Source organism: Nostoc sp. DedSLP03 (assembly GCF_034530815.1).
Classification (GTDB): Bacteria; Cyanobacteriota; Cyanobacteriia; order Cyanobacteriales; family Nostocaceae; genus Nostoc.
Map to the genome: position 1 here is coordinate 1 of NZ_JAVRCK010000060.1, position 53,189 is coordinate 53,189.

The 53,189-nt window shown below is 41.8% G+C and carries 41 protein-coding genes and 2 pseudogenes; 24 read left to right on the forward strand and 19 right to left on the reverse strand.

The window, feature by feature from the left end; all coding sequences use genetic code 11:
• From RM368_RS24935 to RM368_RS24945, 3 genes and pseudogenes are all read left to right on the forward strand, one after another.
• Window positions 1-288: pseudogene (locus RM368_RS24935) on the forward strand (hypothetical protein); the annotation flags it as partial.
• Window positions 289-479: 191 nt separating this feature from the next.
• Window positions 480-914, forward strand: coding sequence for a CoA-binding protein (locus RM368_RS24940; protein WP_322696525.1), 435 nt, complete (start codon window positions 480-482; stop codon window positions 912-914).
• A 339-nt stretch (window positions 915-1,253) separates the two neighbouring features.
• Window positions 1,254-2,192: a phosphoribulokinase gene (locus tag RM368_RS24945; RefSeq protein ID WP_322696558.1), complete on the forward strand. Its 939-nt coding sequence runs from the start codon at window positions 1,254-1,256 to the stop codon at window positions 2,190-2,192.
• Between the two features lie 235 nt (window positions 2,193-2,427).
• Here RM368_RS24945 and RM368_RS24950 read toward each other — a convergent pair whose 3' ends face one another.
• Complete coding sequence (locus tag RM368_RS24950) at window positions 2,428-3,003, reverse strand: hypothetical protein (protein ID WP_322696526.1); 576 nt, start codon at window positions 3,001-3,003, stop codon at window positions 2,428-2,430.
• 46 nt (window positions 3,004-3,049) lie between these two features.
• A complete protein-coding gene (locus RM368_RS24955; protein WP_322696527.1) occupies window positions 3,050-3,613 on the reverse strand; it encodes a hypothetical protein in 564 nt (187 codons plus the stop codon).
• A gap of 188 nt (window positions 3,614-3,801) precedes the next feature.
• Between RM368_RS24955 and radC the strand changes: the two genes are divergently transcribed.
• Entirely contained in the window at window positions 3,802-4,533 is a 732-nt protein-coding gene (radC, locus tag RM368_RS24960; RefSeq protein WP_322696528.1) for a RadC family protein, read from the forward strand.
• A gap of 733 nt (window positions 4,534-5,266) precedes the next feature.
• Window positions 5,267-10,642, forward strand: coding sequence for an AAA family ATPase (locus RM368_RS24965; protein WP_322696529.1), 5,376 nt, complete (start codon window positions 5,267-5,269; stop codon window positions 10,640-10,642).
• 339 nt (window positions 10,643-10,981) lie between these two features.
• On the opposite strand, the gene RM368_RS24970 is transcribed toward RM368_RS24965, so the two are convergent.
• The 3 genes from RM368_RS24970 to RM368_RS24980 form a co-directional block, all read right to left on the reverse strand.
• On the reverse strand, window positions 10,982-11,773 hold the full coding sequence (locus RM368_RS24970) for an SDR family oxidoreductase (RefSeq protein WP_322696530.1): 792 nt from the start codon (window positions 11,771-11,773) through the stop codon (window positions 10,982-10,984).
• Window positions 11,774-11,927: 154 nt separating this feature from the next.
• On the reverse strand, window positions 11,928-13,400 hold the full coding sequence (locus tag RM368_RS24975) for a lipase/acyltransferase domain-containing protein (protein WP_322696531.1): 1,473 nt from the start codon (window positions 13,398-13,400) through the stop codon (window positions 11,928-11,930).
• 158 nt (window positions 13,401-13,558) lie between these two features.
• Complete coding sequence (locus RM368_RS24980) at window positions 13,559-15,568, reverse strand: hypothetical protein (RefSeq protein WP_322696532.1); 2,010 nt, start codon at window positions 15,566-15,568, stop codon at window positions 13,559-13,561.
• Between the two features lie 674 nt (window positions 15,569-16,242).
• On the opposite strand from RM368_RS24980, the gene RM368_RS24985 reads away from it, so the two are divergent.
• The 7 genes from RM368_RS24985 to RM368_RS25015 all read left to right on the forward strand — a co-directional run bounded on the left by RM368_RS24985 (window position 16,243) and on the right by RM368_RS25015 (window position 24,235).
• On the forward strand, window positions 16,243-17,637 hold the full coding sequence (locus tag RM368_RS24985; protein WP_322696533.1) for an NADH:flavin oxidoreductase: 1,395 nt from the start codon (window positions 16,243-16,245) through the stop codon (window positions 17,635-17,637).
• Between the two features lie 66 nt (window positions 17,638-17,703).
• Window positions 17,704-19,170: a c-type cytochrome gene (locus RM368_RS24990; protein ID WP_322696534.1), complete on the forward strand. Its 1,467-nt coding sequence runs from the start codon at window positions 17,704-17,706 to the stop codon at window positions 19,168-19,170.
• A gap of 12 nt (window positions 19,171-19,182) precedes the next feature.
• Window positions 19,183-19,593: a hypothetical protein gene (locus RM368_RS24995; protein WP_152591000.1), complete on the forward strand. Its 411-nt coding sequence runs from the start codon at window positions 19,183-19,185 to the stop codon at window positions 19,591-19,593.
• 88 nt (window positions 19,594-19,681) lie between these two features.
• Window positions 19,682-21,115, forward strand: a complete 1,434-nt coding sequence (locus RM368_RS25000) for a c-type cytochrome (RefSeq protein WP_322673174.1) — start codon at window positions 19,682-19,684, stop codon at window positions 21,113-21,115.
• 72 nt (window positions 21,116-21,187) lie between these two features.
• Window positions 21,188-22,828: a lipoxygenase family protein gene (locus RM368_RS25005; protein WP_322696535.1), complete on the forward strand. Its 1,641-nt coding sequence runs from the start codon at window positions 21,188-21,190 to the stop codon at window positions 22,826-22,828.
• Between the two features lie 29 nt (window positions 22,829-22,857).
• Window positions 22,858-23,163: a putative quinol monooxygenase gene (locus tag RM368_RS25010; protein WP_322696536.1), complete on the forward strand. Its 306-nt coding sequence runs from the start codon at window positions 22,858-22,860 to the stop codon at window positions 23,161-23,163.
• A gap of 19 nt (window positions 23,164-23,182) precedes the next feature.
• Complete coding sequence (locus RM368_RS25015; RefSeq protein ID WP_322696537.1) at window positions 23,183-24,235, forward strand: saccharopine dehydrogenase family protein; 1,053 nt, start codon at window positions 23,183-23,185, stop codon at window positions 24,233-24,235.
• 238 nt (window positions 24,236-24,473) lie between these two features.
• Here RM368_RS25015 and RM368_RS25020 read toward each other — a convergent pair.
• Window positions 24,474-26,040: pseudogene (locus RM368_RS25020) on the reverse strand (cation:proton antiporter).
• A 130-nt stretch (window positions 26,041-26,170) separates the two neighbouring features.
• On the opposite strand from RM368_RS25020, the gene RM368_RS25025 reads away from it, so the two are divergent.
• The 3 genes from RM368_RS25025 (at window position 26,171) to RM368_RS25035 (ending at window position 29,084) form a co-directional block, all read left to right on the forward strand.
• Entirely contained in the window at window positions 26,171-27,172 is a 1,002-nt protein-coding gene (locus RM368_RS25025; RefSeq protein ID WP_322696538.1) for a DUF389 domain-containing protein, read from the forward strand.
• Window positions 27,173-27,242: 70 nt separating this feature from the next.
• The gene (locus RM368_RS25030) at window positions 27,243-28,796 is read left to right on the forward strand and encodes a cation:proton antiporter (RefSeq protein WP_322696559.1); all 1,554 of its coding nucleotides are present in this window, start codon (window positions 27,243-27,245) and stop codon (window positions 28,794-28,796) included.
• A gap of 51 nt (window positions 28,797-28,847) precedes the next feature.
• Entirely contained in the window at window positions 28,848-29,084 is a 237-nt protein-coding gene (locus tag RM368_RS25035; protein WP_322696539.1) for a hypothetical protein, read from the forward strand.
• A 120-nt stretch (window positions 29,085-29,204) separates the two neighbouring features.
• Here the strand turns inward: RM368_RS25035 and RM368_RS25040 are convergent, their stop codons facing one another.
• The 5 genes from RM368_RS25040 to ruvC form a co-directional block, all read right to left on the reverse strand.
• The gene (locus RM368_RS25040) at window positions 29,205-29,759 is read right to left on the reverse strand and encodes a DUF3124 domain-containing protein (RefSeq protein WP_322673180.1); all 555 of its coding nucleotides are present in this window, start codon (window positions 29,757-29,759) and stop codon (window positions 29,205-29,207) included.
• A 318-nt stretch (window positions 29,760-30,077) separates the two neighbouring features.
• Window positions 30,078-30,755 (reverse strand): TrkA family potassium uptake protein, encoded by a 678-nt coding sequence (locus RM368_RS25045; RefSeq protein WP_322696540.1) that lies wholly within the window; start codon window positions 30,753-30,755, stop codon window positions 30,078-30,080.
• A 128-nt stretch (window positions 30,756-30,883) separates the two neighbouring features.
• Window positions 30,884-33,889 carry an MFS transporter gene (locus RM368_RS25050; protein ID WP_322696541.1) on the reverse strand — a complete coding sequence of 1,002 codons (3,006 nt, stop codon included), beginning with the start codon at window positions 33,887-33,889 and terminating at the stop codon, window positions 30,884-30,886.
• 316 nt (window positions 33,890-34,205) lie between these two features.
• Window positions 34,206-34,739: a translation initiation factor IF-3 gene (gene infC / locus RM368_RS25055; protein ID WP_322673183.1), complete on the reverse strand. Its 534-nt coding sequence runs from the start codon at window positions 34,737-34,739 to the stop codon at window positions 34,206-34,208.
• Window positions 34,740-35,145: 406 nt separating this feature from the next.
• The gene (gene ruvC, locus RM368_RS25060; RefSeq protein WP_322668374.1) at window positions 35,146-35,637 is read right to left on the reverse strand and encodes a crossover junction endodeoxyribonuclease RuvC; all 492 of its coding nucleotides are present in this window, start codon (window positions 35,635-35,637) and stop codon (window positions 35,146-35,148) included.
• Window positions 35,638-35,811: 174 nt separating this feature from the next.
• On the opposite strand from ruvC, the gene RM368_RS25065 reads away from it, so the two are divergent.
• The 3 genes from RM368_RS25065 to RM368_RS25075 all read left to right on the forward strand — a co-directional run bounded on the left by RM368_RS25065 (window position 35,812) and on the right by RM368_RS25075 (window position 39,388).
• The gene (locus RM368_RS25065) at window positions 35,812-37,212 is read left to right on the forward strand and encodes a gluconeogenesis factor YvcK family protein (RefSeq protein WP_322696542.1); all 1,401 of its coding nucleotides are present in this window, start codon (window positions 35,812-35,814) and stop codon (window positions 37,210-37,212) included.
• A 64-nt stretch (window positions 37,213-37,276) separates the two neighbouring features.
• On the forward strand, window positions 37,277-37,732 hold the full coding sequence (gene tsaE / locus RM368_RS25070) for a tRNA (adenosine(37)-N6)-threonylcarbamoyltransferase complex ATPase subunit type 1 TsaE (protein WP_322696543.1): 456 nt from the start codon (window positions 37,277-37,279) through the stop codon (window positions 37,730-37,732).
• 1,017 nt (window positions 37,733-38,749) lie between these two features.
• Window positions 38,750-39,388 (forward strand): PadR family transcriptional regulator, encoded by a 639-nt coding sequence (locus RM368_RS25075; protein ID WP_322696544.1) that lies wholly within the window; start codon window positions 38,750-38,752, stop codon window positions 39,386-39,388.
• Between the two features lie 94 nt (window positions 39,389-39,482).
• Here RM368_RS25075 and RM368_RS25080 read toward each other — a convergent pair whose 3' ends face one another.
• Window positions 39,483-39,656 carry a hypothetical protein gene (locus RM368_RS25080; protein WP_322696545.1) on the reverse strand — a complete coding sequence of 58 codons (174 nt, stop codon included), beginning with the start codon at window positions 39,654-39,656 and terminating at the stop codon, window positions 39,483-39,485.
• Window positions 39,657-39,900: 244 nt separating this feature from the next.
• On the reverse strand, window positions 39,901-40,632 hold the full coding sequence (locus tag RM368_RS25085) for an SDR family oxidoreductase (protein WP_322696546.1): 732 nt from the start codon (window positions 40,630-40,632) through the stop codon (window positions 39,901-39,903).
• Between the two features lie 208 nt (window positions 40,633-40,840).
• Between RM368_RS25085 and RM368_RS25090 the strand changes: the two genes are divergently transcribed.
• Entirely contained in the window at window positions 40,841-41,806 is a 966-nt protein-coding gene (locus tag RM368_RS25090; RefSeq protein ID WP_322696547.1) for an AraC family transcriptional regulator, read from the forward strand.
• 36 nt (window positions 41,807-41,842) lie between these two features.
• Here the strand turns inward: RM368_RS25090 and RM368_RS25095 are convergent, their stop codons facing one another.
• Window positions 41,843-42,526 carry an HAD-IA family hydrolase gene (locus RM368_RS25095; RefSeq protein ID WP_322696548.1) on the reverse strand — a complete coding sequence of 228 codons (684 nt, stop codon included), beginning with the start codon at window positions 42,524-42,526 and terminating at the stop codon, window positions 41,843-41,845.
• 236 nt (window positions 42,527-42,762) lie between these two features.
• Here RM368_RS25095 and RM368_RS25100 point away from each other — a divergent pair, with 236 nt between their 5' ends.
• On the forward strand, window positions 42,763-43,536 hold the full coding sequence (locus RM368_RS25100) for a glucosamine-6-phosphate deaminase (RefSeq protein WP_322691127.1): 774 nt from the start codon (window positions 42,763-42,765) through the stop codon (window positions 43,534-43,536).
• Between the two features lie 276 nt (window positions 43,537-43,812).
• On the opposite strand, the gene RM368_RS25105 is transcribed toward RM368_RS25100, so the two are convergent.
• The gene (locus RM368_RS25105) at window positions 43,813-44,127 is read right to left on the reverse strand and encodes a hypothetical protein (protein ID WP_322696549.1); all 315 of its coding nucleotides are present in this window, start codon (window positions 44,125-44,127) and stop codon (window positions 43,813-43,815) included.
• Window positions 44,128-44,492: 365 nt separating this feature from the next.
• Between RM368_RS25105 and RM368_RS25110 the strand changes: the two genes are divergently transcribed.
• Window positions 44,493-45,575: a class I fructose-bisphosphate aldolase gene (locus RM368_RS25110; protein WP_322696550.1), complete on the forward strand. Its 1,083-nt coding sequence runs from the start codon at window positions 44,493-44,495 to the stop codon at window positions 45,573-45,575.
• A 133-nt stretch (window positions 45,576-45,708) separates the two neighbouring features.
• Here RM368_RS25110 and RM368_RS25115 read toward each other — a convergent pair whose 3' ends face one another.
• Window positions 45,709-46,377 carry a ribonuclease T2 family protein gene (locus RM368_RS25115; RefSeq protein WP_322696551.1) on the reverse strand — a complete coding sequence of 223 codons (669 nt, stop codon included), beginning with the start codon at window positions 46,375-46,377 and terminating at the stop codon, window positions 45,709-45,711.
• Between the two features lie 313 nt (window positions 46,378-46,690).
• Here RM368_RS25115 and RM368_RS25120 point away from each other — a divergent pair, with 313 nt between their 5' ends.
• Complete coding sequence (locus tag RM368_RS25120) at window positions 46,691-47,857, forward strand: pyridoxal phosphate-dependent aminotransferase (RefSeq protein WP_322696552.1); 1,167 nt, start codon at window positions 46,691-46,693, stop codon at window positions 47,855-47,857.
• Window positions 47,858-48,115: 258 nt separating this feature from the next.
• Here RM368_RS25120 and RM368_RS25125 read toward each other — a convergent pair whose 3' ends face one another.
• From RM368_RS25125 to RM368_RS25135, 3 genes are all read right to left on the reverse strand, one after another.
• Window positions 48,116-48,373: a hypothetical protein gene (locus RM368_RS25125; RefSeq protein WP_322696553.1), complete on the reverse strand. Its 258-nt coding sequence runs from the start codon at window positions 48,371-48,373 to the stop codon at window positions 48,116-48,118.
• A 336-nt stretch (window positions 48,374-48,709) separates the two neighbouring features.
• Window positions 48,710-49,276 (reverse strand): Uma2 family endonuclease, encoded by a 567-nt coding sequence (locus RM368_RS25130; protein ID WP_322696554.1) that lies wholly within the window; start codon window positions 49,274-49,276, stop codon window positions 48,710-48,712.
• 147 nt (window positions 49,277-49,423) lie between these two features.
• Complete coding sequence (locus RM368_RS25135) at window positions 49,424-50,611, reverse strand: tetratricopeptide repeat protein (protein WP_322696555.1); 1,188 nt, start codon at window positions 50,609-50,611, stop codon at window positions 49,424-49,426.
• Between the two features lie 390 nt (window positions 50,612-51,001).
• On the opposite strand from RM368_RS25135, the gene RM368_RS25140 reads away from it, so the two are divergent.
• Window positions 51,002-52,264 carry a proton extrusion protein PcxA gene (locus tag RM368_RS25140; protein WP_322696556.1) on the forward strand — a complete coding sequence of 421 codons (1,263 nt, stop codon included), beginning with the start codon at window positions 51,002-51,004 and terminating at the stop codon, window positions 52,262-52,264.
• Between the two features lie 170 nt (window positions 52,265-52,434).
• Window positions 52,435-52,911: a hypothetical protein gene (locus RM368_RS25145; RefSeq protein ID WP_322696557.1), complete on the forward strand. Its 477-nt coding sequence runs from the start codon at window positions 52,435-52,437 to the stop codon at window positions 52,909-52,911.
• The last annotated feature ends 278 nt before the right edge of the window (window positions 52,912-53,189 follow it).

Here is a 53,189-nt window from a genome sequence, read left to right on the forward strand (position 1 = left end):
GAGTCTTTGATACTCGCCGACGAGTCTTTGATACTCGCCGACGAGTCTTTGATACTCGCCGATGAGTCTTTTATACTTGCCGACGAGTCTTTGATACTCGTGGATGAGTCTTTTATACTCGTGGACGAGTCTTTTATACTCGTGGATGAGTCTTTGATACTCGCCGACGAGTCTTTGATACTCGTGGATGAGTCTTTGATACTCGTGGACGATTTTTTAGAATTCAAAATTATATTTAAATGCAACTCAGTATGGAATGGCACTAAGTTTAGCTCTTTATTAAGGTGAGGCAGTTCTTGCTGAGGGCTGTCTTGCTGGAGTTATAAAATCCTTTTACTACAAGCTTAAAAGTGCATTTTACAATATTCCCTTCTGCCTCCTGCCTCCTACCTTTGAGTATGATAAACAAAGCGATGTCTACGATGGTCACTGAGCTTGCCGAAGTGCGGGCTGCGCCTACGCTCAGGATATTTTAAATCATGCCAAACCTTAAAGAAGATGATAACGCTCTGCGCGAGGTGTTGACCCAAGCCAAAATCATCGCCATTGTAGGTCACTCTGATAAACGCGATCGCACCAGTTATCAAATCGCGCAATTCTTGCGACAAAAAGGCTATACAGTTTATGCCGTCAACCCGCTAATTAAAGAAATTGACGGTCAACCCAGTTATGCTGCACTCCAGGAATTACCCGAACCCGTGGATATTGTTAACGTATTTCGTCGTTCTGAGTACTTGCCAGAAATTGTAGATGAAACAATTTCCATCACTGCTAAAACTGTATGGACACAACTGGGTATCTGGCATCAACCATCAGCACAAAAAGCTATAGATGCAGGACTCAATGTGGTTATGGATGCTTGTATCAAAATTGAATATCTGCGGCTAAGAGTAGGTTCAACAGAAAATGTCTAGTTTTTATGCGTACAGATAACTTTAACAATCATTTAGATTGTCATTATTATGCAAAAAGCGTAATTTACCGGCGTAGGCATCGCCCAAACATTAGACCTCTTGGCAAAAGTAACTTTTGCACTCTCGTGGGTAAAGGGTGCATATTTGCATATTAAAGGTTTTTTGTTATTCCTTTCCCCTTTACCCTTTCCCCGACAAATGCCAAGAAGTCTATTCTATGTATGTGTAGAGATATTGCATACCAAGTGTTTGTTTGAGTTACTAGCTTAAACCCTTCTAGAATAAAAACTATTGTAGGTAATTTTATTACTAAAGTTGTTTTTATTGTGGGAGGTTATGATGAGCCGTCCAATAATTCTTGGTATTGTCGGCGACAGCGCGGCTGGTAAAACAACACTAACGCGAGGAATCGCTCAGGTACTCGGCCCAGAAAATGTCACGCTCATTTGTACAGATGATTATCACCGTTACGATCGCCAACAACGTGCAGAAATTGGTATCACTGCCCTTCACCCCGACTGCAATCACTTAGATATTATGCAGCAACATCTGTCGCTGCTACGCACGGGACAACCAATTCTTAAGCCAGTTTACAGCCATAAAACCGGCACATTCGAGCCACCGCAGTATATCAAGCCCAATAAATTCGTAATCATTGAGGGATTACTCGGTTATTCTACCCGTGGTGCTCGTGATTCCTACGACGTGAAAGTTTATCTTGCACCCCCTGAAGAACTGCGCACAAAGTGGAAAGTCAAGCGGGATACCCAAAAGCGCGGCTACACAGATGAACAGGTACTAGCAGAATTAGAAAAGCGCGAACCAGATTCAGCAGAGTTTATCCGTCCGCAGCGGCAATGGTCTGATATAGTAATCAGTTTCTACCCACCCACCGGGGAAGATGATGAAACCAATGGACACCTGAATGTACGTCTGGTACTACGTCCAACAATTCCGCACCCAGATTTTACCCAGATTGTCAACTCTGGCTATGGTAATTCTGACTCAGCGATCCGTCTAGGGTTAGACAGGGATATGAGTAAGCCTGTAGATGTCTTAGAAGTTGATGGTCATGCCACCTTAGACCAGGTGAATAAGCTAGAGCATATTATTTGTTCTGATATGCCCCATTTACGAAGTATTTGCGATCGCGAAAGTAATCCAGAACTGGGTAAAATTGCTGGTACAACTGGAGAAACACTGCAAAGTTATCCTCTGGCTTTGACTCAGTTGATTATTACCTACCACATGCTCAAAGCAACGCAAATTCATCAGTAATTAGTAAAAATGAAGGGGTTTAAATGGTTGGCGATCGCTTGTAGTATTGGGCTATTAAATTTTGCGATGCCTACGGCGGTAAACTACGCACTATTCGTCTGTCAAGTTTTAATTGATGGTAAACAAGTTCGTAGTAAGGACTTTAGTCCTTATTTTCTAAGCACTAAAATGCTTCCTACAAACTCTCAAAACTATCTTGACAAAGTAATATAATTATGATTGGAAACTCAGATGCTTATGATTGTGACTTGACGGGGGCTTGCAGCAATTCAATATCTTTAATTTGAAGAATGCCACTACTCTCAAATTGCACGCCTATTTGAACTTTAGCAGCATTCGCTTCTTTTTTAAAATAGGCACGCACTTTGTAAGGCTGAAAATTTTCCGTTGCTGAAACTCCTCTACCCCATGAAGTTGCTCTCATTCCGGCTGATTCTGGTGGTCTAGCTACACCCAAACTTACTGCAATTGATTCTTCTGTGTTTAACGCTTTCGCATTAAAGTGACAAGCAAGAACACACTCTTGGACATTGGGTTCTGCAACTTCAAACAAGATGACTTTTCGCAAAGGATCTGTACTATTCCTAAAAAAGCTCTGATTATTATCGTCATAAGCTTCAATTTGCCAACTTTCTCCAACAATTGCAATGCCTCCTTTTGTTACTGTGGAATCAGCAGGTGTGAATCGACGAATCAGCACAAATGGCTCTGCGGGTTCAGGAATAACAAGGGGTTTTTCTAGTTCCTTAAGGGTTTCCTTAGCTTTAGAGAGAATAAAACTTGTCAGATTGTTGAATAGCTCGTCGAACATAGCGTAGTTTACTAATTACTAAAATTTTAGGTATTGCTCATGATTGTTATTTGACGGGCGCTTGCAACAATTCAATATCTTTAATTTGAAGAATGCCACTACTCTCAAATTGCACACTGATTTGAACTGTGGCAACATCTGCTTCTTTTTTAAAATGGGCACGCGCTTCGTAAGGCTGAAAATCTTCCGTTAGTAAAACTTCTGTTGGCCATAATCTCGTCATTATGCCCCATTGTCCCGTTCTCCGCCAACCTAAGCTAACTTTAATTGGTTTTTCTGTGTTTAGCGCTTTCGCGTTAAATTGACAAGCAAAAACACATTCTTGGACATCGGGTTCTGCAAGTTCAAACAAGATCACATTTCGCAAAGGATCTGTAATATTCCTAAAAAAGCTCTGATTATTATCGTCATAAGCTTCAATTTGCCAGCTTTCTTGGACAATTGCAATACATCCCTTTGTCACCGTGGAATCGGCAGGTGTGAATCGACGAATCAGCACAAATGGCTCTGCGGGTTCGGGAATGCCGAAGCGTTTTTGCAGATCGTTACCGACTTCTTGAATTTTAGAGTCAATAAAACCTTTGAGATTGTTGAATAAATCATCGAACATAGCGTAGTTTCCCGCCGTAGGCATCGTTCTAAATCATCTTTTTTTAGTGTTCCCTTTAAAAGTTGCAAATGAAATTACCCATACAAACTTACCAAGGTTAAAGATTTTCTCAAATAAAGATGATTTTGAGAGCAAACGAGGGATAACTAAGGATAGTTCTATGTGTGGTGCTATTTTCTTAGTTTAATATGACCTATTGCCTCAGAATTGCCGACCTACCTACAAATGAGCGTCCGCGTGAGCGATTAATGACGCATGGTGCAAAAATTTTAGCCACAGCCGAGTTAATCGCAATTCTTCTAGGCACTGGTCAAGGCCCAGGAAAACTATCGGCTGTGGGTTTGGGACAATATATCTTGAGCGAATTAGCCAAACACCAACGCGATCCTTTGGTAGTTCTGCGAGAAGTTAGCCCTGCTGAATTGATGCAAATTTCTGGTGTTGGCCCGGCGAAGGCGACAAGCATTTTAGCAGCAATTGAATTGGGTAAACGTGCCTTTCAATCTCGCCCTAACGATGGCACATTAATTGATAGCCCACTCGCTGCTGCTGCTACCCTCAGCCAAGATTTAATGTGGCAAGTACAAGAACGTTTTGCAGTGGTGTTATTAGATGTCAAGAATCGCTTGTTGGGTACGCAAGTAATTACCATTGGCACGGCAACCGAAACCCTAGCCTCTCCCCGTGATATTTTTCGAGAAGTTATTCGTCAAGGCGCAACGCGGGTAATAGTTGCCCACAACCATCCTTCTGGGAACCTTGAACCCAGCCAGGAAGATATAGAATTGACGCGTCAGTTATTGGCAGGGGCGCAGCTTTTAGGCATTCCAGTACTAGATCATCTGATTTTGGGCAATGGCAATCATCAAAGTTTACGGGAACTGACAACCTTGTGGGATGAGCATCCACAGGGAGATTAGTGAAAAAGCAGGGAGGCTTAATTGCTAATAGACCTCTCGGCAAAAGTGCTTTTTGCACTCTTGGGGAAAAAAGACTCATGTTAAAGGGGAAAGGGACAATACAGAACCTTTTCCCCTTCCCCTCGCCCCTTATCCCGACAAATGCCAAGAAGTCTAATAAAAACTAAAAAAGATATCAAAATGTTATGGATAATTGTAAAAATTTAGAAAACGATCGATAAAAGAAATCAATAACCCTTCACTACCCTGAACTAATTTATCTCAATTTTAATTATTATCTGTTAATACTAAAAAACTAATTGTTTGAGAGTAAAAAGTATATAAAAACATATACAACAAAAGCTAACTACCCAATAATTTCTTGCTGATCCAGTTTCTCTGTATCCATCCTTCGGATTCAGAATTCTTAGAAGATATTTTTGAACAGATGTTGTCGGAGTTAATTAAAATGTAAACTTGTTTTCCAAGCATTTTATGTTGAATTGTTTGAATAATATGCGTCATATATGCATTAAGTTTTGGAGCGAATATTTTTTGCCCGATTTTAGAGAATTGGTATAAGTTGTTTTAGTTTTTTATAGTTAATTAATGACATTTTGAGCTAGTAATTTTAGAGCAAGCGATCGCAAATTTGACCATAATTATTAACTTTTGTCTCTAAAAGTTAAAGATAATCTCAAAGCGGGAACGATCTATATACATAAAAAAAGATTTGTAAATAAAAATAAGATTTATGTTGACGATCGCTGGTTATCGCATAAACGAGCTAATTTATTCGAGTTCCAATACCCTAGTACATCGCGCTCTTAGGGAATTAGATCGAAAACCAGTCATTATTAAACTACTGCGACACGACTATCCCAGCTTCAGCGAATTGGTGCAGTTTCGCAATCAGTATGCAATCGCAAAAAATCTCGACATCCCAGGCATTGTCCAACCGCTGAGTCTAGAACCATACCAAAATGGCTATGCTTTGGTAATGAAAGACATCGGTGGCATCTCCCTACGCGATTACATTCAGGTTGCCCCTTTGAGTGTCGAACAATTCTGGCCAATTGCCCTGCAAATTGTAGATATCCTCCACCAGCTATATCAGCAACGGATTATCCACAAAGACATTAAACCAGCTAATATTCTGATTCAACCAGAAACGGGGGAGATTAAGCTGATTGACTTTAGTATTGCCTCCCTATTACCCCGTGAAACCCAAGAGATTCAAAATCCCAACGTTCTCGAAGGCACTCTAGCTTATATCTCACCAGAACAAACCGGGCGGATGAACCGGGGGATTGACTATCGCAGCGATTTCTATTCTTTAGGAGTTACCTTTTTTGAACTGCTCGCGGGACAGTTACCATTTCCAGTAGACGAACCAATGGAAATGGTTCATGCCCATATAGCGAAACAACCACCTTCTATCTGCGATCGCAATCCCGATCTGCCCATCATACTCGGTGAAATTATTTGCAAGCTGATGGCCAAGAATGCAGAAGACCGCTATCAAAGCGCCCTCGGTCTCAAGCACGATCTGTTGCGATGCCAGGAAGAATATCATGTTGCGGGCAAACTCGCCTGGTTTGATTTAGGGCAACGGGATATTAGCGATCGCTTTTTGATTCCCGAAAAACTCTACGGACGAGAACAAGAAGTTCAAAGCTTGCTCGATGCTTTTGGGCGAGTTGCCAACGGAGCCTCCGAACTGATGCTGGTGGCAGGTTTTTCCGGTATTGGCAAAACTGCCGTCGTCAATGAAGTGCATAAGCCGATTGTACGTTGGTATGGCTATTTCATCAAAGGTAAATACGATCAGTTCAACCGCAATCTGCCATTTAGTGCCTTTATACAAGCCTTCCGCGACCTGATGGGTCAACTTCTAAGCAGTGATGACGCACAGTTAGCTGATTGGAAAGCGAAGATCCTGGCGGCAGTGGGTGATAATGGCCAGGTACTCATCGAGGTGATTCCGGAACTCGAACAGGTCATCGGCCAACAACCCCCAGTACCAGAACTCTCCGGTAGTACGGCTCAGAATCGTTTCAATCTGCTGTTCCAGAAGTTCATCACGGTGTTCACCACAAGGGAGCATCCACTGGTCATTTTTTTAGATGACTTGCAATGGGCTGATTCAGCTTCGCTAAACTTGCTGAAGCTACTGCTGACAGAACGCGATCGCGGTTATCTGTTCGTCATCGGAGCTTATCGAGATAACGAAGTGTTCCCGACTCATCCCTTGATGCTGATGCTCGATGAGGTCAAAAAAGCCCAAACCTTTATCCATACCCTCACTCTACAACCCCTGAGCCAAATCCATGTGAATCAGTTAACCGCAGATACGCTAAGTTGTTCTGTGGAACTGGCTCAACCGCTTTCGGAGTTGGTCTATCAAAAAACCAAGGGGAATCCTTTCTTTCTCACCCAATTTCTCAAAGCACTGCATGAGGATGGCTATATTTCCTTTGATTTCCAGACAGGACATTGGCAATGTGACTTAGCAACCGTGAAGTTACTCACGCTCACCGATGATGTCGTCGAGTTCATGGCACTTCAGTTACAAAAATTACCGAGTGCCACCCAGACTGCTTTGAAACTGGCGGCTTGCATTGGCGCTCAGTTCGATTTGTCTACCCTGGCGATTGTTAATGAGCGATCGCCCGAAGATACCGCGCTCGACCTCTGGAAAGCCTTGCAAGAAGGCGTGATTTTGCCCATCAGCGATGTCTATAAGTTCTACCAACTATCAGAACTTCAGGTAGCAGAAGTCCAGCAGCCATTAACCTTTAACTGTTCCTATCGCTTTCTCCACGATCGCGTCCAGCAAGCTGCTTATTCCCTCATCCCTGACGAGCAAAAACAGACGACTCATTACCAAATCGGACAACTTCTACTGCAACAAGTTTCCCCAGCCGCTAGAGAAGAGCGCATTTTTGAAATCGTCAATCAGTTGAACTATGGAACCACGCTGATTGGAAAACAACAGCAACGGGACGAACTCGCCCAACTCAACCTCACGGCTTGCCGCAAAGCCAGAGCCGCAACCGCCTATCATGCCGCCCGTGAATATGCCACAGTCGGGCTGCAACTGCTCGGAGGAGATGCTTGGCAACGGGAGTACGAAATAACTCTATCCCTGCATGACTTAGCTGCCGAGGTCGCTTTTTTAGCTGGTGCTTTTGAACAGATGGAGGAGTGGATTGAAGCGGTAATCGATCGTGCAAAAACGCCTCTAGAACGAGTGCCAGTTTATCAAGTCAGAATTCAGGCATTGGTCGCCCGCAATCAATTTGTCGAGGCGATCGCGATCGGTCAATCAGTCTTCCGGATGTTGGGTGTAAACCTACCAGACGAAACAACCCTAGATGATATTCGCCTCCTGAAGCAAGAAATTGATGCTTTAATTGAGGGTCGCGCCATTGAGTCATTCATTCATTTGCCGAAAATGACCGATCCGCAGCAATTAGCAATTATGCAAAATGCGGCGCGGCTGACACCAGTTTGTTACATGTCCGGCACAAAGCTTTATTTCCTGGTCGTGGCGCTCCAGGTCAAATTATCGATTCAATTTGGCAACAGTCCGGTTTCGGCGTTTTGCTACGTAGGTTACGCCTTCCAACTGAGGATGCTGTGGAGCGACATGTCAAAAGTGCCTCAGTTTGGGCAATTAGGATACCAACTCGCCTTAGAACCCGATGCCAAAAACATTCGAGCCGCAACTGCTATGTTAATGGGGGCTTATGTGGGTTCTTGGACAATCCATCTGCAAGACACGCTACCCATTCTACTAGATGGATATCAAGCCGGGTTGGAAACTGGCAATTTAGAATTTATGGGCTACGATGCTCAGTTGTACTGCTTCAATGCGTATTGGTACGGTCAACCCCTGGCTGAACTCGAACCCCAAATTCGTGCCTATTACCAGCAGTTGTCCGACCTCCACCAAGTCACGGCAGCAAACTGTGTTTTGGCTTACTGGCAAGCAGCGCAAATTCTCTTAGGTCAGTCAGAACAAGAGATTCCCTTACGCCAGGATGCCTACGAACAGAAAGTTTTGGATGAAGCTAAAGTCGATTTTTACCGACTATCTTTCTTTTACCTTTATCGCTTCACCTTAAATTACTGGCTGCAAGACTTTGCCAAAGCCCAACACGATGCCGCTCAAACGCGACACTATTTAGCTGGCGGGATGGGAAGTATCGTTGAACCAATCTTTTATTTCTATGATTCTCTGACCTTGCTGGCTAATCCTGGTGAATCAATTTCCCCGTCAGAACCGCGATGGCAGCGAATAGAAGAAAATCAAGCCAAGTTAAAAGATTGGGCAGATTATGGCCCGATGAATTACTTGCACAAATATCATTTAGTTGAAGCGGAAAAATATCGCGTTCTCGATCGCAAAACCGAAGCTATAGAATTTTACGATTTGGCGATCGCGGGGGCCAAAAGCAATGGCTATTCTCAGGAAGCAGCCCTTGGCAATGAACTGGCGGCAAAATTCTATCTGGATTGGAACAAAGAGCGCATCGCCCAAGCTTACTTGATTGACGCCTACTATGGCTATGCTCGCTGGGGGGCGAAAGCCAAACTCGCTGACTTGGAAACTCGTTATCCCCAACTGCTAGCTCCCATCCTCCAAGGGGCGCAGACACCACTTTCTATTGACGAAACCTTATTTTCCACTGCAACTGTCACCTCGACTAGCACTTCCTCCACCAGTCTTTCCAATTCGTTGGATTTGGTTGCCATCCTCAAAGCGTCGCAAACTCTTTCGAGTGAAATCGAGCTTGAGCCGTTAATTGCTACTCTCTTGCTGACAGTAATGCAAACCTCTGGTGCGACGCAGTGCGCTTTGATGTTGAGTGAGGGGCAAAATCTCACAGTTCAGGCTAGGGCAGAACTAACGGAGTCAGGCAAAATCGAAACGGAGATTCTGCATCCAACCCAGTCGCTTGTCGATAGTGGTATAGTGCCGATCGCTCTAGTAACAAAAGTCAAACGCAGCTTGCAGCCTGCTGTGATTAGTAATGCCGCGCAAGAGCCGCTATTGCTCGGCGATGCGTATATCCAAAACCAACAGCCCAAGAGTCTGCTGTGCAGCCCAATTCTGCAACAGGGCAAGTTGCTGGGCATAGTCTATCTAGAAAATAACCTAGCAACAGGAGCCTTTACCCGCGATCGCGTTGAGGTGCTGAATCTGCTGTGCGCCCAAGCTGCGATTTCACTGGAGAATGCTCGTCTCTATCAGCAAGCCCAAGCATATACTCAACAGCTCCAAGAATCTCAGCTTCAGATTGTGCAAAGCGAAAAAATGGCGGCTTTAGGTAACTTGGTGGCAGGAGTGGCTCACGAAATTAATAACCCAGTCGGCTTCCTCAACGGCAGTATTAACAATGCCAAAGATTATGTACTCGACCTGTGTGAGTATTTACACATCTATCAGCAGCACCAGCCACCTACGGGTGCGGTGGCCGAATTGTCCCAAGAACTTGACCTAGAGTTTATGTTGGAGGATTTACCCAAGTTAATTGACTCAATGAAAGGTGCAACCGAGCGTATCAAAGGCATCAGCACCAGCCTGCGTACCTTCTCTCGTGCCGATACAGAACACAAAGTTAAAGTCAACTTGCACGAAGGGTTAGATAGTACGCTGTTGATTCTCAAGTATCGGCTCAAAGCCAATGAAAATCGACCTGCCATTAAAGTTATCCGCAACTACGGTAATATCCCTGAAATTGATTGCTTCCCCGGTCAGCTTAACCAGGTGTTTATGAACATTCTGGCTAATGCGATTGATATGTTCGATGAAATAGCACAGCAAACAAGCTTTGAAGAGTTAGAAAATCATCCCCAACAAATCGCGATTCATACTGCATTATTATCCGAACAAAATGCGGTTGAAATTTGTATTTCTGACAACGGTAAAGGCATGAATGAATCAGTTAAATCTAAGATTTTCGAGCGTTTGTTTACCACTAAAGAGGTTGGCAAAGGAACGGGGTTAGGCTTGGCGATCGCCCGTCAGATTGTCGTCGAGAAACATGATGGTCGGCTGGAAGTTCAGTCTCAATTGGGACAAGGCTCTGAGTTTTCCATCTCACTCCCGGTTCGGGGTTAAATCAACCATCGCTGCGGCACAGTACAACAACTGTGTTGCAGCCGACAGTTAATACCTTTTCATTAAAATAATCAAACAGATTTAACCATTAAAAGCTTTGCCCGATTTTAGTTTTTTAATTGCTTTAGCGTGAGTTCGACGAGTGCTATTTTGACCTCTCCCCCAACCCCTCTCCTACGTTCGCGTAGCGTCTCGTTCGCGTTAGCGTCTCTGAAAGAGAAGAGAGGAGAGGGGAGCAAAAACCCTCTAATTTCGTTACCTTCCCTCTCCTTACCCAGACGCAACGCGTTCGCCTTTTGTTCTTCCCCCTTGCTTTAATTATTTACGCCGACCCACTTATTACTTGCTTTCCTGCATATTTCTAACTAGTTTAGTCACTAGCTTTCTGGGAGTAAATCTTACAGATTCAGCGAGTAGCTTATTTTTAATTCCAGGAACGACAACAGTTTTGTTTTCAAATAGACCGCGATAGCCGATTTCGGCTACTGTTTCCGCAGTCATAATTTTTTGACCGCTTACCAACTTTGAGTCTTCCATTGCAGCTCTTTGTTGAAAACCAGATTCGGTAGGGCCTGGACAAAGCGTCGTCACCGAGACACCTGTACCTTCTAATTCATTTGCGATCGCTTCTGAAAATGATAATACATAAGCTTTACTAGCGTAGTATACTGCCATCAGCGGCCCTGGTTGAAAAGCAGCAGTGGAAGCCAGGTTTAATATTTTTCCAGACCCCCGTTTAACCATACCTTTGAGAAATAACTTGGTTAAATGTGTCAGACATAAAACATTAACCTGTAGCAATTGCATTTCAGCATTCAGGTCAATTTCGTTAAATAATCCGTAGGTAGCAAATCCAGCATTGTTCACCAGCACATCAACATTAATCGATGCTTGTTCTAGCTCCGTAAAAATTTCTTCTGGGGCTGATGGGTTAGATAAATCCTTGGAAATAACTTTGACATCAATGCCAAATTTATTTTTAAATTCATCGGCAATTTTATTCAGCTTTTCCAGGCTTCTAGCTACCAACACAAGATTGTAACCATCCTGAGCAAATAATTTCACAAATTCATAACCAATGCCGCCAGATGCACCAGTAATAAGAGCCGTTTGTTTGCGATTAGTCTGCATAATTTTTCCTTTTGTTATTTGTTATTTGTTATTTGTCATTTGTTATTTGTCATTTGTCATTTGTTATTTATTATTCTCCCCTGCTCCCTGCCCCTGCCCCTACTCCCTGCTCCCTGCTCCCTACTCCCCTGCTCCCCTGCCTCCCCTGCCTCCTTCATTGCCATTGGGAAATTTCCAAGCGAACTGCTGCATTTTTTCCTAAGACTTTTTGACCGCGTTCAGGTAAAGAAACATACGCAACATATACATCTGAACTAGATTCTGAAGTTGGATTTAATTTTGTTACTGGCTCTTTTTCTTCAGAATTCCAACTGTATTTAGCCTCATAAGTGCTATTTGATTCGGCAACATCAGTAATTAGATAGTCAGACCACAAAGGTACTTGGTCGAGATGATGGTCGCGTAACCAATTCGTCTCTTGTTTTGTGAACGAATGCAGTGCTAAACGCAGAGCATATCTACAGGTATTATCATCATTGACTGAGTTTCTTGGGATTAAGAAAGCTGTGAATAGCGGAATCGGTTTATCTGTTCGGGTTAACTCTTGTGTAATTGGGCAATAATGATTGATCGCTTGCTCATATATTGGAATAGGAAGACCACGCAAAGCCACTCTAGTTTCCAGTTGATAAAAGTTCTTGTCCAGGTCTTTTAACTCAACATTGCTCAGAGAGAGTTTTACCTGGATATCACCAAACAAAAATCGTTGCAGGTTTTGATAACCTTCTTCAGAGTTCAATATGCCATAAGGGCCACCATGAGAGCGATGAACATAAGCACGATGAGATCCCAGGATATAAGCTTTATCAATCTGAACTAGACCATCACTTTTCACTCCAACAAGATTGCGTGAAAGACCAAAAGCTTCTTCATAATCATGTGCATTCGTGCCGATTAGAGAAAAAACGCGGCTTGGCGAAAATGCATTATCTATACTTTGTAATTGTTGTAGCTGAAAGTTATCGGGTAACTCAGCCGTTGGCTTAATATTAGGTGTTAAATACTGGTACATCCGTTGAGGGCCAAAGTCATCAGAATTATTCAATTGAAACCTGTCCCTGAGATTTTCAATTAAGCCACCCCCAACCTCAAAATAAATACCGCCATGAGGTGTAGCGTAGGTAAAGAATTTATCAATGCTATCGGCAGCTTGCTCGCCTTGTTCTGGATAAATCTTTTCAATCAAGCTGCGACAAACAAGACCTCCCATTGAGTGGGCGACCAGATAAATTTTATCAGCACCCGTCGTTTTTTTGACATTCTGGATCAAGTCTCTTAAACCCTTCGCTATCTCCTCCATCTCTTGTCGGACTACACTTGATGAGCCAAAGCTAGGTGTAGATATATCATAAAATCGATAGATCCAAATAGTTTGATGAAGTCGATCGGACAATCTTTTAATTTGATTGCTCACATTCTGATTGTCAACAATCGGTTGATAACCATGATCGGTCATTAGCCGCAGCAATGGACTCTCGAAAAAAAACTTCTGAGGATTTTCCTTCTCATCTACTCGAATATGAGTTGAACCACTATTGAATCCATAAAATGGATCGTTGACTGTTTGCTCAACGTCTTTTTGTGTACCTGCATATCCACGAACGAAGACGATTGGTAAATACGGCATATATATCCTTGCTATTTAATCAATATTTTTCTCGTTCCCAGATTTAACCTGGAAACGAGTGCAGAATATCAAGACAAGTTATCTTAGTACAAACATTTTATTAATTCGTAGCGAATTCTCTGCGTTTAAAACACCACGATATTACACAGGAGCTGTACTTAGAAAGTTTTCACGAACTCAATCAAAGCTTTCTTGTCTTCATCTGGGAGATTTGAGCCAAAATAATGACCCTCATCTTCTACAAAGTCAGGAGATTTGTTGGCTCTTAAAAGTACACGTGCCAACTTACCTTTAATTCCACCCTCCGGTTTCAAATCTTGGAAAAGGCTGCCGAGATTGAGAGATGTAATCGCCTCTCTCATATTGATGCTTGCCAGCAAATTCACAGGTGTACCTTTAGGAACAGGAAGTTTAAATCTCGGATTCGGATCTCCTGGGGGAAGCTCTAATTTAGTATCTTGAGATGTCCTGCTGATAATTCCCTCACGCTTTTCAGGCCACAGCAGCTTTTCCATCGCATCCGTATAGGCTTCTACACGTCCTTTTACTGAAGGATCTTCGTTGTAAAGTCCTAGTGTGTTGTTGTGCAGAAGTGGTGCTGTTGCCCAAATGCTCACTAGTGAGGGTGTACGGTAATATCCCAAACCGCCATCAGGTATCTTAAATTCGATGGGTTTTTTCTGATCGAAGGGGTTGTACAGCGTCAAAGTCCCTGGTGATAGCAGTTCTTTGAACGTCTTCGACGAGAACTGATCCCAAATATGCCCTTTACTGGCATTTGTCCCTAGCGATCGCGCTGCATTAGTCCCAATTAAAGTAACCGGGTAACGCTGGTCATCAGACAAGAAGTTGTGGTCGAGGAAATTACTACTGAGTACAGACTCTTCGTACCATTTTTGAGCCTGTTCGGGGTCAGCAGCGATCGCAGCAGGTGGCTTTTTGCTGGAATGGCAACTAGCACAAGTGCTGGCAAAAACCAGCTTCCCACGTTTGAGAACTTCTTCATCTTTAGTCAAGAACTTTTCACCATCTGGTGCATCTTTCAGGTGCATCGGCTGGATGGTTTTTAAGAATGCTTCGGCATCAGCCATACGTGCTTCTGTCTGTCTCCAGCCTTCGCACTCTTTCCGTGCCTTTTCGATATCAAAAGGTTTTTGGGGAGTTCTGCCTAATAAAGGCTCATGAAGACTTGTCCAGTAATCGCCGCACATCCCAATGTTGACGTAGACGCGTAGTGAGGCATTTGCCACTCCTGTAGAGTCTGCACCATCCTTGAGAATATGATTAACATCTTTGGTTGAACCATCGTTCATCACCTCTGGATATTTGGGGCGATCGCCTAAATTAAAAATGGCATTGATCGCATTCGGATTATTGATGTGATCGGTGGCAATCCGAGAAGTATCAGAAGTACCAGGTTTTTGAGAGTCAAGTACTTGCTTAATAAAACTATTATCCGCAACGCTGCTTCCAAATAATTTGTTTTCTTTGATGTACTGATTACCCAATGCTGGTACCAGGTTTTCCCATCTTGGATGTTCTTTGTCTTTGGGTGGATTGAGGGGATCTAACGCTACGTGACAAATGGCGCAGGACTGACCAATTACGTATGGAGGCTCAATTTGTGAAGTTTTGGCATATTCAACAGGGTTCCATTTTGTCGAGTCGAAGTTGGGGTTTTGGAACTTACGCAACCCAATAACACCAGTTGAGAGCGGATCTTTACACTCATCTAGCCACAATCCGTATTTATCTGGGGCTGTTGCTTTTTCACATCCAGGATCGTTAATTGCGCCATAACGTTGCAATCGCTCGTTATGCACGCGCGAGTCAATCAGCTTTAACAAGTCAACACCACCACGCGTTCGCTTGGCTAAATCGCGATAGTACTTAGAATTACCGCCAGTCCATAAGTACCAAGTGCAACGACCCCGTTTCTCGGCATCTGTCAAATTCTCCTTTGTGTACTCTGGGAGATAACCGATACCTTCGCAGTTATCAGGGTATTCAGATACACCCGTATCTGAATACTTGGTACTTATGGATGTAGGTATTTCACTATACTCATCAGCTAGAGCTGTAGGCGTTCCATAAAAGCCGCAGATTATAAACACAGTCACGAATAGGAGGAGCAGACAGCCCTTAAAAATTAGACTTGTCTTTTTCATAAAACTCTCTGGTTGTAACACCTAAACCTTTTCCGTTGCACCTCACATTTGCAGAGGTACATTAATGCTTCATCAGTAATTTCCCATTTTCCAGATTTAGTCTGAGGAGATTTTGATGATTAATGTACCTTACTGAGGTTCGTTATATATGAAGTTACTACACAAATTTGCAAAACGTCATTAATAAACTTTTATACATTTCTACATCAAAAACTTAAAAATTTGTAAATTTACAATGGTCTTCAATAACCAATTTGCTATGGTTATATCGATTTCCTACCTACTTGGTTAGGTTTGTAACAAATTGTGAGCAAATCCTTTTAGCTACTTTTAAGGTTGCCTTAACCTTTTAAGAAAAATAAAAGACAGAAATTTTCACTTTTTTTAAGAATTGCTCTGTAAATACCGATAGGTTTACAAATTGCAAAAGTCTTTATATAACTGTAAAAACCAATAAGGATAAATATCCATGCTGAAACTGGTTAAGTAAATTTAAGTAACAAAAACTTAATACTTAGCGATCGCATCCGAAAATCTCCACTGTAGATTTGTAGACATAAAAAACTGCCCTCCCAGAGACACTAGAAATAATAGTTCTCTGGCGAGACTGTTAGTGCTACAAAAAATTTTGCCGCCTTATTTTATTGCCGAAACGAGAAAAGACAGAGAAACACATGGAAAACGATATTATCTTTGAGCCATTGAGATTTCGTAATCTCACAGTCAAAAATCGGATATTTCGCTCTAGTATTTCTGGCAGATGGGATAACTATGATGGTTCAGGTACTCAAGCCCGAATCAACTGGGAAGAAAAGTTTGCCCGTGGTGGTGTAGGGGCGATTATTAGTTCCTTTGTCCCTGTTGCCATCCGGGGACGAATTATGCCCAATTACGCCACCATTAACTGTGATGAGCGCATTCCTTTTTGGCGAAAAGTAGGAGAAAGAGTCCACGAATATGACTGTAAATTTATTTTGCAATTAAGTCATTCGGGGCGACAGCAAGATATTGGTGGTGTAGAAAACTTAGGAAAAAAAGCCTTAAGTTCCACTAGCCAAACTGAGCCATTCCACGGCTTTTTGTGTCAAGCGATGACACAAAAAGAGATTAAAGAAACAATCCAATACTTCGCCGATGGTGCTAGACGTGCCCGTGAAGCAGGTTTAGACGGAGTGGAATTGCACAGTGCTAATGGGTATCTTTTTAATCAATTTCTCAGTTCTGGAATTAACGACCGTCAAGATGAATATGGTGGTTCATTAGAGAATCGAGCGCGGTTTTTGCTAGATGTAATTAGAGCAATCCGCAAAGAAGTAGGCAACGACTTTCATCTGCAATTTAAAATTAGTGCCGTTGACTATAACAACGCCGTCACCTTTTGGGAAAAACCAGGTAATACCATAGAAGATTCTATCCAAGTTTGTCAATGGGCAGAAGAAGCTGGGGCTGATGCTGTGCATGTGTCAACTGGTAGCTTATTTCCTCACCCACTTAATCCCATTGGTGATTTTAATTTTGATGTCATTACTAGAACTTATGATGCCATGTTGTCAAGTGGTGTCGAAACCACACGCAACTACATTTTATTTCGCAAAGCATTTTTGCATCCAATTTTCAATTTTTTATGGAATCGCGTGAAAAAGCAATTGCCTTCTCAAGCATTTAGTGGTGATGATGTAAAAGACCCGAAAATCAAACAGCTACTAATAGAGAACCAAGGCAGAAACTTACTAGATTCCAGAGAAATTAAAAAGCACGTTAATATTCCTGTATTATGTACAGGTGGTTTACAGCAAGCTTCTTATATTCGTCAGGCAATAAATGATCATTATTGCGATGGGGTGACAATGGCTCGTACCCTAATTGCTAATAATGACCTAGCTAAATCTTTTAAAGCAGGTAAAGACCTGGCAGATAAACCGTGTACTTATTGCAATAAATGTCTGCTGAATGTAATTGAAAATCCCTTGGGTTGTTACGAGCAGGATCGCTTCAATAGCTATGAAGAGATGATGGAAGAAGTAATGTCAGTCTTTCATGAAACTCAGTTTGCAAATTTATCTAGATAAAAAAGCGATGCGGATCGCATCGACAATTTCGCTTACAAATAATCTCGACAAAATGGGGAGTGTTTCATGACTGAACAAACAAACCCTACTCTACTTCCAACCTCAATCAAGGGAATATTCCAGCGGATTTGGGTTGTGATTGTAGGTATTGTAGCAGTAGCAGTATTTTTCCTTTGGCCTGTTTTGTCTAACTCCCCAGTGGATTATGCTGATATTGAAAACCACTTTAAATATGGTTCAATCGGCAGCGAACCAGTCAATGGCATCCCTTACTGGATTTGGAAAGTTTTACCAGAATTATTCCCAGATAAATTACCTGGAAAAGGTTATACTTCTTTGGGATTTATCAAAGAACCTGAGAAAGATTTACCTATAGGTTTTTCGCAAAGGCGAGTCTTTATCGATAGAGTTAGCTTGAATTGTGCTGTATGTCATACAGGAACGCTGCGAAATACTCCCAATAGCGAACATCAAGTCATCACGGCAATGCCTGCTAATGTAGTTAATTTGCAGGGATATATCAAATTCTTGTCAGCAGTTGGTGTAGATGAGCGCTTTACTGCTAACCGGATGTTGCCAGAAATTGAAAAAATCAGTGGTGGTATTAATCCCATTGAAAAATTACTTTATCGCTTCATTGCAATTCCTCAAACTAGAGACGCACTAATTAATCAGGCATCTCGACTTAAGTTTGTTGAAAAACAGCCAGATTGGGGCCCAGGAAGAGTAGATACTTTTAATCCTTATAAAGCAATTCAATTCCATTTCCCAATGGATAAGTTGCGTGAGGATGAACTGATTGGTACTTCTGATTTCCCCTCCGTTTGGAACCAAAAACCCCGCGAGGGATTGCAGTTACATTGGGATGGTAATAACACTTCCGTTGATGAACGAAATAAGAGTGCAGCTTTAGGCGCTGGAGTCACACCCACAACGATTGATTTGCCTCGAATTCAGAGAGTTGCTGATTGGCTTTGGGAACTACCACCACCAAAATATCCCTACGAAGTTAACGAAACTATAGCAGCGAAGGGAGAACAGCTTTTTGAAAGTAATTGTGCTAGTTGTCATGCTTTTGGTGGTGCATATACAGGCAAAGTTGTCCCAATTCAAGAAATTGGTACAGACCCTCATCGTCTTGACTCATATACCTACAAAACGATGTCTAACCAAAATACTCTGTATACAGGGTATCCCTGGCGCTTTAAGAATTTCCGTAAGACTAATGGCTATGCAAATATGCCCCTTGATGGTGTTTGGTTACGCGGCCCTTATCTGCACAATGGCTCAGTCCCCACCTTACGGGATTTACTAGAAACACCAGAAAATAGACCTAAAGAATTCTATCGTGGCTACGATGTGATTGATAGAGCAAAAGTTGGTTTTGTATCTGATGTCGGTGTAGAAAACGGTAAGCAATACTTTAAGTTCGATACCACAAAGCCTGGAAATAGTAACAGTGGTCATTTATATGGAACCGATCTTCCTACAGAAGATAAAAATGCCCTAGTTGAGTACATGAAAAAACTTTAAAAGGAGAGAAAAATGAATAATTACGCTAAATGGTTTAGTCGCGTTACTTGGCTTGGCATTATTGTTAATATGCTTTTTGTCATTCCTTCTTGCTTTTTTCCAGAATTAATGCTGACGTTCCTTAAAATGCATATACCAGAGCCAATTATCTGGGTTCGTGCTGCGGGAATGCTGTTGTTTATTATTAGTGCATTTTATATTCCTGGGGCACTTGACCCGTACCGATATCAGGCAACTGCCTGGATATCAATATTTCCTTCAAGAGCTTTTGGCTCAACATTTTTCATTTGTGCAGTACTTTTCTTTGGGCAAGATAAAGGATTTTTATCCATTGCCTTTGTAGACCTGTTTTTCGGATTAGCGGAACTAATTCTTCTGACCCTAGCAATGCGTAGCAAAATGCAATCGCTGCAATTTCAGTGAAGCAATTATTCTAATTTTATCCCTAGTCTAGTGTAGGTATATTCCTGCACTACAAACAGATTCTTCTGCAAAGGAGCAAAAGAGTGCCATGACAATACTCAAAAATAAAATAGGTAGGGTAATCACAAGCATCGTTTTAATTGTGGTTCTTTTAGCTGGTGTAGTTGGGTATGTGGGATGGTACAACCTTTTTCGAGAGGTTCCCACATATTATGAATCGTCTGAAGAACACTTTAAATATGGTTCTATTGGCACAGAAGAAGCGCAAGGTGTTCCCTATTGGATTTGGCTGGTACTACCACGAATATTCCCTGATAAATTACCAGGGCCAGGTGGTTATACTTCCTTGGGAATCACTTGGGAAGAGGGTAAAGAAATGCCAGTTGGGTTTACGAAAAAAACCATTGGTTTCCCTCGCGTTGGTATAACTTGCGCTGTTTGCCATACTGCCACCTATAGAAAAACAGAGAAAGATAAACCCACAATTGTGGCTGCGGCTCCTGCTAATAAATTTGATTCACAAGGCTATTTACGATTTTTGAGTGCAACTGCTGGCGATCCCAGATTTACAGCAGATTATATCCTTGACGAAATCAAATATAATTACAACCTTTCCTGGTTAGAAAATTTACTTTATCGCTATCTGCTAATTCCTCAAACTAAGAAAGCACTGCTGCAACAGAAAGAAGACTATAGTTGGACAGATTCCCGTCCTAACTGGGGGCCTGGTCGAATCGATCCTTTTAATCCAGTTAAATTCAATACTTTAAAGTTGCCTAAAGATAACACTATTGGCAACTCTGATATGATGCCTCTTTGGAATCAAAAGATGCACAAAGGGTTTGCACTCCATTGGGATGGCTTAGAAACTTCACTAACAGAAACTGTTCAAACTGGAGCAATTGGTGATGGTGCTACCAAAAAATCACTTCCTGTAGCCGATTTACAACGAGTAGAAGATTTTATTCAAGAACTACCACCTCCTAAATATCCATTTGCTATTGATGAGCAAGTGGCTGCAAAAGGAAGTCAAATTTTTGCTAATACTTGTGCATCTTGTCACGCTTTTGGTGGGGAAAGAACGGGTACTGTTATCCCTGTGGAAGAAGTGGGAACTGACCGCCATCGGTTAGATATGTGGACGCAAGAAGGAGCGGATACTTACAATCATTTTGGTGATGGCTATCCTTGGGACTTCAAAAACTTACGTAAAACCAATGGGTATGTATCTGTTTCCCTAGATGGATTATGGTTAAGAGCGCCATATTTACATAATGGTTCAGTCCCATCTTTACAAGATTTGTTCGAGAAACCAGAGAATCGTCCTCAAGTTTTCTATCGGGGATATGATGTCTACGATCCGAAAAAAGTTGGTTTTATTACTGAGGGAGATGAAGCCAAAGCTATAGGTTTTAAATACGATACCAAGGTAACTGCTAATTCAAATCAGGGACATATTTATGGCACTGATTTATCTGATGAGAATAAAAAAGCTTTGATTGAGTATCTGAAAACTCTGTAATGAAGTTTGTTTGCTAAATCCTGACGTTAATCATTTACTAGCAACCGCTCAAAAAGCGAATTGGAGATCATCGTGAAACCATATTTACCACAAAAAGACCCTGATGTTAATGTCCGAATCAATTGGCTAGATAAAAATCGAGAAGAGTACAAATTTAATTACGATTATCTAGCTCCTCTACCAGTCATTGATAAAGTTCCTCATAAGGAAATATTCTCGGCGGAATATACTGCTAAACGTTTGGCAAGTATGGCAACTCTTGCGCCAAATATGCTAGCTGCTAAAGCGAGAAACTTCTTAGACCCACTAGATGAATTGGAAGAATATGAAGAACTTTTGTCACTCCTACCAAAACCCGATGTTATAAAAAATTACAAAACCGACTCTTGTTTTGCAGAACAACGACTCTCTGGAGCGAACCCATTAGCTATCCAAAAAATTGATGTATTACCTGAGAATTTTGCTGTCACAGATGCACATTTTCAGAAGGTAGCAGGTACAGAATTTACTTTGGAAAAGGCACTTAAGGAAGGCAAGCTGTATTTCTTAGATTATCCTTTGTTATCTGATATTAAAGGTGGTGTCTACGAGAATGTTAAAAAGTACCTTCCCAAGCCACAAGCTTTATTTTACTGGCAAAGTAATGATAGTCCTAATGGTGGTTCTCTAGTACCTGTTGCGATTCAGATTAATCATGACTCTGGTGCAAAAAGCGTGATTTATACACCAGATGACCCCCATTTAGATTGGTTTTTGGCAAAAACCTGCGTTCAAATTGCTGATGGCAACCATCAAGAATTGGGTAGTCATTTCGCCTATACTCATGCAGTTATGGCTCCGTTTGCGATTGTCACTGCGCGGCAACTAGCAGAAAATCATCCCATTGCCTTACTGTTAAAACCCCACTTCCGTTTCATGCTATTTGATAACGATTTGGGACGCACTCAGTTTTTACAACCTGGAGGCCCGGTTGATGAGTTTATGGCAGGTTCATTGGCGGAGTCTCTTGGATTTGTAGCGAAGGTTTATGAAGAATGGAGTGTGGAAAAATTTACTTTCCCTCGGTTAATAAAAAGTCGCCAAACGGATGACCCAGAAATTTTACCGCACTTTCCTTTCCGGGATGATGGCATATTAATTTGGAATGCCGTCGAAAAGTTTGTGGCTGAATACTTGCAACTCTATTACCAAACCTCACAGGATATCAGTGACGACTATGAGTTGCAAAATTGGGCTAGAGAATTAGTAGCTCAAGATGGTGGTAGAGTCAAGGGAATGCCAGCCAAGATTGAGACTCTAGAACAACTGATTGAAATCATCAGTGTGGTAGTATTCACTTGCGCTCCTCTACACTCTGCTTTGAATTTTTCTCAGTACGAATATATGGCTTTTGTACCCAATATGCCCTATGCAGCCTACCACCCAATTCCAGAAACTAAAGGTGTGGATTTGGAAACTATCATGAAGATACTTCCTCCCTTTAAACAAGCTGCCGATCAGGTGATGTGGACTGAGATTTTAACATCGTACCACTATGATAAATTGGGTTTTTATGATGAGGAGTTTGCCGATCCATTGGCGCAGGAAATTGTGGTGCAATTTCAACAGAATTTGCATGAAATAGAACGGCAAATAGATATTAGAAATCAAACTCGTCCCATACCTTATAACTACTTCAAACCTTCGGAAATTATTAACAGCATTAATACTTGAATTAGTTTTACTAAAAAAGAGGAATCACAATGTCAAATCAGAAAGTAACCGTCACCGCTCGACTAAAAGTGAAGCCAGGTTTGGAAGATAATTTTAAGCAGGAATTTCAACCTGTAATAGCTCTTACACTTGCAGAAGAAGGTTGTATTAATTACGATTTACATCAATCTGTTGAAGAGCCATCTTTGTTTCTATTGCATGAAAACTGGGTCAGCCAGGAAATTTTAGCTCAACATCTACAGCAGCCGTATATTAAAGCTTTGAACGAAAAGTCAGAACAATTTTTGGTTGAACCACCTGAAGTCAGGTTATGGCAGCAGATTGCGAACAATTAATTCCTAGCTGGTGATAATAATGACATCAAGGGTGTTATTGTATGGTGCAACTGGCTATGCTGGAAAACTCATTGCTGAATCTGCTAAAAATAACGGACTGGAATTAATTTTAGCTGGACGCAATCAAAGTTCACTAGCAGCTGTAGCCAATGAATTAAGTTTGGACTTTCGGGTTTTTGGCTTAGACGATCCGCAGGCGATCGCTCGCTCTCTTGAGGATATAATTGCTGTCATCAACTGCTCTGGGCCTTTCTCCAAAACCTCAAAGCCACTTGTCGATGCCTGCCTCCAAACTAAAACTCATTATTTAGACATAGCTGGCGAAGTACCTGAATTTCAGGCGCTACAAGCACGAGATACTGAGGCTAAAAGTGCAGGGATAATGCTTCTCCCTGGTGTGGGATTTGGAGTTGTCCCTACTGATTGTGTAGCTGCTTACCTGAAACAGAAGTTAGCATCTGCAACACGACTGATTTTAATCTATGAAACAGTGGGCGGTGTATCTCAGGGAACTGCAAATACAGTACTGCCAACTTTACATCATATCGGGGTAGTCCGAGAAGCAGGTAAGCTCATTCCATCTCGCCCAGCATCGAAAAGACGTAAAGTTGATTTTGGTTATGGGCCCGAGACAGCAGTAACAAACCCTTGGCGTGCTGATATTATCACTGCGTTTCAGACTACGGGTATTCCTAATATTGAGGTTTATACCGTATTTCCTAATCCTGTGGGCTTCCTGATGGAGTCGAGCCAGTATTTGGGAGGGTTATTTAACTCGTCTCTATTCCAAAGTGCTTTAGCAAGTCTAATTAAAACTCTACCCACTGGGCCAACGGCGGCAGAACGAGCCAAAGGGCAAGCTCGAGTAATTGGTATTGCTGAGGATGAAACTGGTCACCAAGTAACTGCAAAGCTCTTAGGGCCGGAAGCATACGATTTTACGGCATTGGCGGCTGTAGCAGTTATCAAACGGGTGATTCAAGGCGAAGTTAAGGTAGGATTCCAGACTCCTGCATCTGTATATGGGGCAGATTTTGTCCTTGAAATTCCGGGAGTTATCGGGTTCGAGTAAAATTAGGACTGACGCAAAACTAAATTGATGATTGCAACACATCCTTGGGTAAAGACGTGATGAATTGCGTCTCTACAAATGGTCTATGTGTTGCATTCTTTTTTCAAATTGGAACTATACGCGCTCTGGGGCAATTCATGAATTGCCTCTACCTGAAAATAATTTTTTTTTGCCTATTGTTTGCGTTAGTTTTGTAAAGATATACCAGAAAACTGGGTTTTTAGGTTTGATATCTTTTTCAGTGAGATTGATTCTGCAAAACATCCTCAAGCATAGATGCTAGTTCTTTATTTAACCGACCAGATTTGACAAATTCTGCATAAGTATCTGCCTCAATTGCCAACAGTTCTCCTCGAAATTGTTCAGCCGTAAAGCTCTGAAGATTGGGATATTCACCCTGTAATTTGTCAATTTCTATCCGTAAATCTGCAAGTTCGCCTTTGATTAGTGTCTCTTGATAACAGCGAAACTCTGGGTCAATACCGGGGCGTTGGTCTGTTTGGAGGTGTTCTAAAACGCGTTCTAAGGCAACATGACGGGCAACCAATTCTAAATATTGCTCGCGTAAGGGTGCATCACCTAGCAAATTGAGTTTTTCCAGCAAAGGTTTGATGGTCAATCCCTGAACAAGCAGAGTAAATAAAACTACTCCAAATACTGTTGCAATGATTTTTTCTCGCTCTGGCAGTGTCGTCGATACACTCAATGCCAAACAAAGCAATAGAGACGGAACCGCGTAACCCACCCCACCATAAAATAGTTTGTTCTGGTAAAGAAATTTCCGATTTGGTGATGCTAGTACTCAATTTGCTGAGAATGTAAATACCAACTGCCCGCATCAAAATCATTGCTACGACTGTCACTATAATGATTTGCAGGTTTTCGCCTAAACTAGCAAAGCGTATTTGGTCGCCAATTAGCAAGAAGACAATTGAGTTAACAAAGAATGCCAGAAATTCCCAAAATTCGGAGACAATAATCCGGGTGCGGGGATTCATGCCGATACGAGAGCCAAAGTTGCCTAAAATTAACCCTGTGGTGACAACTCCAATTACTCCAGAACCGCCTAAGTCTTCAATAATTAGGTAAGTTCCGTAGGCGGAAACTAAAGTTAAAGATTGTTCCACTAAAGGCAAATCGAAGCGCTGGGTAAGGTAGGAAATCCCAAACCCAATGAAAGCTCCCACTGCTACACCGAGGCCAACAACTGTAAATAATTGCAATAAAATTGGCTGGAATTCCAATTCTACAGTTCCGAAAGATAAGGCTACCAAAAAACCAAAGGCAACTACAGCCATGCCATCATTGAACAAGCTTTCGCCTTCCATTAAGGTAACAAGACGACTATCTACACCCAGTTCGGGAAACAAAGCGGTGACAGAAACAGGGTCAGTTGCAGATAGACTGGCTGCAATAAGTAAAGCTGTAGTTAGAGAAATACCAACGAATTGATTGAGAGCGATCGCTACCCCTGCGATCGCAATTAACACCCCAAACACCGCATACAAGCAAATTGGCACTAAATCTCGCTTCAGTTCTGCCCATTTCAAATTCCATGCAGCTTCAAATAGCAGCGGTGGTAAGAAAATGAATAAAATTAATTCGGGAGAAAGGGTTACTAAACGCACATCGACAAAGGCTAAACCTAACCCGACAATCACCAATAGCAAGGTGTAAGGTATATGGCGAAACCAACTAAATATCTGCGGTAGTGTCGCCACACCTAAAGACACTGAAAGTACCAACAGAAACTGCTTGAGATTATTTGTAATGACTTCCTCGGCGATCGCAGATTCAAGTACCATAAGAAAATTCCTGGTATTATTTTGCATTTATGATCGTCTGACTATTTTCAGATGACACCAGCTTAATGTAAGACTTTAATCACCAGAGATTGAATATTTTACAGTTAATCGAGTATTTAGGAGGAAGGTCTTGGGTAATAACATTCGAGACCGGTTTAAAAATTTCCGCCGCCGGGGTTCGCAGCCGGAACAACTCCAACAGCTACAAACAGACTTGCTGGCAGAATCTACCCCAGACTCAGCTTACATAATTTTAATTATTAGCTCCTGTGCGATCGCTACTTTCGGTTTATTGTCCAACAGTGCAGCCGTGATTATTGGCGCGATGATTATTGCCCCTCTGATGTTGCCAATTCGCGGGTTAGCTTTTGGTGCTTTACAAGCAGATATTACCCTGTTCCGCAAGGGGATAATTGCTGTAGCAGTGGGCACGATGTTAGCGATAGCGATCGCCTTTTCTCTAGGTTTGCTGGTGGGATTGCCCAGCTATGGTAGTGAAGTGTTAGCCCGCTCAAGACCAACGTTGTTAGATTTGGGAATTGCGGTAGTGGCTGGTGGTATTAGTGGCTACGCGAAAGTTGAGACGAAAATCTCTGGTAGTTTAGCGGGAACTGCGATCGCTGTTGCCCTCATGCCCCCCATCTGTGTTATTGGCTTAGGCTTGGCACAAGGAAATTGGTCACTCAGTTTCGGAGCAACTCTACTTTATCTCACCAACTTATTAGGTATTGCCCTCTCCTGTATGGTGACATTCGTAGTAACAGGTTACACTTCAATGGCGCGGGCACGCCAACCTCTAATTTGGACTATGGCTTTGACAGCTATCTTACTAATTCCCTTGGGAGTCAGCTTTGCCCGACTTGTACGACAAGCACAACTAGAAACCAGCTTACGACGGGCATTATTGAATCGAACTGTCACCTTTGGACGCTTGCAGTTGCTTAACAGTAATACCAATTGGTTGACAAATCCGCCAGAAGTGCGTTTGAGCGTCCGGGCAAGAGAACCTGTCACACCTCGGCAAGTAGAATTATTAGAAGAATTTATCAAACGAGAGATGGGGCAACCATTCACCCTAATTTTTGAAGTTGGTCAAGTAGAGGAAATTAGAAGTTCTGAACCCACACCCTGAACTTGCTAATTTGGCATGAATGAAGAGAGAATTTATCAGTCAAGTCAAACTAACTCTCCAAAACGCAATAGTGGATGTTACCGAATTAGTCAAAGTTTCAATTATTCTCTTGGTTGTGGCTACAGGAGTAGCTTTGCTATCCCGGCGGTTGGGAATCCCTTATGTTACGGGTTTAGTATTAGCAGGTTTACCCATCACTGAGTTATTGTCTCGTCGGATTGGTTTAAGTCCAACCCTTGTTTTGGATCTTTTCTTACCAATTCTGATCTTTGAAGCTGGTATTAATACAGATGTCAGCCGCTTACGCAGCACCTTTAAACCAATTGCCTTACTAGCTGGGCCAGGGGCTGTGATTTCCAGTGCGATTATTGCCGTCCTGTTGAAATTTGGGCTGGGACTGAGTTGGATACCTGCGTTATTTGTCGGAGTAATTCTGGCAAACACTGATACTGTTTCCATGATTGCTGTATTTAAGGAGATACCAGTACCCTCGCGGCTTTCCACCATTGTTGAAGGAGAAACTTTATTCAATGACGCTGCTGCCCTTGTTTCCTTCAACTTGATCGTGCAAGTATATTCAACAGGCTCACTCACATTTGTAGAGGGAATCCAACAGCTGCTATTTATCTCTCTAGGAGGCTGCGTTGTCGGGTTAGTCTTGGGCTATTTGAGTATACCTGTATTTGCCCGTTTAGATGATGCCCTTGGCAGTCTTTTGCTGACAGTCGCAGTTGCATTAGGAACTTTTCAGGCTGGGCAATTTCTCGGTGTATCAGGCCCTGTGGCTGTAGTTGTTGCTGGATTGATTTTCGGGAATTTTGGGCTTTCTCGGAATACTTCTGCTTCTAGCCGCATTACTTTATTGAGTTTTTGGGAATATGCCAGTTTTACTGTCAACACCTTTATTTTTCTGTTGATTGGTGTAGAAATAAATTTGGTAACACTCTGGAAAACTTTACCTGCAATTCTACTTGCAGTTTTGGCTTTTCAAGTCGGGCGAGTTCTTACAGTTTATCCGCTACTAGCATTAGTTCGTTGGATTGACCGTCCAATTCCGCTGCGCTGGCAACATTTACTGTTTTTAGGCAACATCAAAGGTTCACTCTCAATGGCTCTGGCATTGAGTTTACCTACAACCCTGCCAGGGCGAGAAGTTTTGATAGCTATAGTCTTCGGCTGTGTGCTGGTGTCGTTAGTAGGACAGGGTTTAAGTTTGCCTTGGGTGGTAAGACGCTTAAAGTTATCTAAATTTTCTGAAGTTCAACAACAGGTTGAAGAGTTGCAAGCCCAGCTGATGACGGGTAAGGCGGCACAAGATGAATTAGATAGCCTATTGAAATCAGGGGTATTACCAAAAGCGGTTTATGAAGAGATGCGTTCAGCTTATCAGGTACGAATTGCCGGTGCAGAAAAAATACTGCGGGAACTATATAATCGTCGCCCTGATGAGGTGGAAGGTAGAAGTGGCAAGAGCAGTAAACTTGAAGCTATTCGCCGACGTTTACTCTTGGCAGAAAAAGGAGCGCTCAATGAGGCAATGCGGAAGCGAATTCTCTCAGAAGAAATTGTGCGCGAGCGGATACAAATTCTTGATGAACAATTACTGAAATTAGAGGATGATTAAATATGGGGCATGGGGCATAGGGCATGGGGCATTGGGGATAGTCTGGCCTTTGTGAATGAACCTCTGAGCTTTGTCGATGAACCTCTGAACTTTGTGAATGAACCTTTGAGCTTTGTTGATGAACTTCTGAGCTTTGTCGATGAACCTCTGAACTTTGTGAATGAACCTTTGAGCTTTGTCGATGAACCTCTGAGCTTTGTGAGTGAACCTCTGAGCTTTGTCGATGAGCCTCTGAGCTTTGTGAGTGAACCTCTGAACTTTGTCGATAAACCTCTGAACTTTGGCTGATTGATTAGGAACTGCTGCCTCCAGCTAGAAATTGAGTCAGAGACTCAATGAATGCATTCCCATACTCCGTATGGGAACGAGGATGGGAAGAGGAAATGATAAATTAGCTTTTTAAGATTTCTATTTTAAAGGCGATCGCTTATTGTTATTTTGACTTTTAATTACCCTACTAGGACTGATAAAAGAAATTCCTTGTTGAAAGTCAGTACCAATCATGACTGCCTCTACTATCGGTTCGGATATTTCGGTTTGGGCTACCCATTCGACAATGAAGTTTGCACCTAAACCTCCACTAGTGTCATTTCTATTGATAAAAAAATCTGTCGAAGCTAGGGCATCAAGTTGAATAGGGCGCTCCAAATACTGTTTAACTAGTTTTCCTTCTGAGTTATAGTAGCGCACAGAAGTAATAACGATCGGATTAGTCAAATCTGTATTCCGAATACTAAGCGTAACTGCTAACTCAAAAATCTCTTGGCGATTGTGATGATAGATATGAGAGTAGACCGGAACATAAAGAGTTTCACCGCTGGCTATCTTAAAATTCTTATCCAGCGTCACTGTTTTTTGCAATGGGGCTGCTGGAATGGCATCGGGTTGTGACTTTGGTGTTGATTGACAAGATACAAGAAAAATAAGAGCGATCGCTAAAATAATATATCTATACAGCTTCATCAAAACTCACCATTTTTTTATTATCGTAAATCAAGGAGTTTAAGAACCCAACCATTCGACGTAGCGCAGAGGCAAAGTGGCTCCGACTCCAGTCAGTTTCTGTAAAGAGACGACGCGGTAGAAGCGCAAGGCCTTGCGTCCCTACAACAGATGTGGTTCAAATATATGAAAACTGCTGTAAATCCCCGTCTGAAAATGTCTTGAATTTTGAATTTTGAATTTTGAATACTTCGACTACGCTCAGTACAAGTTTTGAATTTTGAATTGTTAAATCTGTAGCTAACCCTACCTAATAAACAGTTTAGGTAGGAACTGTGCTCAACATTTTTGTTCAATAAAATCAATGACTTGATGTAAGCATCTTGGTTTAGTCACAATCAGCACAGTTGAATGAGGTTCCAGTATTGTACTGCCGTTAGGAATCATCAAATCTTCGTGGGGATGAGATTGATAGCCAATAATTAGCGAACCAGTAGGGAATTGGGAATCTTGAGCAATTTCGGCAACGCTACGACCGGCAACATAGCAATTGTTGGGGATGGAAAGTTTCAGAACCTCAATCTGTCCCTGCTCAAAATGCATCATTGATTCTACTTGTGGATACTCAATGGCGTTCACCATTGTTGCAACTGATAGTTCAACAGTACTGATAATATGGTTAGCTCCAGCTATCCGCAATGGTTCGACAAAATCGGGGTGGCGCATCCGGCTCAAAATATGGGTGACGCCGTAGTGTTTAGCAAGAGTTACCATTGCCAAGTTTAAGGCATCACTTCTGAGAACTGCTGCTAAGGAATCGGCTTTGCGAATCCCAGCTTCTAACAATACTTCTGTACTCACAGCACTGCCTTCAAAAGCCATTGCTCCCACTTGTTCGCGGGCGTAGCGGCAAGCGATAGGGTCAATGTCAATTACAGCAACAGTATGCCCTAGTTCTACTAGTTTTTGCGCTAAACTTAAGCCGACTAAGCCTGCTCCACCGATGAGTACGTACATGATTCTTGATATTTTTTGAATTTTTACTTCAGTTTACAGGTTAACAAATAGTCATTTGTCATTTGTCATTTGTCATTTGTCATTAGTTATTGGGCATTAATTCTACTTCTACAGCGATTGGAGGATTTTTAATTGTAATTTTTGAATTGGTATTTTTCGAGTAACTCTTTAACTTGAGCGGACACCAAAGGATGTGGATCTTTTTGTAGCTGGGGGAGGATTTGCAAGAGAACGCGATATGAAACCATATTTAAATATGCGATCGCAGCTTCTCTGACAAAGCCAGTAGGATGACGCAAGCTCACTAGTATCTCAGAACTGGTCAGTCGGATGCGTGTCACTTGAGCATAATGGAAACAGCAAGCTAGACACCAGTCAGAAAGGAAATTACCTAACATCAGCAATCTGTGGAGGCGATCGCTAACTACCATATTCTCATATTCTACGATCTTGGCTTCCACAAGATATTGCAATTTTTCTGTTTGTGGTCGGTTGTCTAAAATATTCAACAATAAAGATTTTGAAGGCAAAGTTATGGTATGCTCTAAGATTTCTAACCCTCGCGCTAAGTTTACTACTGAGAGCGATCGCAGATTGAAGGATGCTGCTTGCATCTTTTCTGGCGAGTAAAGCAGTTTCAGTAATAGTAGCAGCCGCTCTTTCACATCCAATTCCAATTCTAGAAGGGCGCGTTGCAGTAATTCCGAGACAATCACAATCCTCTGATTGGATTGATGATTTTCTTTTTCGTCTAATGTTTGGAAGTCAATATATGCAGCGTAAATTTCACCTAAAAATTTTAATTCCTGTTTAATTAAATTTTCTACCCGACTTTCATAAAATCGATCTACTAAACCTTTAATTCCTGGTTGTTTGTGGATTTTTAGTAAGCAGCGGAGAATATGATCCCTAGTAGTACCCCAGGATATTTCCAAGTTTTCCCATAAAGTCTCCAATGCTTGCTGAGTACCGACTTGAGCAATAGTACGCCAAGCATACATTCGTACTACTTCTGGTTTATAAATATTGGTAGCCAACCGCAACAGCATTTCTAAGGCTTCATTTTCTAGTCGCACTAATGCTGACATGGCTATACTGCGGGTTGATTTGTAATAAAGTGCTGCAATCAGTGCCGAATAATACTCTTCTAAATGGGTGGCTGAAATCATTTCTAATACGGCACAGCGAACCCGTAACGACTCATCTTGTAATAAATTCGGGATATGAATCCGCAATGCCTGCAAATAAACCGCTTCTCTAAGCGCTCTGACTCCATTCACCCGTTCCCGTTCTTGCTTATGAGTCAGCATCCGGCGCATGGTTTGGGTAGCTGCTACCTTTTGCATCGGCGTTCCCTGGCGTAAGACTAAAGCGGCGGCGGTGGCGCGGATGAGTGAGTTTTGCCTGGGGTGTAAATATTCTTCTAAGAGGCTTAAATTAGGATTTGGTTCAGCTAGCCAAACGTAGCGCAGCGCTAAAGCGAAAACTTCAGGGTTAGTTTCTTGGGATTCTTCTAACAAAGGACGAATGGCGGCTAAATAAACCGGATTTACACCTCCCATCAGCATCACTTCCAAACTTTGGCGCTGCAAATCTGGGGTTAACTTCACTAGTAGCGGGGCTAAAACTTCGGCCGCTCCAAGGGAATCAATTTGGGCTAAAAGTTCAATACAAGAGCGTTTATCAGCCTCAGAGCCTTTTTCTGCTAAAGCTTTGACTACACCCTGTTTGAAAAATCGCAAGCCGACATTGGTTGCACTCAAGTGACCCCGCGCCACACTCAAGACTAACAGTTCTACATAGCGCGATCGCAATTCCCAAACTACTGTTAAACAAGTGCCAGCTATCAGCATGGTTTCTGCTACTAACACCCATTTTTGTAGTGATTCGGGTACAAACCGCCCACAAAACAAGATAGTCACAAAAATTAGCGCTCCTGTCAAACCTGTGGCGATCGCTTCGGCGGTTCCGCCAGATAAAGTCTGCATCCGGCTGCGAATTCCCTCTGGAATCGGTTGGTACAGAATGGGGCCGCTACTCATCACAAAGGTGTAGCGCAGAAGTTCATCGCAGAATTTGACAATTATCAAACCCCAGAAAAAGCTTTGCGATTGTATGGCTGGAATTAAATGCAGCAATACCAGCACTCCTGGAAGTGAAAAGCCGACGGTGATTGGTAAAAGCGTCGCAGTGAAAAATACCCCCATACGTTCGATGAGTCGGCTGGAAAAAAACCACTGCAACAACAACTCACACAGTCCCAACATCCCACCAAAAAGACCTAAAAAGCTCGCAAGTTCTCGGTCGCTCAAATTGGATTGGAGTTCGCGCAGATACTGAAAATCTATTAACAACCCAATGACTTGCAACAGTCCCACAAAAGCAAACAACTGCCAGACGTACCGCTTTAGCGGACTTTTAATGAAACGCTCTCGTGAAGCTTGTTGTTCAGGAGCTAGTCTTTGTGGGGTTTCAGGAAAAGCTGCTCGATAATGATGAGTTAAATAGAATAGAATTCCCGATCCTAATAAAATCACCATACAGGCGATAAGGATGATCTTATTCAGCGTGGTGTATTGCACTAGCCAAGGTAAACTAAAGCCACTGATCACATCTGCTACTAAAAGACCACTACTCACCAGTGGGTAAGTTCGTTTAATCTCCCGAATATTAAATATTTGGTTGGCGACAATGGAAGTGTTGAGGTCATTGACCACATAAAGTGCATCTACCCATAGCCGCAGCAGAAAAGCCGAAATCACTGCCAGGTAGGAAAAATGCGATCCCCAACGTAATACAACTAATAAAACTAATGGCATCAACATGCAAGGTGCGATCGCCACAATTACCCGACGTAAGGGAAAAATCTTTTGCAACCAAGAGTATAAAAAAACCAGTCCGGCACTCATTGCCGCACTAGCAATGTACATCCACGGCAGTAGATGAGTCCCATATTCATCCAAAAACAGCGCTACCGTACTGTCTTCTGCCCACCGCAATCCTACACAGACAATTGTATAAAAGAGAAACATTATCTGAGTGCGTTCGCTCTCCTCTGGTCGGAGATTCACCCACTGTAGTAGTCGTGGTAAAGCAACTTTATTTGCAGCCAACCAGTAATTTTTCAGTTCCATGCAGTTTTATTTTCTGGTAGTATCACCGCTTAATGGGGCAGGGGGAGCAGGGGAGGCAGGGGGAGCAGGGGAGGCAGGGGGGCAGGGGGAGAAGAAAATACTTTTTGTCTTCCTTGTCCCTCATTTCCTGGAAATAGCAAAAGTCCTGAGCAACTGAGTATTATGTTTCCCACTCAGCGTTCAGGACTATCGATTTTGGATAAATTTAAACGAGCTTAGAGCTTTGGGCGTATGTTGCATTCAAATGAAAGATGAAAAAATCCCCTGACTTCTGGCCAGGGGATTTTCAAACTTGGTCTATTAAACAGTTAGAGAATTATTTTTTAGGCGAGATGAGCATCATCATGTTTCGTCCTTCCTTTTTAGGCGCTTGTTGAAGCTCACCAAAAGGCTCTAAATCCGTTGCCATTCGCTTGAGCAAATCTTCTGCTAGGTCGCTGTGTTGAATTTCTCGACCCCGGAACATCACAGTTGCTTTGACTTTATCGCCATCTTTCAAAAAGCGCTCTGCTTGCTTAACACGCACATTGTAGTCGTGTTCTTCTATTTTGTAGCGCATCTTAACTTCTTTGACATCAGCCGTGTGCTGCTTTTTCCGGGCTTCCCGCGCCTTTTTCTCCTGTTCAAACTTGTATTTCCCGTAGTCCATAATCCGACAAACCGGCGGGTCAGCTTTATCGCTGATTAGCACTAAATCTAGCTCTTTTTCTTCTGCTAGTTGTAGTGCTTCCTGTGGGAGCATAATTCCCAGTTGGGCACCGTCAGTGTCAATGACCCGAATTTTCGGGAAGCGAATTCGTTCGTTAATTTGGGGCAGATCGCGAGTTCTTTTCTTCTCAATCACAGCCATTATGATTTGTAGGAGCTCTTAAGTGAAGGATTTAGTGTGGTCTAAATTGCTATGCCTCAGAGGCAAAATACAGAAGTAACTCAGGACTGAAAACATAGTCTCCAGTTCTAGGGTAACTAATCTATAAAATAGTTGCCTCGTTGTATTTGTCATTTTACTCAGTCTGAGAGAATTTCTCTGCAATAGTTAATCTAAATTAGACAACCCAGACTCATATTAAATATTATTACAATTATTTAGCAAGACTTTTTGCGATCGCGTAACCGCCCACTCTAGGCGATCGCATTGAGCAACATCATCAAGACTCGCCCTTGAGCGTTTTCTGAAAGAGAGTCCAGTCTTGGTGATGGTTCATGGGCTTTTAGAGAAAGCATTATCTCCCCAACCCCAAATCTTTGATGAAAACTTACAGCTGATAAGAAGCCGTCAAAGCCACTGCCAAAGCATCCGCAGCATCATCCGGCTTAGGAATTTCATCTAAATCCAACTCCCGCGCCACCGCTTCTTGCACTTCTGACTTATCAGCATTGCCATAGCCTGTTAAAGCTTGTTTAATTTGAGCCGGGGTAAACTCTACATAAGGAAGACGACGCTGCCCCAACACTAAAATGACTATACCCCGCGCCTGTGCAACCAGGATAGTACTTGACATACGGTAGAAGAAGAGTTTCTCGATCGCCACTAAATCTGGTTGAAATTCCTCTATCAGGGTGTGTAAATCATCAAACAAGGTACATAAGCGCTGTCCCATTTCTACATCTGCTGACGTTTTAATTACTCCAAAATCCAGCATATTTACTGTAGTCTCTTGCACCTTTTTGAGATTTTGTGTGCAGCTAATTGCCCCAAATCCTAAAATCGCCAGTCCTGGATCTAATCCTAAAATTCGTTTTTCCATTAAATTCACTTTTACCAAGCCAGGGTATTGTTTAACTAGAAATCCTGGCAATCTTCACGACTTGCTCTTAGTCTAATAGGATTGATAAATATAATAGTTTCACGCCTGGTCTTTTAAACCAAGCGGTGTAAATTTTCTGTTAATTATTGTTTGTAGCACTGCTCCAAATCAGGTATGTCAATTGGTTTTCTCAGACAAGCCCTCAACGCCCTGCAAAAGCAGTCGCGCTCTCGTACTTATCGGGTTAACCAGTGGTTCAAATGGTTATCCCCTGGACTATCGGTAAAACGTTGGTTGTTAATTAGTGTTGGGGGTGTACTGCTGGCGAGTTTGGGGTTAGCAATTTGGATTAAGCTGACCCCAATTTTTTGGATGATTGAGTTGGTTAGAGGTTTCTTGGGAGTCATCACCAACCTCTTACCGAACTATATCAGTGGGCCTTTGGTACTGCTTGGCGGCTTGCTGTTAGTGCTTTGGGGACAAACTCGCACAGTAGGCTCAATTACTAAGGTACTAAGAGCAGAAGGCGGAGAGGAACTCATTGATGTCTTGCTGGCCCATCGTCGATTGTACCGAGGCCCAAAAATAGTGGTAATTGGTGGTGGTACGGGACTTTCTACGTTGTTGAGAGGACTGAAAACCTATAGCGCTAATATTACTGCAATTGTTACTGTCGCCGATGATGGTGGATCTTCTGGGCGTTTGCGTCAAGAATTTGGAGTGCTACCACCAGGGGATATTCGTAATTGTTTGGCTGCACTAGCAGATGAAGAAAAGTTATTAACAGAATTGTTTCAATACCGTTTTCGGGCTGGAGATGGGTTAACTGGTCACAGTTTTGGCAATTTGTTTTTAACGGCAATGAGTGATATTACTGGAGATTTAGAACAAGCAGTTGCAGCCAGTTCTAAAGTTCTAGCGGTGCGAGGACAAGTACTACCAGCAACTCTCAGTGATGTTCGCCTCTGGGCAGAATTAGCCGATGGTCGTCGGATTGAGGGGGAGTCTAGTATTCCCAAAGCTGGCGGTAAAATTGTCAAAATTGGCTGCATTCCGGCTAATCCTCCGGCGGTACCAGCAGCTATTAAGGCAATTAAAGAAGCTGATTACATCATTATTGGCCCAGGTAGCCTTTATACAAGCCTAATTCCTAATTTATTAGTACCAGAAATTGCCGATGCGATCGCTCAATCAGATGCCCCCCGTATTTATATCTGCAATATCATGACTCAACCAGGAGAAACTGAAGGCTACACTGTTGCCGATCATATCAGAGCAATTGATGCTGCTTGCGGACAAAGACGACTATTCGATGCTGTATTAATACACAAAAAATCTCCTTCGGAGCAATCACTTATCCGCTACGCCCAACAAAACTCTCATCCCGTTTTCCTCGATCGAGAAGCCGTAACTCAACTAGGGCGACGGATTGTTCCAGCTAATGTTTTGTATGAAGATGAAACAGGTTTTGTACGTCACAATCCGCAGAAACTAGCACAAGTGTTATTACGGTGGTACGGTAGAGGTCAGTCCCTTCGGGGAATTCAAAATTCAAAATTCAAAATTCAAAATTAAGGAAGATGAAAATTTGTCATTTGTCATTTGTTTACACTAATCAGTAATGCCCAACACCTCAATTATGAAAATTTTTCTTGCAGATACAGAAGCGACGCTGCGCTTAGGTATTACTCTTGGCGAATCCCTGACACCGGGGAGTGTAATTTTACTAGAAGGTGATTTGGGCGCTGGTAAAACTACTTTAGTTCAAGGCATTGGTAAAGGTTTAGGAATTACTGAACCCATTGTCAGTCCCACTTTCACGCTGATTAATGAGTACACTGAAGGACGCTTTCCTCTTTACCATCTGGATTTATATCGCTTGGAACCGCAAGAAGTCGCAACCCTAAATTTAGAAAGTTACTGGGAAGGTGTTGAAGTGATACCGGGAATTGTGGCAGTTGAATGGGCAAAACGATTGCCCTACAAACCAGATAGTTATCTGAGCGTAAGTTTGACTTATGGACATGAAGGCACTCGTCAAGTCGAACTCACACCATTCAATTGTGCCATTAGCAAAATCATTGCTGCAATTTAAGCTCATCTCCCGCCTAAAGTACGAGGGATTTCAGTTTTTTGACTGCAATACTCAAAAATTCCTGCAAATAATCGAGAGAGAACTTTACACTCGTCCTATCTGCCACTACCACGTTCGCCACCGTCAGTTCCTAACATTGTTATCTCAACCAAAACAAAAATATTTAATCAGCTTTTCTTCAATAGAAAACTGGTAGTCAGCTTTGCTAACACCTGCTCCTATAAATTTAGGAAAGTTCGCAACACACTGGCTTTCTTTAAAAGGGAGACTATTTTTTCTTTCACTCCCTCAAATCCAGGCGGTGTTATCTTATCCAAATAGTATTGAATCTAAAGTGATTCTTAACTAAACAGGATATATGAATCAAGCAAATGTAAATAAGCTGTTGTTGGGGTCAATGAAAGTTTTGAGAGAACTTAGTCAGCTTCGATTGAAGCCGATTAGTTATCTACTGTAGTTCAAAAAAAGAATCTAAATTATTTAGCAGCGAACGCTAGTAGAAAAAGTTAAGCAATTATAAATTTATGTATAATTTTCACTTTCTCACACTTATTATTCCCAAGTTAAGTTCGCAATCTATACAAAAAAATAAAGTATTTTATAAATTTACAAAATTAGTTCTAATAATTAGAAATAGCAATAAATTCTTATATTCACATCTGTAATTAGCACCAATCTTAATAAAATATTTAATTAAAATATCTCGTATTTATACATATTTTTTCTAGAAAGACAAGACACGAAAAAAGCAAACCATCTAAAAATACAGGGTTTTATCTGTGGACTAAACTTTTTGTTACACCTATCACTTCATAATCAAGTAAAAATGCTTAATCTACGGCGTTGAGTCGTAGATTAAGCATTTTTGCAATGGGTAGAGTCCTTTGTTGAACAAGTGCAGGCTCTTGACTAGTCGAAGCTACTTTGGTTACAAATCTTAATCAAAATTCTATTTCGATATATCGCGATATATTCCGATATATCGTATATTAGAGAAAGTTGATTTGAGATTTACTTATGTTTAGACATTTTCGGTCACGTTTTGGCGCACCTGCATGGGCAGGAGTTAGCGAAGAGGATTCATTGCTTGTCAGGTCTTGGTTTGAACATGGCAACCATCATCACAAGCATCATGGTAGACATCATGACAAACGCTTTGATAATGAAATGTTTGGTCGTGGTTGGGGAGATGAACACCGGACTCGTCGGGGTGACATCAAGTTCATTCTGCTGGAATTGTTATCTGAGCATCCTAGTCATGGTTACGACCTGATTAAAGAGATGGAAACTCGCTACGGTGGTTTCCGTCGCCTCAGTCCTGGCTCAGTGTATCCAACACTCCAATTGTTGGAAGAAGGAGGTTATCTCAAGAGCGCACAGGAAGGGGGCAAGCGGATTTATACGATTACGGATGAGGGTAAACAATTATTGGCAGAACGTTCCCAACAAGAACCTTCAGACACTCCTTGGGATACCTTCAAAAGTTTTGTTACAGGTAAGCCCCAAGAGTTTATTGAGTTGCGGAATGCCGCCACAGAGTTAGCTGGTGCAGTGGCGCAGGTTGCTCGTAGTGGCAATATGGAGCGGATAAATCGGGTGCGCGAGCTTTTAGAGCAAGTTAAACGGGAAATTTACGCGATTCTGGCTGAAAAATAAGTAGAGGCTCGTAGTAAGACTTTAGTCCTTAGTTTATAAGCAGCAAATTGCTTACTACAAACTCTCTAGTACTTTGCTCACACTGTCGATCGCATTAGCGTTCGCTGTCTAACATCTGCATTTGATGTTCATCATAACGAGTGCCTGCGATCGCAGATGCGGGAATTGCTGCTTCAATGCGGGTTAAGTCTTCCGGGGATAGATTCACATCCAGAGCCACCAACGATTCGGAAGTTGGATGCGCTTGCGTGCGCCGATGACTTACCATAGAAATCGCCAGTATCCAGTAATGTAATCCTGCGATCGAGAGCTTTGGATAGTTGCAATGCTTTCGTTTTCGTCTGCTGCGCCGTACATACTAGACATACCCATACATCCGAAAACTAGGGGAAAAATAGTTAGACCATTAGAACCAAGTTAGCGAGGTTGAATTTTATTTTGGGTAGTCATATAGCGGTTCTCAGTTGTTTTACTCCTAGCTTAGGTTGAAAATTCTTCGCATCTTTGCGTAACTATACGCTGCCTGTAGGACGCACGATAATCTCATTCACATCAACGTCATCCGGTTGTTCGATTGCAAAGGCGATCGCTCTGGCGATCGCTTCAGCCGGAAGCGCAATCTTGCGGAATTCCTGCATACCTTTGACAGCTTCGGCGTCAGTAATGCTATCGGCCAGTTCTGACTCCGTTACGCCCGGTGAAATAACTGTAACGCGAATGTCAGTATTTTCCTGACGCAGCCCCTCGGAAATTGCCAACACCGCGAACTTAGTTGCTGAGTAAACGGCGCAGGTTGGCCAGACAGCGTGTCCGCCGATGGAGGACAGGTTGACGAACTGGCCAAATCCTTGGCGTTTCATCAGCGGTAGCCCAGCAGCAATGCCATTGAGTACGCCACGGATGTTCACGTCAATCATTCTGTCCCATTCATCAACTTTCAGCGCTTCTAGCTTCGAGAGCGGCATAACGCCTGCATTGTTGACGATGACATCAATGCGGCCAAATTTGCTCTGAGCAAATTCTACAAAGGCTTGGAAGTCGGCGCGATCGGTAACATCAAGGGTCTGATACTCCGCCGAGCCTCCCTCAGCGCGGATTGTAGCCACGAGGGTTTCTAGCCGTTCCGTGCGTCGTGCGCCCAGGATGACGTGGATGTTCTTACGAGCGAGTAGACGTGCTGTTGCCTCACCGATACCGCTGCTTGCGCCCGTAATCAGTACGACTTTCTGTTGATTGGTAGTCATAAAACCGGATCTCCAGGTTGTTGTATTCTCTAGCACACTCTTAATCTAAGAGAGTCAAAGCTTGATGCGGTAATCTGAACCTACGAAATTCTTGCCTAATCCTGCATTTTTTTTCATTGTCGCTCGTAAAAAGATAAGCTAATCTAAGCGGCTAAATAGATTGTTGCTGCCCTGAATGTTAGTTTCATAAAGGATTTTAAACGACATTATGGAACAGACTGTTAGAAAGCAGCAGTCCGAGCTAGCTGCTCTGATTGCACAAAACAGTAATGGAGATGGTGTTCATCCCACAGCGATCGAGCGGTTATTCCTGATCCGTTCCTTACAACCTACTGCGCCTCTCCATGCCCTGCATGAGCCTGCCCTGTGCATCGTTGCTCAGGGCAAGAAACAGGTAATGTTGGCAGACAATCTGTATGTTTATGGTCAAGACCAATATTTGGTGGTGTCCATCGATCTGCCTGTTGTCGGTCAAGTGATTGAAGCAACGCCAAGCGTTCCGTATCTGTGTCTTCGGCTCGATTTAGATATGGGAGAACTCAGCACACTGATGATGGAGGCAAAACTAGACGCTCCAGCGAACGAACCACTGGAACCGGGCTTGTCTATTAATCCTGTTAGTCCGCAACTGCTTGATGCTGCAATCCGACTTGTACGATTGTTGGAAACGCCTGAAGATATTGCCATCCTTGCACCTTTGATTGTCCGAGAAATTCTCTACCGTTTGTTATCTGGCGAACACAGTGCTAGATTGCGACAGATTGCTTTAGTCGATAAACAATTCCAAGCAATTAGCAGAGCGATCAACTGGCTGAAATGGAACTACGAAAAACCATTTCGGATCGATACGATCGCTCGTGAAGCGCGCATGAGTCCCTCGTCGCTTCATCATCACTTTAAGTCTGTCACCACCATGAGTCCTTTGCAATATCAAAAACAACTTCGGCTTCAACAAGCCCGTCGTCTGATGCTGGGGCAAGGTATGGATGCGGCAACAGCTAGTCATTATGTGGGTTATGAAAGCCCCTCACAGTTCAGCCGTGAATACAGTCGCTTGTTCGGCGCACCACCGTTGCGTGATATGGCTCGGTTAAAAAGTGGAGTTTTTGGGGATGGGGAGAAATCAATTCAAAATTCAAAATTCAAAATTAAAGAATTTCTGCCTGGTTGTTGAGCGTAGTCGAAACACTGCCTCCTTTGCCCCATGTCCTCAATTAGAAGCGATCGCACTTAAATCTGGCTCGATGAGTGAGTTTAGCAATGTCCACAACTGCAAATCAGTAAAGTCTGGAATTGCCATAAATGCACCGACTGACTGCAAAATTTGCGGATCGTGGGTGGAGGCGATGCCAATGGTGCGGATATCTGCGCCCACTGCGGAACGAATACCAGAGGGAGAGTCTTCTAAAGCGATCGCTTCTTCTGCTGTAATCCCCAATTTATTCAGGGCAACTTGGTAGGGCACAGGATCGGGTTTACCTGCAATACAATCATCCGCTAAAACAACTGTATGAAAAGCTTCTTTTATCCCCAAAACCTCTAGCATAAATTCTGCATTTAATCTAGGAGCATTAGTTACTAATGCTCGTTTTAATTGATGTGTTTCTGTCCATGCTAGTAGTTCAGAAAATCCATTTAGCGGTTTGAGATGTGGGGCGAGTTTGCGGAAGAACGCTTCTTTTTCGTCTGCAAATTGTTGCCCTTCTGCTGCTGATAATTGTGGCAGAATGTCTTTAACAATTTCTGGATTTAGCCTTCCACTAATTCGGGATTTATATAATGTTTCATCTATTTCTATGCTGTAATTTAACAGCATTTCCCGCCAAGCTCGGTAGTGTATAGGATCGGTATTGACAATAGTGCCGTCTAGGTCAAAGAGAATTGCAGCCAGCATGATTTTTGGGTAAAATGTAAATAATTGTTAACTTAATTTAAATAGTTTACATTGTTTTTTGCCTTTAGTGATTGTTCCTTTGTTAATACGGGGATTGGGGACTGGAGAAAAAAATTTCAAGAGTCACAAATTACTTTGCTAAATCCTAAAATCTATACTGGATAGGGCATATAAGGATAGACAGGTAAAACCTCTGGGCAACCTGCCGTATAATTGATAACCTTCTTCATAAGCAAATGGTAGCCGCCACAAACTTTTTTCGCGTTGACGATTTATTAGTGCAGATTTACAACTCTGAAGTCGAAATGGCCGAGGATGTTGCTGAAATCGTGCAAAAGTATTTACAGCAAGTTCTTAATCTTCAGGATACAGCTGCTGTATTGTTAGCTACAGGTAACTCCCAACTCAAATTTCTTGATGCTTTGATTGCATTGGGTGGTGTAGATTGGTCACGGATTATTCTGTTCCATCTAGATGAATATTTGGGAATTACTGCCGATCATTCTGCTAGTTTTCGGCGTTATATGCGAGAACGTGTAGAGAATCGGATTAATCCTAAGCAATTTCATTATATAGAAGGTGATACATTACAACCAGTAGCAGAGTGCGATCGCTACACTAAATTATTGCAAGCACAACCGATTGACTTATGCTGTCTTGGTGTTGGCGAAAATGGACATTTAGCTTTTAACGATCCGGCTGTAGCAAATTTTCAAGATCCTTACAGCGTGAAACTGGTCAAACTGGATACTGTGAACCGTCAGCAACAAGTAAGTACAGGTCACTTTCCGAATTTAGAAAATGTTCCACAGTATGCTTTTACTGTCACCATCCCAACAATTTGTTCGGCTAAAAAAATTATCTGTCTTGCTCCAGAAAAACGTAAAGCGAATGTGGTAAAAGATATGCTGCAAAGCTATATCGGCACAGACTGTCCAGCTTCTATTCTTCGTCAACAACCACAAGCGACGTTGTTTTTAGATGTTAATTCTGCTAGTAGACTAGAATAAATTTAAACTTATTAACACCTAAATATTCCAAGTTAATTATTGCAGCGATCGCTGGAATTGCATAAGGTAGTACTCTGCCAACCCAAAAATGCGCTTGTAGAGGTTGGGGAAAGGTTAAAGGGGAAAGGGAAAGGGAAAGTCTCCCCTCCCCGCTTGCGGGGAGGGGTTGGGGGTGGGGTACAATGACTGTGAGAATCATAACTATTTATCCGGACATGATATTATTCGTCGCTGGTTTATTTGAATCATGTCTGATAAGTTAATTTCTGACAAATATTACTTGTGCTGCCGTAATTGCTCTACTATATATTCTTCTAGTTCTTGTTTTTCTCTGTTACTAGCATTTCGTTGATAAGTTCTTCCAGTTTCTTGAATAAACCTACGTTTCTCGCTGGGAGAAGATTTAAGTTTACCTCCAGTTCCTTGCAGCTTTTGCTGTAATTCTTCCCAAGTTTTTTCACCCACACTTTCACCTAGTTTGATCAGTGCCTTTGGGAGTAACATTTTTGCTTCTCTTTGAAAATCTTCTTCTGTCTCAAGGGAAGCTAAATCTATATTGCTAAAGTCGATATCGATTTGAAACTTATTCATACAATTGTATTTATTTTGTTCAAAATTATTACCCAAATCCGGGAAAGATGGGTTTTCAATTTTCAGTTACGATCGCAAGATAGTATAATTGTACTGTTTGATGTTGGTAACTGAAGTTGAAAATATCAATTCCGAAAGTTGATTTAATACTTCCGGTAGTATAGCCTTACTTATTCATTCATCACAAGATTCTCGGCTTATTGAAACAAGTGGGAAATCTCAGCCTTTTGGTTTTCATTTATAAAAGAAGATTGCTATATATTCAAAAAGAATACACATAACTAATGACCGTACAACCAAGTTAGCAATATTAGAAATGCTATCTTAAAAACAAGGTCATTTGCTCAGTTTTTGAGGATAATACTATGACTACAACGCTCAAAGAGCCTAATTTTATTGAATCATTGCTAGGTAAAGAGGCTGAAGACCTGCTTACTTACAAAGCAAAAGTTTCTCGTGATTTAATACATTTACCGGGCCCAGACTTTGTAGATCGCATCTGGCTCAACAGCGATCGCAATCCTCAAGTATTGCGTAATCTCCACTTACTTTACTCTACTGGCCGTCTGGCAAATACAGGTTATCTATCGATTTTACCAGTAGACCAAGGGATTGAACACTCAGCTGGTGCGTCTTTTGCGCCCAATCCGATTTACTTTGACCCAGAAAATATTGTCAAGTTAGCGATCGCCGCAGATTGCAATGCTGTTGCTACTACTTTGGGAACATTAGGGATTGTATCACGGAAATATGCCCACAAAATCCCCTTTATTGCCAAAATCAACCACAACGAATTGCTGACTTTCCCCAATCAATTTGACCAGGTATTGTTTGCGGATGTAGAACAAGCTTGGAATTTAGGGGCGGCTGCCGTAGGTGCGACAATTTACTTTGGTTCCGAGAATTCTACCAGACAAATTCAGGAAATCAGCAAAGCCTTTAAACGCGCCCATGAATTAGGCTTGGCGACTATTCTCTGGTGCTATCTGCGGAATAATGCCTTTAAACAAGATAAAGATTACCACCTTGCAGCCGACCTCACCGGACAAGCGAATCATTTGGGTGTAACCATTGAAGCCGACATTATCAAACAAAAGTTACCCGAAAATAACAATGGTTACGGTGCAATTGCCAAAGCCACTGGTAAGAGTTACGGCAAAACCGACGAGCGGGTTTACACAGAGTTGACAACCGATCACCCAATTGATTTAACTCGTTACCAAGTACTAAATTGCTACTCTGGGCGTGTCGGGTTGATTAATTCTGGTGGCGCGACTGGTAAAAATGACTTCGCCGAAGCAATACGCACCGCCGTAATCAACAAACGCGCTGGTGGTTCAGGATTAATTTCTGGGCGAAAAACCTTCCAACGTCCCTTTGAGGAAGGTGTAAAACTGTTTCACAACATTCAAGATGTTTATTTGTCGCCAGATGTGACGATCGCTTAGGGAGCGGGGAGTGGGGAGTGGGGGAGCAGAGGAGCAGGGGAGCAAGAAAGAAGTTGCAGTAAGTCTTTCCCCTCTGCCCCTCTGCCTCTTCCCCATTCCCAATGCCCCATTGCCAATGCCCAATGCCCCATTGTTATCTAACATTTCTCAATAAGAAATCTGGCTGGCCACAACTTTTTTGCGATCGCTTCAAAATTTCGGCGCTACAAATACCAGGTTCGCCGTTTTTGGAATAACAAAAGAAGACTTCTTGCAAAAATCTTCCCGAACCAGAACAAAAAGGTGCTATACCATCAGCAGTAATTTGATTATTCGCACTCACAAATGAATTTTTAAAATTTGTAATTGTGGTACGCACGGGTTTATTAGGGCGATTATAAGCTGCGGGAATAGCGATCGCATCTTTTAACTTTTTACTCAATCCCAAATATTCCGCAGGAGTTTTCCCCGAACAAGTACCATGTTTTTCCCATTCATGATCGTAAAGTTTATTACTAGGATACAAATTGGGAAATTGCCACTTTACTTGCGATGGTAATTTTTCTGTGGAACAATTAGCAGGATAACCAGCTTGGTACTGCGGCCACAAACCATGTAGTACAAAACCAAGTTTCCTTCCAGAACCGCACTGCTGCTGGTCACGGCTACCATTTGCCGCACAATAATCTGGCGACCAAGAGAGTGTCAGTACATAAAAATCAAATTTACCCGGAGTACCACGATTTTGAGCAATGGCAGCATTAGGTATAAAAAGACTACTAATTAACAGAGAAGATGCAATTAAAATTTTCTTGATCTGCATAAAAACAACTAGTTCACCTAAGAGTAAAGTTATACATAATACATGGTTAAGAGTCAATAATCAAACCGCTTTGCAAAGTCATTTGTCATTTGTCATTGGGCGTTAGGAGTGCTGAGTGCTGAGTGCTGAGTTAGGAGTTAGTTAAGAGTTAGGAGTTAGGAGTTTTGTTTATCTCCTTGTCCCCTTGTCCCCTCATCTCCCCTGCTCCCCTGCTCTCCAATCCCGGATTCTCAACGAATTCAGAAAAAGCAAATCTTGGTAGGGATTCTGGGATATCCTTAGATAAGTGAAAGATTTGCCAAAAATAGTAAGAATGAAGCTGGCAGCAAGAGTAAGTCAGGTAACACCTTCATTAACCTTAGCGATCGCAGCCAAGGCTAAGGCACTGAAGGCGGAAGGAATAGATGTTTGTAGTTTTAGCGCTGGAGAACCAGATTTTGATACCCCAGCGCATATTAAAGCCGCAGCAGTCAAAGCTTTGGAAGAAGGTAAAACCAAATATGGTGCAGCAGCCGGAGAACCAAAGTTAAGGGAAGCGATCGCCCACAAGCTTAAAATTGATAACGGTCTTGATTACAAGTCTGAGAATGTCATCGTCACCAATGGCGGTAAGCATTCTCTGTACAACTTAATCGTGGCGCTAATCGATCCAGGTGATGAGGTAATTATCCCTGCACCCTACTGGCTAAGTTATCCCGAAATGGTGACTTTGGTCGGTGGAGTCCCGGTGATTGTCCCTACAGATGCGACGACGGGTTATAAAATTACTCCCGAACAACTCCGTAAAGCAATCGCGCCGAAGACAAAGTTATTTATCCTCAACTCTCCATCTAATCCCACTGGGATGGTTTACACGCCAGATGAAATCAAAGCACTGGCGCAGGTAATAGTTGATGCAGATATCTTTGTCGTCTCTGATGAGATTTACGAAAAGATTCTCTACGACGGTGCAGAACATATCAGCATCGGTTCTTTGGGTCAGGAAATTTGTGACCGGACTTTGATTAGTAATGGGTTTGCGAAAGCTTATTCTATGACTGGCTGGAGACTTGGTTATTTAGCGGGGCCTGTGGAAATCGTTAAAGCAGCCAGTACCATCCAAGGACATAGTACATCTAACGTGTGTACCTTTGCCCAATATGGTGCGATCGCAGCCCTACAAAGTTCTCAAGATTGTGTCGAAGAAATGCGTCAAGCCTTCGCCAAGCGGCGACAGGTAATGCTAGACAGACTCAACGCCATTCCCGGATTGAGTACTGCAAAACCAGATGGCGCTTTTTATCTGTTCCCTGATATCAGCAAAACCGGTCTAAAATCCCTAGAATTTTGTGACGCTTTGTTGGAAGAACATCAAGTTGCTGTCATTCCCGGAATTGCTTTTGGCGCTGATGACAACATTCGCCTTTCCTACGCCACAGATATGGCGACGATTGAAAAGGGAATGGATAGATTAGAGAAATTTGTCAAGTCGCGTATTTAGTCGGTTGTCATTTGTCAGTTGTCACTTGTACTGAGCGAAGTCGAAGTATTTGTCATTTGTGAGGAGCATTTCTCTACTCTTCAACTTTTTAACTCCACCTTTTCGACTCAGAACTGGTGGAGTTCATTTTTAAACCTCAAGTTTCGTGTTCCGAAGTTCAAGTTTCGTGTTCTGAGGTTCAAGTTCCGAGTTCCGAAGCTCAAGTTTCGTGTTCCGAAGTTCAAGTTCCGAGTTCCGAAGTCCAAGTTCCAGGGGTTTTTAGTAAAACATTGCTTGTTTCATTGGCTCTATGTCAGCTAAAAACAACTCGCGGGATTCAAGATAATATAAGATTGCTTCAATAGGATCTCGTGTTTCGGTTGGGTAATGCCTTTGCTCGTATGCTTTCACAAGCGCAGTTAAAACTTCCAAGCGGTCAAACTCTGGTGTATTTAGTTCTGCATCAAACAATCTTTCAATTTCATCAAGTGCAGCACGATAATCAGCTTCGGTGTGGATAAGATGGGTTTCAAGCATAGGTATTACTTCCTCAGATACTTATTGCATCTACGTTGTCATATTCTTTAAAGAATTATGCCCGTGAAGGCAATTATGCTGCCAACATCCCGAATACGAATAAAATATACGAAATAACTTTATTTCTTCATTGATAAAATAATGAAAAGTTTGATACTGCCAAAAGTTTTGATTTTAACTTTTGGGTTGGTATTTTTAGATTAGGTAACAATCGGGGAGAACTAGGGGAGGTAAGTTTTGAGACTATAAGTCAATACAGTTAACTTAACTGTATTGAACTATACTTCAGTCTGATGTTTTGTGTTTCCAGCTTAAAGTTTTTGAAGTTCCGCATATTCACACAAACAACCGCGCTACAGTGCAAACAAAATTTGGTAACAGAGGTGAAGAGAGGTCATCTGTTGCGAATAATGTTGCTACTAATTTCAGTACTGCTTTTTCTCGGCGATACACTTCAACCTGTTGTAATTGCCAGTTTAAAATCCAATATTCTTGAACTCCTCTAGAAGCATATAATTTTAGCTTAACTTCGCGATCGCGTCGCTCGTTTTGGACTCCAGGGGAAAGTACTTCTACAATCAGTTCTGGCGCTCCCGTTAAATGTCCTTCTTGGTCAAGTAAACTGGCAAGGCGTTCTTTACTTACCCAAACCACATCGGGAATAACATTATCTGCATCACTAAAAATAATTCCTGGTGTTGGCACAGCTTCACCAAGACCTGATGAGAGTGACCAACTTCTTAATTCTCCACAAATATTTGCTGTGGCTTTTTGATGTCCCCAATGCGGTGCCCTAGTCACAAATAATTCCCCATCGATAATTTCATAGCGATTACCGTTATCTGGCAATAACTCTAAGTCTGCACTTGTCCAACGTATCCGTTCATCAATGGTTTGGCTCATCGAAACCTCTCAAATATTGATATTAATATCCTAATGGCATTTGTCATTTGTCATTTGTTATTCTCCTCCGTACCTAATGCCCAATCCCCACTTGCCCTGAACGTTCGCGTAGCGTCTCGTAGAGAAGCCGAAGGGATGCCCAATGCCCTACATCAACTGCATCTCTTGCAATCCCTGGCGTAGTCTCTTCGCTTCTTCGGGATTATACCTTTCGTGAAGGGCGATCGCTTTTCTAAAAGCTACTAAACTATCTTGATGATTGCCAACTTTCAGCAACACTACCCCCAAATTTTGATATGCTTCGGCATAGTTGGGATTTAAGGTAATTGCATGTTGATAATATACGATCGCATCTGCAAATAAACCCAAAGCCTTAAATGTCATCGCCAAATTATAATGTCCAAAAACGAAAGTAGGATCGATTTTCAAAGCTGTGATATAAGCAGTTTTCGCACCGTTGAAATCTCCTGCTGCTTTGAGTAAGTTACCCAAGTTGTTGTATGCTCCTAGTTTGAGCATGGGATAAATTGGCAATTTGATGGCAGCTTGATAGTGAGAAATTGCTTGTGGGGATTTTTGCAAGCGACTGTAGGCAATGCCTAAATGATAGTGGAGTTCATATAAAATATCGTAGTTGTCTTCAGCAACGGTGATTCCATGTCTGAGCAAATCCATACCTTGAGAAATTTTCCCAGTTTGCACATACAACGCTCCTAATTTACTGCAAACATAGGGATCGTTGGGATGAGTTGCGAGAAACCCTTCCATCGCTGTAGCGGCTTTGGCATATTTGTTATTTTGAGCGATCGCACTTTTTTGATATCCTGTGTGTACAAGGGCAACCCCTGGTAAATAACCTATTTGCCAATGGGGTTCTTTGGTTAAAATTTCTGACACACTATCATCTACCAAGGCATGGTAAGGACGGTCAAAACGAATATCTGGATGATTGCGGAATAGCCTGGAAACCAGAGAATAGGGAGATTGTTCTGCACCAACTTCTTGGCGGACGAGGTTGATGAGCAAATATTCATCTGTTGCGATCGCCTGTCGCAACTGCGGTACAATTGCTGGAGTTAGAGTTTCATCAGCATCTAATACCAAAATCCAATCACCAGTGACATATTTGAGAGCTGCATTGCGGGCAGCACTGAAGTCATTACACCATTTAAAATGATGAACTTTTGCACCGAGTTGTTGGGCAATATTGGGAGTGCGATCGATTGAGCCTGTATCTAAGACTATCATTTCATCTACTACTTTTCTCACACTGCTCAGGCATTTAGGCAGTGTTGCTGCTTCGTTTTTCACAATCATGCATAGACTCAAACTCATAATTTAAAACTTGGGAGTGGGGAGTAGTGAATAGAAGGATAAGGGAAATGAAAAAGCAACATCTTTACTTGCTATTTCCTTTAACAGTGATAGACTCTGGATAATGGAAAATATGCTTTGATTGTGAAATGTTACAATCAAGGCTTTTGTATAGAGCAGAAATACTGACATTTAGTGTCAATAATGACAGTGTAATAGATAAACTGCCAATCTATGCCGATCCATCTGAGTTTACAGGTAATATAAAATTGCTAGCCTAGACGTAGCCTTTCCTAGACATCGCATCAGGGAGTATTACCTGAATCTGGATTGGACTAACTATTTAGCTGTATTACCCATTTTTTATGATTATATAACTATAATACACATTATCTAAAAGTCATATATGTAATGAAAAACTCACTTACCAGAACATTCCAAAAATATTTGCGATCGCTTAAGCGTTGGTTTTCAGATACGCCAGAAAGGGCACTTTTAGAAGCTTACCAAGCAGCTCAGAGAATTAAAAATGTTGAGAACGAACATTTTGATAGCAAAAAAATATCTTTACAATCAGTAAACTATACTGAAAATGTCATGTCTTATTGGCAAGTATATCTTAATAAGAATCTAACTATTATTAAAATCAGGCTTGCAGAATTTCAGCTTAGTCGGGGAATTATCAATATTTCTAATTCTGTTTTATTAGAAAAATTGAAGGTTATTGATGAAGTAGTAGAAAAATATGCTATCACAGATGAAATAATTAATAATACTTCCTTAGTGTCAACATATCAGCCTTTAAACATTAACGATCGCGAAATAAAAAAACAGCTAAATTTATCTAATGTAAACGATCCTCAAATTAACCCTCCAATTCAAAAACCTAGATTACCTAAGAGTTCTATCGGTAGAAGGATTAATAAAATTCAAGCAGATTTTGCACCGCAGACAGAAGAAGAATTTGTCAGGAATTATCGCCTTTCTAAAGGTAGAACAATAATTGCTCTGCGATTTTTGATAGTTCTAATTCTTGTACCGCTTTTAACTCAATATTTTTCTAAAGAATATATTGTAAGTCCAATATTAGAAAGAGTTAGAGGAGATAATGCAACTACAATATTCATCAATTCTGATATGGAAAAAGAAGCTCTCCATGAATTCCATAATTTTCAAACAGAATTGAGATTTGAATATTTTATTAATCAAGCACCAGCACTTTCTTCAGAGTTAACACAAGAAAAAATTAAAAGTAAAGCAATTGAAATCTCGGAAGAATTTAGCAGAAAAAGTAATAGTAGTATTAGTAATGTTTTTGCTGATTTAATATCACTATTTTCTTTTGGTATAGTTATCGCCATGAGCAAAAGAGAAATTGCGATCCTTAAGTCTTTTATGGATACCATTGTCTCTGGTCTGAGCGATAGTGCCAAGGCTTTTTTTATTATTCTGTTTACAGATATATTTGTCGGATTTCACTCACCAGATGGGTGGGAAGTCCTGCTTGCAGGATTGGCAGAACATTTAGGTCTACCACCCACTAGAAATGTAATCTTTTTCTTTATTGCTACATTTCCTGTGATTTTAAATACTATCTTTAAATATTGGATATTCCGCTATCTCAGTCGTTTATCTCCATCGGCATTAGCTACATTAAAAGAAATGGACGAATAGTTTTTCAGTAAGAATTCAGCACCCACGAGTCAGGAGTCAGAATTTATCAGTAATGTAGAATGATTGGTATTTTTCTCAGAAATCAATTAATTACAAATTACGAATTATTTTCACGCATTTGTCTTTTGATTCGCTAGGCTATGTATATCCTGGTTTTTCCGAAGTATACTATGGATTTTGAAAGCAAAGCTAATGCCTCAACTCCTACAGACAACATAGAGTTTGCTCAACCAACTACTACCCGTAAACCACTGGAATTGTTGCGAGATACTGAGGCTTTACTTCGTCGCCCAACTGTAGCGAAACTGTCGCCGATTTTGCCATCAAAATTGAGTAATAGAGTTCAAGCAGCTTCATCTTTGGCGGATGACTCCTTTAAGGAACTGGCAGAAATTGACCTAAATACTATTAGTGATTTTGAACTGCGTTCTGCACGAATTTTTATTGGCTTGAGCCTTGTTGGTTTTGGGGCACTGATGATATTGATGCTGCTGCTATACTTAAATACATTGCATCCAAAAACAAGTACAGTTGTACAAATTCGGCAATATTGGTATCAATATATTTGGTTTGTCTGTTTAGGTATCACAGGGATGTTTATCTTGGGACGTGAAGCAATGCGTCCTATGCCAAAGCGACGGAAGTAATTCATAACTAAGTTTTGTCATAGAGAGATGAGTGAAAAAGAATGTAGAGAGGTAGTAGTGCTAACTCTCTACAAGGTTTCTGGATAACACATAATGGTTAAAAAATCAGGATAAACTTTAGTGAATAAATATATCAATTATTCTAAATTCCCGATCAATTTTGACTCATGAATCTTGGGTACTGAATTTTTATACCAATTCAATTAATGATTGCAACACATCTTTATACCAATTCTTTATGAAGCTGCGCTAAATAAGGCTTCAAGGATAAAGTCGTA

What these genes read in the sequence shown, in the direction of transcription:
- RM368_RS24940 (WP_322696525.1), top strand. Translation starts at nt 480, where the DNA reads ATGCCAAACCTTAAAGAAGATGATAACGCTCTGCGCGAGGTGTTGACC.
- RM368_RS24945 (WP_322696558.1), top strand. Translation starts at nt 1,254, where the DNA reads ATGAGCCGTCCAATAATTCTTGGTATTGTCGGCGACAGCGCGGCTGGT.
- RM368_RS24950 (WP_322696526.1), bottom strand. Translation starts at nt 3,003, where the DNA reads ATGTTCGACGAGCTATTCAACAATCTGACAAGTTTTATTCTCTCTAAA.
- RM368_RS24955 (WP_322696527.1), bottom strand. Translation starts at nt 3,613, where the DNA reads ATGTTCGATGATTTATTCAACAATCTCAAAGGTTTTATTGACTCTAAA.
- radC (WP_322696528.1), top strand. Translation starts at nt 3,802, where the DNA reads ATGACCTATTGCCTCAGAATTGCCGACCTACCTACAAATGAGCGTCCG.
- RM368_RS24965 (WP_322696529.1), top strand. Translation starts at nt 5,267, where the DNA reads ATGTTGACGATCGCTGGTTATCGCATAAACGAGCTAATTTATTCGAGT.
- RM368_RS24970 (WP_322696530.1), bottom strand. Translation starts at nt 11,773, where the DNA reads ATGCAGACTAATCGCAAACAAACGGCTCTTATTACTGGTGCATCTGGC.
- RM368_RS24975 (WP_322696531.1), bottom strand. Translation starts at nt 13,400, where the DNA reads ATGCCGTATTTACCAATCGTCTTCGTTCGTGGATATGCAGGTACACAA.
- RM368_RS24980 (WP_322696532.1), bottom strand. Translation starts at nt 15,568, where the DNA reads ATGAAAAAGACAAGTCTAATTTTTAAGGGCTGTCTGCTCCTCCTATTC.
- RM368_RS24985 (WP_322696533.1), top strand. Translation starts at nt 16,243, where the DNA reads ATGGAAAACGATATTATCTTTGAGCCATTGAGATTTCGTAATCTCACA.
- RM368_RS24990 (WP_322696534.1), top strand. Translation starts at nt 17,704, where the DNA reads ATGACTGAACAAACAAACCCTACTCTACTTCCAACCTCAATCAAGGGA.
- RM368_RS24995 (WP_152591000.1), top strand. Translation starts at nt 19,183, where the DNA reads ATGAATAATTACGCTAAATGGTTTAGTCGCGTTACTTGGCTTGGCATT.
- RM368_RS25000 (WP_322673174.1), top strand. Translation starts at nt 19,682, where the DNA reads ATGACAATACTCAAAAATAAAATAGGTAGGGTAATCACAAGCATCGTT.
- RM368_RS25010 (WP_322696536.1), top strand. Translation starts at nt 22,858, where the DNA reads ATGTCAAATCAGAAAGTAACCGTCACCGCTCGACTAAAAGTGAAGCCA.
- RM368_RS25015 (WP_322696537.1), top strand. Translation starts at nt 23,183, where the DNA reads ATGACATCAAGGGTGTTATTGTATGGTGCAACTGGCTATGCTGGAAAA.
- RM368_RS25040 (WP_322673180.1), bottom strand. Translation starts at nt 29,759, where the DNA reads ATGAAGCTGTATAGATATATTATTTTAGCGATCGCTCTTATTTTTCTT.
- RM368_RS25045 (WP_322696540.1), bottom strand. Translation starts at nt 30,755, where the DNA reads ATGTACGTACTCATCGGTGGAGCAGGCTTAGTCGGCTTAAGTTTAGCG.
- RM368_RS25050 (WP_322696541.1), bottom strand. Translation starts at nt 33,889, where the DNA reads ATGGAACTGAAAAATTACTGGTTGGCTGCAAATAAAGTTGCTTTACCA.
- infC (WP_322673183.1), bottom strand. Translation starts at nt 34,739, where the DNA reads ATGGCTGTGATTGAGAAGAAAAGAACTCGCGATCTGCCCCAAATTAAC.
- ruvC (WP_322668374.1), bottom strand. Translation starts at nt 35,637, where the DNA reads ATGGAAAAACGAATTTTAGGATTAGATCCAGGACTGGCGATTTTAGGA.
- RM368_RS25065 (WP_322696542.1), top strand. Translation starts at nt 35,812, where the DNA reads ATGTCAATTGGTTTTCTCAGACAAGCCCTCAACGCCCTGCAAAAGCAG.
- tsaE (WP_322696543.1), top strand. Translation starts at nt 37,277, where the DNA reads ATGAAAATTTTTCTTGCAGATACAGAAGCGACGCTGCGCTTAGGTATT.
- RM368_RS25075 (WP_322696544.1), top strand. Translation starts at nt 38,750, where the DNA reads ATGTTTAGACATTTTCGGTCACGTTTTGGCGCACCTGCATGGGCAGGA.
- RM368_RS25080 (WP_322696545.1), bottom strand. Translation starts at nt 39,656, where the DNA reads ATGGTAAGTCATCGGCGCACGCAAGCGCATCCAACTTCCGAATCGTTG.
- RM368_RS25085 (WP_322696546.1), bottom strand. Translation starts at nt 40,632, where the DNA reads ATGACTACCAATCAACAGAAAGTCGTACTGATTACGGGCGCAAGCAGC.
- RM368_RS25090 (WP_322696547.1), top strand. Translation starts at nt 40,841, where the DNA reads ATGGAACAGACTGTTAGAAAGCAGCAGTCCGAGCTAGCTGCTCTGATT.
- RM368_RS25095 (WP_322696548.1), bottom strand. Translation starts at nt 42,526, where the DNA reads ATGCTGGCTGCAATTCTCTTTGACCTAGACGGCACTATTGTCAATACC.
- RM368_RS25100 (WP_322691127.1), top strand. Translation starts at nt 42,763, where the DNA reads ATGGTAGCCGCCACAAACTTTTTTCGCGTTGACGATTTATTAGTGCAG.
- RM368_RS25105 (WP_322696549.1), bottom strand. Translation starts at nt 44,127, where the DNA reads ATGAATAAGTTTCAAATCGATATCGACTTTAGCAATATAGATTTAGCT.
- RM368_RS25110 (WP_322696550.1), top strand. Translation starts at nt 44,493, where the DNA reads ATGACTACAACGCTCAAAGAGCCTAATTTTATTGAATCATTGCTAGGT.
- RM368_RS25115 (WP_322696551.1), bottom strand. Translation starts at nt 46,377, where the DNA reads ATGCAGATCAAGAAAATTTTAATTGCATCTTCTCTGTTAATTAGTAGT.
- RM368_RS25120 (WP_322696552.1), top strand. Translation starts at nt 46,691, where the DNA reads ATGAAGCTGGCAGCAAGAGTAAGTCAGGTAACACCTTCATTAACCTTA.
- RM368_RS25125 (WP_322696553.1), bottom strand. Translation starts at nt 48,373, where the DNA reads ATGCTTGAAACCCATCTTATCCACACCGAAGCTGATTATCGTGCTGCA.
- RM368_RS25130 (WP_322696554.1), bottom strand. Translation starts at nt 49,276, where the DNA reads ATGAGCCAAACCATTGATGAACGGATACGTTGGACAAGTGCAGACTTA.
- RM368_RS25135 (WP_322696555.1), bottom strand. Translation starts at nt 50,611, where the DNA reads ATGAGTTTGAGTCTATGCATGATTGTGAAAAACGAAGCAGCAACACTG.
- RM368_RS25140 (WP_322696556.1), top strand. Translation starts at nt 51,002, where the DNA reads ATGAAAAACTCACTTACCAGAACATTCCAAAAATATTTGCGATCGCTT.
- RM368_RS25145 (WP_322696557.1), top strand. Translation starts at nt 52,435, where the DNA reads ATGGATTTTGAAAGCAAAGCTAATGCCTCAACTCCTACAGACAACATA.